Annotated in this window: 53 protein-coding genes and 2 tRNA genes (2 of these 55 running past the window's edge); 28 read left to right on the forward strand and 27 right to left on the reverse strand. The window is 72.1% G+C overall.

Annotation, left to right across the window (positions count from 1 at the left end; genetic code table 11):
* The 3 genes in view from BM236_RS12050 to BM236_RS12060 are tightly spaced (at most 55 nt apart) and all read right to left on the reverse strand, a layout consistent with a single transcriptional unit that may run on beyond the window.
* A protein-coding gene (locus BM236_RS12050; protein WP_091124074.1) for an FAD-binding oxidoreductase crosses the window boundary here: on the reverse strand, window positions 1-318 show its start. 1083 nt of this gene lie to the left of the window's left edge; the window shows 318 of its 1401 coding nt (coding positions 1-318); the start codon lies at window positions 316-318; its stop codon lies beyond the left edge, outside the window.
* Between the two features lie 16 nt (window positions 319-334).
* On the reverse strand, window positions 335-751 hold the full coding sequence (locus BM236_RS12055) for an AEC family transporter (RefSeq protein WP_091124076.1): 417 nt from the start codon (window positions 749-751) through the stop codon (window positions 335-337).
* Between the two features lie 55 nt (window positions 752-806).
* Window positions 807-2012 carry an alpha-hydroxy acid oxidase gene (locus tag BM236_RS12060; protein ID WP_245750300.1) on the reverse strand — a complete coding sequence of 402 codons (1206 nt, stop codon included), beginning with the start codon at window positions 2010-2012 and terminating at the stop codon, window positions 807-809.
* Window positions 2013-2106: 94 nt separating this feature from the next.
* Here BM236_RS12060 and BM236_RS12065 point away from each other — a divergent pair, with 94 nt between their 5' ends.
* The 3 genes from BM236_RS12065 (at window position 2107) to BM236_RS12075 (ending at window position 5224) form a co-directional block, all read left to right on the forward strand.
* Complete coding sequence (locus tag BM236_RS12065; RefSeq protein ID WP_091124079.1) at window positions 2107-3228, forward strand: L-talarate/galactarate dehydratase; 1122 nt, start codon at window positions 2107-2109, stop codon at window positions 3226-3228.
* The gene (locus BM236_RS12070) at window positions 3225-3902 is read left to right on the forward strand and encodes a FadR/GntR family transcriptional regulator (protein WP_091124080.1); all 678 of its coding nucleotides are present in this window, start codon (window positions 3225-3227) and stop codon (window positions 3900-3902) included. The genes BM236_RS12065 and BM236_RS12070 overlap by 4 nt, the downstream gene beginning before the upstream one ends.
* Window positions 3903-3997: 95 nt before the next feature.
* Complete coding sequence (locus BM236_RS12075) at window positions 3998-5224, forward strand: EAL and HDOD domain-containing protein (RefSeq protein WP_091124083.1); 1227 nt, start codon at window positions 3998-4000, stop codon at window positions 5222-5224.
* Window positions 5225-5256: 32 nt separating this feature from the next.
* On the opposite strand, the gene BM236_RS12080 is transcribed toward BM236_RS12075, so the two are convergent.
* From BM236_RS12080 to BM236_RS12090, 3 genes are all read right to left on the reverse strand, one after another.
* Complete coding sequence (locus BM236_RS12080; RefSeq protein WP_091124085.1) at window positions 5257-6537, reverse strand: flavin monoamine oxidase family protein; 1281 nt, start codon at window positions 6535-6537, stop codon at window positions 5257-5259.
* Between the two features lie 108 nt (window positions 6538-6645).
* Window positions 6646-7539, reverse strand: coding sequence for a Gfo/Idh/MocA family protein (locus BM236_RS12085; protein ID WP_091124087.1), 894 nt, complete (start codon window positions 7537-7539; stop codon window positions 6646-6648).
* 74 nt (window positions 7540-7613) lie between these two features.
* Window positions 7614-9218 carry a bifunctional NAD(P)/FAD-dependent oxidoreductase/class I SAM-dependent methyltransferase gene (locus BM236_RS12090; RefSeq protein ID WP_091124089.1) on the reverse strand — a complete coding sequence of 535 codons (1605 nt, stop codon included), beginning with the start codon at window positions 9216-9218 and terminating at the stop codon, window positions 7614-7616.
* A 66-nt stretch (window positions 9219-9284) separates the two neighbouring features.
* Between BM236_RS12090 and BM236_RS12095 the strand changes: the two genes are divergently transcribed.
* Window positions 9285-9851: a helix-turn-helix domain-containing protein gene (locus BM236_RS12095; protein WP_091124091.1), complete on the forward strand. Its 567-nt coding sequence runs from the start codon at window positions 9285-9287 to the stop codon at window positions 9849-9851.
* Between the two features lie 30 nt (window positions 9852-9881).
* Here BM236_RS12095 and BM236_RS12100 read toward each other — a convergent pair whose 3' ends face one another.
* Genes BM236_RS12100 through kdgD form a run of 5 tightly spaced genes read right to left on the reverse strand, consistent with a single transcriptional unit; the run spans window position 9882 to window position 15090 of the window.
* Window positions 9882-10274, reverse strand: a complete 393-nt coding sequence (locus tag BM236_RS12100) for a universal stress protein (RefSeq protein WP_091124093.1) — start codon at window positions 10272-10274, stop codon at window positions 9882-9884.
* Complete coding sequence (locus tag BM236_RS12105) at window positions 10271-11221, reverse strand: 2-hydroxyacid dehydrogenase (RefSeq protein ID WP_091124096.1); 951 nt, start codon at window positions 11219-11221, stop codon at window positions 10271-10273. The genes BM236_RS12100 and BM236_RS12105 overlap by 4 nt, the downstream gene beginning before the upstream one ends.
* Window positions 11218-12588, reverse strand: coding sequence for an enolase C-terminal domain-like protein (locus BM236_RS12110; RefSeq protein ID WP_245750301.1), 1371 nt, complete (start codon window positions 12586-12588; stop codon window positions 11218-11220). Before BM236_RS12110 ends, BM236_RS12105 begins: the two co-directional genes overlap by 4 nt.
* A complete protein-coding gene (locus BM236_RS12115; RefSeq protein WP_091124098.1) occupies window positions 12581-14173 on the reverse strand; it encodes an aldehyde dehydrogenase (NADP(+)) in 1593 nt (530 codons plus the stop codon). Before BM236_RS12115 ends, BM236_RS12110 begins: the two co-directional genes overlap by 8 nt.
* Window positions 14174-14175: 2 nt before the next feature.
* Window positions 14176-15090 carry a 5-dehydro-4-deoxyglucarate dehydratase gene (gene kdgD / locus BM236_RS12120; RefSeq protein WP_091124100.1) on the reverse strand — a complete coding sequence of 305 codons (915 nt, stop codon included), beginning with the start codon at window positions 15088-15090 and terminating at the stop codon, window positions 14176-14178.
* Window positions 15091-15349: 259 nt separating this feature from the next.
* Between kdgD and BM236_RS12125 the strand changes: the two genes are divergently transcribed.
* The 6 genes from BM236_RS12125 to BM236_RS12150 all read left to right on the forward strand — a co-directional run bounded on the left by BM236_RS12125 (window position 15350) and on the right by BM236_RS12150 (window position 21681).
* On the forward strand, window positions 15350-16921 hold the full coding sequence (locus BM236_RS12125; protein ID WP_091124102.1) for an ABC transporter substrate-binding protein: 1572 nt from the start codon (window positions 15350-15352) through the stop codon (window positions 16919-16921).
* Between the two features lie 75 nt (window positions 16922-16996).
* Complete coding sequence (locus BM236_RS12130) at window positions 16997-17926, forward strand: ABC transporter permease (protein WP_091124105.1); 930 nt, start codon at window positions 16997-16999, stop codon at window positions 17924-17926.
* A gap of 8 nt (window positions 17927-17934) precedes the next feature.
* On the forward strand, window positions 17935-18924 hold the full coding sequence (locus BM236_RS12135) for an ABC transporter permease (RefSeq protein ID WP_091124106.1): 990 nt from the start codon (window positions 17935-17937) through the stop codon (window positions 18922-18924).
* Window positions 18921-19940, forward strand: a complete 1020-nt coding sequence (locus tag BM236_RS12140; protein ID WP_091124108.1) for an ABC transporter ATP-binding protein — start codon at window positions 18921-18923, stop codon at window positions 19938-19940. Before BM236_RS12135 ends, BM236_RS12140 begins: the two co-directional genes overlap by 4 nt.
* Window positions 19937-20950, forward strand: coding sequence for an ABC transporter ATP-binding protein (locus BM236_RS12145; RefSeq protein WP_091124109.1), 1014 nt, complete (start codon window positions 19937-19939; stop codon window positions 20948-20950). Before BM236_RS12140 ends, BM236_RS12145 begins: the two co-directional genes overlap by 4 nt.
* Entirely contained in the window at window positions 20947-21681 is a 735-nt protein-coding gene (locus tag BM236_RS12150) for a sulfite exporter TauE/SafE family protein (RefSeq protein WP_217645314.1), read from the forward strand. Before BM236_RS12145 ends, BM236_RS12150 begins: the two co-directional genes overlap by 4 nt.
* An 8-nt stretch (window positions 21682-21689) precedes the next feature.
* Here the strand turns inward: BM236_RS12150 and BM236_RS12155 are convergent, their stop codons facing one another.
* Genes BM236_RS12155 through BM236_RS12170 form a run of 4 tightly spaced genes read right to left on the reverse strand, consistent with a single transcriptional unit; the run spans window position 21690 to window position 25797 of the window.
* On the reverse strand, window positions 21690-22652 hold the full coding sequence (locus tag BM236_RS12155; RefSeq protein ID WP_091124111.1) for a 2-hydroxyacid dehydrogenase: 963 nt from the start codon (window positions 22650-22652) through the stop codon (window positions 21690-21692).
* The gene (locus BM236_RS12160; protein WP_217645315.1) at window positions 22652-23635 is read right to left on the reverse strand and encodes a 2-hydroxyacid dehydrogenase; all 984 of its coding nucleotides are present in this window, start codon (window positions 23633-23635) and stop codon (window positions 22652-22654) included. Before BM236_RS12160 ends, BM236_RS12155 begins: the two co-directional genes overlap by 1 nt.
* A complete protein-coding gene (locus BM236_RS12165; RefSeq protein WP_091124112.1) occupies window positions 23632-24915 on the reverse strand; it encodes a glucarate dehydratase family protein in 1284 nt (427 codons plus the stop codon). Before BM236_RS12165 ends, BM236_RS12160 begins: the two co-directional genes overlap by 4 nt.
* A 54-nt stretch (window positions 24916-24969) precedes the next feature.
* The gene (locus tag BM236_RS12170; RefSeq protein ID WP_245750302.1) at window positions 24970-25797 is read right to left on the reverse strand and encodes an IclR family transcriptional regulator; all 828 of its coding nucleotides are present in this window, start codon (window positions 25795-25797) and stop codon (window positions 24970-24972) included.
* Between the two features lie 171 nt (window positions 25798-25968).
* On the opposite strand from BM236_RS12170, the gene BM236_RS12175 reads away from it, so the two are divergent.
* From BM236_RS12175 to BM236_RS12195, 5 genes are all read left to right on the forward strand, one after another.
* The gene (locus tag BM236_RS12175) at window positions 25969-26694 is read left to right on the forward strand and encodes an SDR family oxidoreductase (RefSeq protein ID WP_217645316.1); all 726 of its coding nucleotides are present in this window, start codon (window positions 25969-25971) and stop codon (window positions 26692-26694) included.
* 87 nt (window positions 26695-26781) lie between these two features.
* Window positions 26782-27327: a manganese efflux pump MntP gene (locus BM236_RS12180; RefSeq protein ID WP_091124117.1), complete on the forward strand. Its 546-nt coding sequence runs from the start codon at window positions 26782-26784 to the stop codon at window positions 27325-27327.
* Between the two features lie 69 nt (window positions 27328-27396).
* Window positions 27397-28263: an HpcH/HpaI aldolase/citrate lyase family protein gene (locus BM236_RS12185; RefSeq protein WP_091124118.1), complete on the forward strand. Its 867-nt coding sequence runs from the start codon at window positions 27397-27399 to the stop codon at window positions 28261-28263.
* A gap of 22 nt (window positions 28264-28285) precedes the next feature.
* Window positions 28286-28645, forward strand: a complete 360-nt coding sequence (locus BM236_RS12190; RefSeq protein ID WP_091124120.1) for an MmcQ/YjbR family DNA-binding protein — start codon at window positions 28286-28288, stop codon at window positions 28643-28645.
* Window positions 28646-28720: 75 nt separating this feature from the next.
* Entirely contained in the window at window positions 28721-33628 is a 4908-nt protein-coding gene (locus BM236_RS12195) for an NAD-glutamate dehydrogenase (protein WP_091124122.1), read from the forward strand.
* Window positions 33629-33680: 52 nt separating this feature from the next.
* Here BM236_RS12195 and BM236_RS12200 read toward each other — a convergent pair whose 3' ends face one another.
* Window positions 33681-34085, reverse strand: a complete 405-nt coding sequence (locus BM236_RS12200) for a DUF5994 family protein (RefSeq protein WP_091124123.1) — start codon at window positions 34083-34085, stop codon at window positions 33681-33683.
* 175 nt (window positions 34086-34260) lie between these two features.
* Between BM236_RS12200 and BM236_RS12205 the strand changes: the two genes are divergently transcribed.
* Window positions 34261-35829: a sensor domain-containing diguanylate cyclase gene (locus BM236_RS12205; protein ID WP_091124125.1), complete on the forward strand. Its 1569-nt coding sequence runs from the start codon at window positions 34261-34263 to the stop codon at window positions 35827-35829.
* A gap of 18 nt (window positions 35830-35847) precedes the next feature.
* On the opposite strand, the gene BM236_RS12210 is transcribed toward BM236_RS12205, so the two are convergent.
* On the reverse strand, window positions 35848-37440 hold the full coding sequence (locus BM236_RS12210) for a phytoene desaturase family protein (RefSeq protein WP_091124126.1): 1593 nt from the start codon (window positions 37438-37440) through the stop codon (window positions 35848-35850).
* Window positions 37437-37871, reverse strand: coding sequence for an SRPBCC family protein (locus BM236_RS12215; RefSeq protein WP_091124128.1), 435 nt, complete (start codon window positions 37869-37871; stop codon window positions 37437-37439). Before BM236_RS12215 ends, BM236_RS12210 begins: the two co-directional genes overlap by 4 nt.
* A gap of 286 nt (window positions 37872-38157) precedes the next feature.
* On the opposite strand from BM236_RS12215, the gene BM236_RS12220 reads away from it, so the two are divergent.
* A complete protein-coding gene (locus tag BM236_RS12220) occupies window positions 38158-38721 on the forward strand; it encodes a TMEM165/GDT1 family protein (protein WP_245750303.1) in 564 nt (187 codons plus the stop codon).
* A 33-nt stretch (window positions 38722-38754) separates the two neighbouring features.
* Here BM236_RS12220 and BM236_RS12225 read toward each other — a convergent pair whose 3' ends face one another.
* On the reverse strand, window positions 38755-39672 hold the full coding sequence (locus BM236_RS12225; RefSeq protein WP_091124131.1) for a metallophosphoesterase: 918 nt from the start codon (window positions 39670-39672) through the stop codon (window positions 38755-38757).
* An 89-nt stretch (window positions 39673-39761) separates the two neighbouring features.
* Window positions 39762-40637 carry a DUF7847 domain-containing protein gene (locus BM236_RS12230; protein ID WP_091124132.1) on the reverse strand — a complete coding sequence of 292 codons (876 nt, stop codon included), beginning with the start codon at window positions 40635-40637 and terminating at the stop codon, window positions 39762-39764.
* A 136-nt stretch (window positions 40638-40773) separates the two neighbouring features.
* Here BM236_RS12230 and BM236_RS12235 point away from each other — a divergent pair, with 136 nt between their 5' ends.
* The 3 genes from BM236_RS12235 to BM236_RS12245 all read left to right on the forward strand — a co-directional run bounded on the left by BM236_RS12235 (window position 40774) and on the right by BM236_RS12245 (window position 44372).
* Entirely contained in the window at window positions 40774-41805 is a 1032-nt protein-coding gene (locus BM236_RS12235) for a pirin family protein (RefSeq protein ID WP_091124134.1), read from the forward strand.
* 9 nt (window positions 41806-41814) lie between these two features.
* Complete coding sequence (locus BM236_RS12240) at window positions 41815-43203, forward strand: FAD-binding oxidoreductase (protein ID WP_091124135.1); 1389 nt, start codon at window positions 41815-41817, stop codon at window positions 43201-43203.
* 68 nt (window positions 43204-43271) lie between these two features.
* Window positions 43272-44372, forward strand: coding sequence for a pyridoxal-phosphate-dependent aminotransferase family protein (locus tag BM236_RS12245; protein WP_091124138.1), 1101 nt, complete (start codon window positions 43272-43274; stop codon window positions 44370-44372).
* A gap of 24 nt (window positions 44373-44396) precedes the next feature.
* Here the strand turns inward: BM236_RS12245 and eda are convergent, their stop codons facing one another.
* From eda to zwf, 3 genes are read right to left on the reverse strand one after another with little or no spacing between them, the layout of a single operon-like run.
* Window positions 44397-45047 (reverse strand): bifunctional 4-hydroxy-2-oxoglutarate aldolase/2-dehydro-3-deoxy-phosphogluconate aldolase, encoded by a 651-nt coding sequence (eda, locus tag BM236_RS12250; protein ID WP_245750304.1) that lies wholly within the window; start codon window positions 45045-45047, stop codon window positions 44397-44399.
* Window positions 45034-46926, reverse strand: coding sequence for a phosphogluconate dehydratase (edd, locus tag BM236_RS12255; RefSeq protein WP_091124139.1), 1893 nt, complete (start codon window positions 46924-46926; stop codon window positions 45034-45036). Before edd ends, eda begins: the two co-directional genes overlap by 14 nt.
* A complete protein-coding gene (gene zwf / locus BM236_RS12260) occupies window positions 46923-48452 on the reverse strand; it encodes a glucose-6-phosphate dehydrogenase (protein WP_175507669.1) in 1530 nt (509 codons plus the stop codon). The genes edd and zwf overlap by 4 nt, the downstream gene beginning before the upstream one ends.
* A gap of 83 nt (window positions 48453-48535) precedes the next feature.
* On the opposite strand from zwf, the gene BM236_RS12265 reads away from it, so the two are divergent.
* The 8 genes from BM236_RS12265 (at window position 48536) to BM236_RS12300 (ending at window position 53622) form a co-directional block, all read left to right on the forward strand.
* Entirely contained in the window at window positions 48536-49741 is a 1206-nt protein-coding gene (locus tag BM236_RS12265; RefSeq protein ID WP_091124142.1) for an ROK family transcriptional regulator, read from the forward strand.
* Between the two features lie 111 nt (window positions 49742-49852).
* A complete protein-coding gene (locus BM236_RS12270; protein ID WP_091124145.1) occupies window positions 49853-51256 on the forward strand; it encodes an amidase in 1404 nt (467 codons plus the stop codon).
* A gap of 59 nt (window positions 51257-51315) precedes the next feature.
* Window positions 51316-51388, forward strand: a tRNA-Thr gene (locus BM236_RS12275).
* Between the two features lie 37 nt (window positions 51389-51425).
* A tRNA-Met gene (locus tag BM236_RS12280) sits at window positions 51426-51502 on the forward strand.
* Between the two features lie 40 nt (window positions 51503-51542).
* A complete protein-coding gene (gene rpmG, locus BM236_RS12285; RefSeq protein ID WP_091124146.1) occupies window positions 51543-51713 on the forward strand; it encodes a 50S ribosomal protein L33 in 171 nt (56 codons plus the stop codon).
* A gap of 76 nt (window positions 51714-51789) precedes the next feature.
* Window positions 51790-52182 carry an FAS1-like dehydratase domain-containing protein gene (locus tag BM236_RS12290; RefSeq protein WP_091124149.1) on the forward strand — a complete coding sequence of 131 codons (393 nt, stop codon included), beginning with the start codon at window positions 51790-51792 and terminating at the stop codon, window positions 52180-52182.
* Window positions 52179-52601, forward strand: a complete 423-nt coding sequence (locus tag BM236_RS12295; RefSeq protein ID WP_091124150.1) for a MaoC/PaaZ C-terminal domain-containing protein — start codon at window positions 52179-52181, stop codon at window positions 52599-52601. The genes BM236_RS12290 and BM236_RS12295 overlap by 4 nt, the downstream gene beginning before the upstream one ends.
* Window positions 52594-53622: a UDP-N-acetylmuramate dehydrogenase gene (locus BM236_RS12300; RefSeq protein ID WP_091124153.1), complete on the forward strand. Its 1029-nt coding sequence runs from the start codon at window positions 52594-52596 to the stop codon at window positions 53620-53622. The genes BM236_RS12295 and BM236_RS12300 overlap by 8 nt, the downstream gene beginning before the upstream one ends.
* Window positions 53623-53631: 9 nt before the next feature.
* Here BM236_RS12300 and rlmC read toward each other — a convergent pair whose 3' ends face one another.
* The 4 genes in view from rlmC to BM236_RS12320 are tightly spaced (at most 8 nt apart) and all read right to left on the reverse strand, a layout consistent with a single transcriptional unit that may run on beyond the window.
* Entirely contained in the window at window positions 53632-54738 is a 1107-nt protein-coding gene (rlmC, locus tag BM236_RS12305) for a 23S rRNA (uracil(747)-C(5))-methyltransferase RlmC (RefSeq protein WP_091124154.1), read from the reverse strand.
* 8 nt (window positions 54739-54746) lie between these two features.
* The gene (locus tag BM236_RS12310; protein WP_091124157.1) at window positions 54747-55334 is read right to left on the reverse strand and encodes a DUF4190 domain-containing protein; all 588 of its coding nucleotides are present in this window, start codon (window positions 55332-55334) and stop codon (window positions 54747-54749) included.
* Between the two features lie 4 nt (window positions 55335-55338).
* Window positions 55339-56421, reverse strand: coding sequence for an adenosine deaminase (locus BM236_RS12315; protein ID WP_342714177.1), 1083 nt, complete (start codon window positions 56419-56421; stop codon window positions 55339-55341).
* Window positions 56418-56613, reverse strand: partial view of a pyridoxal phosphate-dependent aminotransferase gene (locus BM236_RS12320; RefSeq protein ID WP_091124159.1) — the 3' portion only. 998 nt of this gene lie beyond the right edge of the window; only the last 196 of its 1194 coding nucleotides appear in the window; its start codon lies off the right edge, out of view; the stop codon is at window positions 56418-56420. Before BM236_RS12320 ends, BM236_RS12315 begins: the two co-directional genes overlap by 4 nt.

Consider the following 56613-nt stretch of genomic DNA (forward strand, 5'->3'; position numbering starts at 1 on the left):
GGTGTCGCCGACCGGGTCGAGCCCGCGGACCCGCCGCATCCGCTCGAGGGACAGCACGACGTCGCCACCCGAACCGTCCGGCACGGCACCCCCGACGAGCCCGGTGTTGCCACCTTGGGGGACGACCGCGACACCCGCTTGCGCACACAGCCGCACCGTGTCGGCCACGCCCGCGGTGTCGGCGGGTCGGACCACGGCCAGCGCGGCTCCGGCGAAGGCGCCGGTCCAGTCGGTGACGTAGCCGGCGGTGTCCGCCGCGTCCGTGAGGACGGCGTCGTCGCCCAGGGTGCGGCGCAAGGTCGGGAGCAAGGAGTGCATCGGTTCCTCCGAGGAGTCAGCTGAGCAGGAGCGCGACGAGAAGGGCCAGGGGGAGGCTGCACACCGTGGTGATGAGGATGCTCTCGCGGGCGACGGTCTCTCCGACCCGGTAACGGGTCGCGTGCAGGAAGATGTTCTGCGCGGTGGGCAGCGCCGCGGTGAGGACGACACCGAGCAGCACCGGCCCCTCGAGCCCGAGTGCCGTGGCGACCAGCCAGGCGACGATCGGCATGACGACCAGGTTGAGCGCCGAGACCGTCAGCACCTCTCGGTTCTGACCGGCACGGCCCGGCGGCGGGCTCAGCCCCAGGGCGGCGCCGTAGGACATCAGCATCAGCGGGATCGCCGCCCCGCCCATCAGGCGCAGTGGCTGGTCGACGGCCACGGGGAGCTTCCAGCCGGTGATCGTGGTGAAGCCGGTCAGCAGACCCATGCCGCCCCGGCTCGACCCCTCAGCCGGGGCCGCACGTCCCGATGTGACCCGATGGTCACGACGCCCGCAGCCGCACGTGCTCGGTGCCGATGTCGGCGATCGTCGGCGTGCCGAGCAGGCACATCGCCCGGCGCAGCTCGTCGACGAGCAGGTCGAGCGTCGCGCTCACACCCCGCTGCCCGCCCACCATCAGACCGTAGAGATAGGCGCGGCCGACCAGCGCCCCACGGGCGCCGAGGCCGACCGCAGCGGCGATGTCGCCGCCGGACCGCACGCCGGAGTCGACGTACACCTCGGCCCGGTCGCCGACCGCCTCGACCACGGCGGGCAGCAGCTCCAGTGGCACCGGCGCCCGGTCGAGCTGGCGGCCGCCGTGGTTGGACAGCACGATCGCATCGGCGCCCGCGTCCACGGCCCGGACCGAGTCGCCGACGGACTGCAGCCCCTTCACGACGACCGGCCCGCGCCACTGCGACTTCAGCCACGAGATGTCGGCCGGGCGGATCGCCTGCTCGCGCAGCTCGTTCGACATGCCCCATCGGCCGTAGGTCGAGCCCTCGGGGAAGGTCGCGAACCGCAGCGGCTCGGTGGTGAGGATGTTGCCGACCCAGCCGGGATGGCCCGCCAGTCCTGCGAGCGTCCGGGCCGTCAGCTGCGGCGGGATCGCGAACCCGTTGCGCTTGTCCTTGCGCTTGAGCCCGGTGACGGTGGTGTCGACGGTCAGCATGATGGCCTCGTAGCCCTGCTCCGAGGCCTCGGCGAGATGGGCGAGGCTGACCGCCCGATCCTTCATCAGGTAGAGCTGGAACCAGTTGCGGCCGCCGGGAGCCGCCCGCGCGACGTCGGTGATCGACGTCGTGGCGTACGTCGACAGGGCGTAGGGGACCCCCGCCCGTTCCGCGGCCGCCGCGACCGCCCGCTCGCCCGAGTGGTGGCTGAGCCGGGTGTAGCCGGTCGGCGCGAGCACGATCGGCGCGGTCGCCGGCCGGCCGAGGATCGTCGTGGACACGTCGGGGGAGGCGACCTGGCCGAAGGCCGTCGGCCGCAGCTCGACGCGGTCGAAGGCGGCGCGGTTGCGCGCCATCGCGATCTCGCCGTCGGAGCCGCCGTAGACGTAGTCCCACACCGCGCCCGGCACCCGGCGCCGGGCCATCCTCTCGAGGTCGTCGACGCTGAGGCAGCGGCCGAGCCGGCGCTCGGTCGCGTTGCGCGCCATCGGACGGGTCTTGAGGAACGGCTCGAGGTCCCGCCACCGCGGCACCTGTCGGATCGTCTGCACTCGCTGGACTCCACATCACTCGTGCTATAACTTCATAACTCGTCATACAAGTTATCGCATCGAGGGAGATCCCGCCATGGGCGCCGACCGCATCCGTTCACTGACCCTGTCCCACGTCGTGCTGCCACTGGCGAACCCGGTGAGCGACGCCAAGGTGCTCACCGGCCGCCAGAAGCCGTTGACCGAGACCGTTCTGCTCTTCTGCGAGGTCCGGACCGAGCAGGGGCGCGAGGGGATGGGCTTCAGCTACTCGAAGCGCGCGGGCGGGCCGGCCCAGTTCACCCACCTCTCGGAGGTGGCCCAGGTCGCCATCGGCCAGGACCCCTCCGACATCGCGAAGATCTACGAGTCGCTGATGTGGGCCGGCGCATCCGTCGGCCGCAGCGGCGTGGCGACCCAAGCGGTGGCCGCCCTCGACGTCGCGCTCTGGGACCTCAAGGCCCGGCGCGCCGATCTGCCGCTGGCGAAGCTGCTCGGCGCCCATCGCGACTCGTGCCGGGTCTACAACACCTCCGGCGGCTTCCTCCAGGCGTCGGTCGACGAGATCAAGGAGAAGGCGACCGCGTCCCTCGAGGCGGGCATCGGCGGTATCAAGATCAAGGTCGGTCAGCCTGACTGGGCCGAGGACCTCCGCCGCGTCGCCGCCCTGCGGGACCACCTCGGCGACGCGCCCTTGATGGTCGATGCCAACCAGCAGTGGGACCGGGCCCGCGCCCGTCGGATGTGCCGTGCGCTGGAGGAGTTCGACCTGATCTGGATCGAGGAGCCGCTGGACGCGTGGGACGCGGTCGGTCATGCCGACCTCTCACGCACCTTCGACACCCCGATCGCCACGGGCGAGATGCTGACGTCCGTGCCCGAGCACATGGCGCTGATCGACGCCGGCTACCGCGGCATCGTCCAGCCGGACGCGCCCCGGATCGGCGGCATCACACCGTTCCTCCGGTTCGCGACCCTCGCCTCGCACGCCGGCCTCGCCCTCGCCCCCCACTACGCGATGGAGATCCACCTGCACCTGGCCGCCGCCTACCCGACCGAGCCGTGGGTGGAGCACTTCGAGTGGCTCGACCCGCTCTTCGAGGAGCGGATCGAGATCCACGACGGCCAGATGTGGGTCCCGGACCGCCCTGGCCTCGGTTTCACGCTCAGCGAGCGGATGCGCTCGCTGACGAAGGAGACCGCTACCTTCACCGCGTGAGCACCTCACTCGCCCAGACCGTCGTCACCGGGCTGAAGTCGCGCATCCTCGACGGCTCGCTCGGGCCCGGGACGAAGCTCCCGTCCGAGGCCGAGCTCATCGAGGAGTACGCCGTCTCGCGGACCGTCATCCGCGAGGCGGTCACCCGGCTCCGCGCCGAGGGGCTGGTGGAGACGTTCCAGGGCCGCGGGTCCTTCGTCCTGGCGATGCCCGAGCCGACCTCGTTCACCGTCGAGGCCTCGGCCATCCGCAGCCAGGCGGACGTGCTCGCGATGATCGACTTCCGGCTGGGGGTCGAGAGCGAGGCGGCGTACCTCGCCGCGGCGAACCGCACGACACAGGCGGCCGAGGCGGTGAGGGCGGCTCTGGATGCCTTCACGACCGCCGAGCCGGAGGCGGCCGTCGAGGCCGACTTCACGTTCCACCGGGCGGTGGCCGCGGCGAGCGGCAACCGCTTCTACCTCGACCTGCTCGACTCGCTCGGGCCGATGATGATCATGCTGCCGCGCACCAGGCTGCCGGAGGAGTTCTCACTCACCGACGCCGCCCACGTCGACAGGGTGCGCCGCGAGCACGACAGCGTCGGGGCGGCGGTCATCGCCGGCGATGCCGAGACGGCGCGGGCCGCGATGCGCGTCCACCTGGGCAACACGCGGCGACGGTTGCAGTCCTAGGCCGCGGCCTGGCCCACGACCGTCTCGTGGCACGGATCCCAAGATCGGGCGGGCGCGTCCCTCAGGCCGGACTCCACCTTGCCGATGAGGGCGTCATGACCGCTCCAGCAGTCAACGACCAGAGCGCAGCCGCGCAGGTGCACATCGGGCGCCAGCCGATCTATCACGGCGACCGTGTGTATGCCTACGAGCTCCTCTTCCGCTCGCACGCGGACGCTCGGATCGCCTCGTCCCGGGGCGCCTCCGCCACCGGAACGATCATCCACAACGCCTTCGCCGAGTTCGGCCTGGAGAGCCTGGTCGGCCCTCGACGCTGCTTCATCAACGTGACCCGGGAGTACCTCACCGGCCAGCTGCCGATGCCGTTCGAGCCGGGGCAGGTCATCCTCGAGGTGCTCGAGACGGTCCACGTCGACGACGAGGTCGTGGCGTCGGTGATCCGCCTGGTCGAGTCCGGCTTCGACGTCGCGCTGGACGACTTCGTGATCGGCAGCGACCACGAGCGCCTGCTCGACGTCGCGTCCTACGTGAAGATCGACCTGGCCTCGGCGCCGGAGTCCGTGCTCCGCCCGGAGGTCGCGCGCCTGCGCGAGCGTGGCCTGACCCTCGTGGCCGAGCGGGTCGAGACGGAGGAGGACGTCGCCTACGCGCAGGACCTCGGGTTCCACCTGATGCAGGGCTACGCCCTCGGCCGGCCCCAGACCCTGTCGATGCGGACGCTCGGCATCTCGCAGACGCGGCGCCTGGAGCTCTTCGGCGCCCTGAGCGCCGCCGACCTCGACCTCCCGCGCGTGGTCTCCCTGATCTCGACCGACCCCGCGCTCGCCCTGCGTGTCCTGCAGGCCACCAACTCGGCCCAGACCGGCCTCAAGCGCCGGGTGTCGTCCTTGAACGAGGCCGTCACCATGCTCGGGGTGAACCGGATCCGGCAGTGGGTGTCGCTGATGGTCCTCACCGACGTCACGGGCGTCGACCAGGAGACGCTGTCCGGTCTCGTGACGCGCGCCCGGCTCTGCCAGACCGTCACGGACTCGTTGGGAGGACCCGGCGAGTCGGGCTTCATGGTCGGGCTCGTCGCGGGCATCGCGGACCTGATGAAGGAGGACGTCCAGGACGTCGTCCGACGCCTCCCGCTCGACATGTCGGTCGCCGCGGCACTCGTCGAGTACGACGGGGTGCTCGGTCACGCCCTCCAGAGCGTCCGAGCCTACGAGAACTGGACCACCACGCCCTACGTCGGCGGTCTCAACGACCGTCTCGCCGAGGCGCACCTCGCGGCGATGGTGTGGTCAAACCGGCTCGTCGCCGAGCAGGCCGGCTGACGCCGACTCCGTCGCAGGCGACCGGCGAGCGGTCAGCCGTCCTTGCGCTGCAGGGAGCGGAGCACGTCGTGAGCGGCGCGCGCGCCGCCGACGAGCGCGCCCTGCTGGGAGGCCGTGTCGCGGTGGTCACCGCACACCCAGGTCGCCTCGTCCACCCGCTGCTCCCGCCGCGCCTGCAGCGGCGCCGGCTGTGCGGGCAGGGCACGGGGGACCTCGTGCCGGAGGATCAGGTCCCAGCCGCGACCTGAGGTGCCGAGCATCGCGGCGGCGTGCCGGCGGGTCTCCGGCTCGGGAGCGGGGCTGCCGCCCGCGGGCAGCAGGCTGGTGACCTGGATGAGGTGCCGGCCGGCGGGCGCGTAGGACGGCGCGGTCACCGAGACGACGCACGTGTTGATCGCCGGGCCCGACCCGTCGCGCACGTCGAGGTGGAGCATCCCGCTGGTCGTGGGCGGCTCGCCGACGGCGTACCAGTCGGTCACCACGCCCTTCGGACGAGGCGCGACGACGCGCGAGTCGAGCAGCGACTCAGCCGTCCACGGATCGGTGGCGACCACGAGCCGGCGGGCGGCGTACGTCGCGCCGCTGGACGTGACGCGGACGCCGTCGTCGGTCCGCTCCGACCGCTCGACCGCCTCCCCGAGCCGGACGCGCTCGCCCAGCGGCACGGCGATCGCGCGCGGGAGGGCGTCGGCGCCGTCGCGGGGCAGACCGGGCGTCCCGCGGACGAAGCTCCGGACGAGCAGCATCGCGAAGGCGGCGGACGTCTCACCGGCGTCCTCGAGCACCACCCCGGCGAGGTAGCGCTGGAGGGTCGCTCGCAGCAGACCGTGCGCGCCCGCCCGGTCGAGCGACTCCTGCAGCGAGGTGTCCGGCCGCGCCCGGAGGAGATGGTCGATCAGGCCGTGGTCGCGGCGCATCCCGGTCAGCAGCGGTGTGGCCCAGCGCGCGAGCGCCCACAGCTCCGTCGGCCGGGGCGCGGTGTTGCGGAGGGTCGCGAGGATGTCCGTCGGCACGCGCAGCGGGTCGGCCAGCGTGCGCAGTCCGTCGTCGGTGAGGACCCGGGCTCCGGCGGCGAAGCGCTGGAGGCCGAGCGCGTCGACGTCGACGGCCGCCCGCAGGGCGGGGTACCAGGGATTCACCACCTGGAACCCGCGGTCCAGCAGGAAGCCGTCGACGCGGTCGGTGCGCACTCGCCCGCCCACCCCGTCGGAGGACTCCAGCACGACCACGTCGAGACCGGCGTCGTGCAGGATCGAGGCGCAGCGCAGGCCGGCGAGGCCGGCGCCCGCCACGACGACGTCGACAGTCTCCATGAGAACGGGTGCCCGGCGACGCGGTCGGCCACACCCGGGCCGCGAGCCGGGAGGTCCTGCGATCTGGCTGCTAGAGCGACCGGTGCGCCTGACGTCTCGCCGACGGGGTCAGCCGGACGCGGCGGCGTCCAGCTGGGCCTGCGCGTCGGCGATGAGCTCCACCACCCGGGCGCCGAAGGCGACGTCGAGCGGGTGAGGGTCGCCGGAGGCGGCCCCGACCAGCTCGGCGACAGCGGTGGGGAAGGCCTGCGGGAAGGCGCTGTCCGGCCGAGGAGGCATGAGGGACAGTCCCGACTCGCCCCAGACCGCAGCCTCATAGCCTTCCGCCGCGCGCGGGGCGAACTGGGTCAGCGTCGCGGTGCTGAGCGCGCCGCTCTCGTGGCGGAGCGCGAGGTTGACGAGGTCTCCCCGGCCACCGAACGCGCTCACCGAGACGATCGGGCCCAGGCAGGCGCTCAGGGTCGACAAGGCGTGCGGGCCGAGGTCCCACAGCGCACCGCGCTCGTGGCGCCAGGGCGATGCGCCGAACGGGTTGTCGGGCTCCTGCAGCGAGCTGAACCAGCGCATCCAGCCGCCCTGCCAGCCGCCGGTCTCGACGACCCGGTCGAACCACGCACGCGACTCCGCGACGAACCGGTCGGTGAAGAAGACCACGGAGGCCACCTCGGCGTCCTGGACGGCCTCGCGGAGCGCCCGGGCCCCCTCGACGTCAGCGGCGATCGGCTTCTCGAGCAGGAGGTGCTTCCCGGCCCGAGCGGCGCGCAGCGCCAGGTCGGCCTGCACCGCGGGTGGGACGGCGAAGGCCACCGCGTCCACGTGGTCGAGCAGGTCGTCGTAGGTGTCGAACGCGGTCGTCCCGAGCCGCGCGGCCAGCGTGGCCGCCTTCTCGGCGTCCCGCCCCCAGACGCCGACGAGCTCCGCCTCACGCACACTGCCGGCGGCCAGGCCCGGGCCGTGCGTCATCGTCGCCCACGGACCAGTGCCGACCAGACCGAACCGCATGGCGGCACGCTACCCCGGGCGGTCCAGCCGATGGCTCAGCCCGACGGCTCACCCCCACCGCTCACCCCGACGGCTCACCCAGCTCGACGGGCGCGCAGCACGCGGTCCTCGGCGTGATGCGCGGCGCTGGCCGAGCCGGCGGGCCGGGCCCGCCGATCGTCGACCTCCACGGTCCAACCGGGGGCGGATCCGAGCACGGCGGCGAAGTCGTCGACGTGGACGTAGGCCTCGGGGTCGAACGGACGGTGCTGGTGCTGCGGGTGGCGCATCGCCTCGAGGTCGTGGCTGAGGACGATGAGCGTCCCCCCGGGGGCGACCGCGTCGAGGATGGTGTGGACGCCGCGCAGGTCGGGTGTGCGGGGGATCGACGCGTACGCCGCCGAGACGAGGTCGAACCCGCCCGGGGTGAACGGTTCCCACGCGTTGGCGTCGGCGAGCTCGCACGTGACGTCCAGGTCGCGGCGCTCGGCCTCGGCCCGGATCCTGTCCAGCGCGCGCGAGGAGATGTCGCTCGCGGTCACCGTCCAGCCCTGCTCGGCCAGCCAGATCGCATCACCGCCCTCGCCGGCGCCGACGTCGAGCGCCCGGCCGGGGGTCAGGCCGGCCACCTCCGCGACCAGCGAGCCGTTCGGGTTGCCGCTCCACACCGGGTCGCCGGAGTAGCGGTGGTCCCAGTCAGCGACCGAGCCGGACGGCCGAGCGGCGGCCCGGACGTCCTCCCCGGCGAGACTCATGGCCACGGCGCCACCGACACGGCTGCCGTGCGCGGCGGCGGGCAGCACCTGCATGCTCGGGTCGGTGATGTTGCCGGCCGCGAAGACCCCCTCGACGGCAGTGGCACCCATCGGATCGACCTCCACGACGTCGCCCAGCCCGCTGGCGTGCGGGGTGGGACGGAGTCCGAGCTCGGCGAACGGCTCCGCCCGTGGGCGGAACCGCGGCCCCACGAGCATCGCATCGGCCTCGATCCGCGTGCCGTCGGCCAGCTCGACCCCGGTCAGCCGGTCCTCGTCGCTCAGAACCCGCCGCGCGGTGGCGCCGACCCGTACGTCGACACCGGCGGCCGTCAGGGTCCCCACCTCGGTCTCGTCGACCGCGACGCCGTCGGCGACCAGCACGACCAGGCGGCTCGTCAGCTGGCGGAGCAGAGGCACGACGTGGAACCCCATGGGATGGGTGACGAGATGGACCAGCCGCTGGTCGCGCACCTCGTAGCCGTGGCAGAACGGGCAGTGGATCACCGAGCGACCCCAGTGCTCGGCCAGCCCCTCGACGTGCGGCAGCTCGTCCACCAAGCCGGTCGCGACGACGATGCGCCGGGCGACCACGCTGTCCCCGGTGGCGAGCTCGACAACGAAGCGCCCGCCGTCCCGGGCCACCCGCACGGCCCGGCCGGACAGCACCTCGCCGCCGTAGCTGCGCACCTCCGTCCGGCCCGCGACGAGCAGGTCCGCCGGGTCGGTGCCGTCACGGCCCAGGAAGCTGTGCATGCGAGCGGCCGGGGCGTTGCGCGGCTCGCCGGAGTCGACCACGATCACCGACCGACGCTGACGGCCGACCTGCAGAGCGGCAGCGAGACCGGCCGACGATCCTCCGACGACGGCGACGTCGCAGTGACGGACGACGGCAGGAGTCGCAGCGGCTGTGGGGTGCGTGGGGGACGGGTGGTGATGGCTCATGGCATCGACGGTAGGAGCATCTGGCGTTATATGCCAGACTCCTTGCAACATTCGCAAGGAGGATCGATGACCGAGCTCGCCGATATCGAGCACATCGTGCGCACCCGACTGCGGAGCCTGCGCACCACGCTAGGCCTGTCCCTCGACGACCTCGCCGCCCGCACGAACCTCAGCCCCTCGACGATCAGCCGCGTCGAGACGGGCAAGCGGACGATCAGCCTCGACGTGCTCCTGCCGCTCGCCACCGGGCTCCAGGTCGGCCTGGACGCCCTGCTCGACGTGAGCGGCGATGACGACGTGGTCATCCGTCCGACGGCGAGCCGGGTCGAAGGCCGCACGACCTGGACGCTGAGCCGGCCCGAGAGCAGCACGGTCGCGGTGAAGGTGCTGGTCGAGCCGACGGCGTCGATGCCGCGGCAGCGCGTCCACCCGGGCCACGACTGGCTGTTCGTCCTCAGCGGCCGGATCCGGCTCCTGCTCGGTGACCGCGAGATCATGGTGGAGGCGGGGGAGGCGGCCGAGTTCGCCACCATGACCCCCCACGCGTTCGCGGCGGTCGACGGACCGGCCGAGCTGTTGATGATCTTCGACCGCGACGGTCAGCTCGCGCACGTCCATCGCGGCAAGGAGTGACCCGCCGTCGGCGGAAGTCCTCCGCCCGGGTCAGGTCCGGGCCGGCTGGACCGGTGCCTTCACGGCAGTGACGGGGCAGCCGGCGGCGAGCAGCACCTGCTGGGAGGTCGACCCCATCACGAGCTTCCCGGCGGGGGACCGCCGCCGGAGACCGATGACGAGCAGGTCGGTCGTGTCCTCGTAGGAGAGGTCGATCAGCTCCGACGCCGCGTTGTTGTCGGAGCCGACCGTGCGGACCTCGACGCCCCGTTGGCGGAGCGAGGCCTCCGCGAGCGCCAGGTCGGCGGCGAACTCCGCGGTCGCGGCCACCTCCTCGGTCACGACCACCAGGAGCTGGTCGGATCGGACGGTGCACTCGCGGATAGCGAACCCGAGTGCCGCGCGCCCCTCACCGGTCCGGACGTAGCCGACGCAGACGGTCATGACACGACCTCCGGCACGGGGGTGAGGACGCGTCCGTCGGCGAGGAATGCGGCGAGGTTGTCCAAGGTGAGCCGCTCCATGGCGGCGCGTGTCTCGACGGTGCCGCTCCCGACGTGGGGGAGGAGGACCACGTTGTCGAGGCCGAGCAGCTCCTCCGGCACCTTCGGCTCGTCGGCGAAGACGTCGAGCCCGGCACCGGCCAACCGGCCGCTGACGAGCAGGTCGACGAGGGCAGGCTGGTCGACGACGGAGCCGCGCGCGATGTTCACGAGGTAGCCGTCGGACCCGAGCGCCTCGAGCACGTCCCGGCTCACCAACCCACGGGTGCCGGAGCCGCCGGCCGTCGCGACGACGAGGATGTCCACCGCCGCGGCCAGCTCTTGCGGGGACGGCAGGTAGCGGTAGCCGGAGTCGGCCATCTGGGTGCGCTGGTGGTAGCTGACGGGGCAGCCGAAGGCCTCGAACCGAGTGGCGATCGCGCTGCCGATCCGTCCGAGCCCCAGGATTCCGACGCGCTTCCCGGACACCCGGTGGGTGAGCGGGTAGTTGCCCTCCGACGGCCAGGCGCCACGACGGACGAAGCGGTCGGCGGCGCTGATCCGGCGCAGCACGTCGATGGCCAGCCCGAGCGCGGTGTCGGCGACGCAGTCGGTGAGCACGTCGGGTGTGTTCGACACCGTGATCCCACGCTCGCGCGCCTGAGCGACGTCGGTCGTGTCGTAGCCCACGCCGAAGTTGATGACCGCCTGCAGCGACGGCAGTGCTCGCATCAGCTCGGTTCCGACCCCGACGCGTCCGGACGTGACGGCGACGCCGATCGACGCCGCGTGCTCGGCCAGGAACGACGACGTGTCGCCGTCCTGCGGCAGCACCAGTGCGTCGTACTCGGCCCGGAGCGTCTCGGCGAGCGAGGGCTTGAGCTGGCCCACCTGCAGAACATGCGTCATGAGTGTCCTCCCGTGGGACGGTGGTAGGGATTGCCGGGCCGGACGAGCGCCGGTTGCTTGGGGTCGAAGGACCAGCCGGGAACGAGGAACTGCATGGCCACGGAGTCGTCCCGGGCGCCCAGCCCCTCGGCGAGGTAGAGCTCGTGGGCGGCCTGCAGCCGCTCCTCGTCGATCTCCACCCCCAGGCCGGGAGCCGTGGGCACGGTGAGACACCCGTCGGCGATGGTGAGCGGCTCGCGCGTGATGCGCTGCCCGTCCTGCCAGATCCAATGGGTGTCGATCGGTGCTACCTCGCCCGGCGCCGCGGCGGCGACGTGGGTGAACATCGCCAGGGAGACGTCGAAGTGGTTGTTCGAGTGCGATCCCCAGGTCAGCCCCCAGGCGTCGCACAGCTGGGCGACCCGCACCGAGCCCGCCATCGTCCAGAAGTGCGGGTCGGCGAGCGGGATGTCGACGGCGTTGGTCCGGACCGCGTGCCCCAGCTCGCGCCAGTCGGTCGCGATCATGTTCGTCGCGGTCGTCAGGCCGGTGGCTCGCTTGAACTCGGCCATCACCTCGCGACCTGAGTAGCCGTTCTCGGCGCCGCAGGGGTCCTCCGCGTAAGCGACCACGTCGCGAAGCGCATGCCCGTGACGGATGGCGTCGGCGAGCAACCAGCCACCGTTCGGGTCGAGGGTCACGCGCGCCTCGGGGAAGCGCTCGGCGAGAGCCGTCACCGTGGCGACCTCCTCCTCGCCGGGCAGGACTCCACCCTTGAGCTTGAAGTCGGAGAACCCGTAGCGCTCCTGGGCGGCCTCGGCCAGCGCGACCACGGCCTTCGGGGTGAGCGCCTCCTGGTGACGCAGGGTCGACCACGCGTCGGCCCCGTCGGGCTCGCTGCGGTAGGGCAGGTCGGTGAGGGTGCGATCGCCGATGAAGAACAGGTAGCCGAGAGCGCGGACCTTGTCCCGCTGCTGCCCCTCGCCGAGCAGCTCGGCGACCGGGACGCCGAGGTGCTGCCCGTGCAGGTCGAGGAGGGCGGACTCGAGGGCGGTGACCACGTGGACGGTGGTGCGCAGGTCGAAGGTCTGCAGCCCCCTGCCCTGGGCGTCGCGGCCGGCAAAGGCCGTGGAGACCGTGCGCAGCAGCGTGCGGTACGTCGCCACGCGGGCGCCGACGACGAGTGCCGCCGACTCCTCGAGCGTGCGCCGGATCGCCTCGCCGCCGGGCACCTCCCCGACGCCGGTGCGGCCGTCGGAGTCCGTGAGGAGCACGACGTTGCGGGTGAAGAAGGGACCGTGAGCGCCGCTGAGGTTGAGCAGCATGCTGTCGTGACCGGCCACGGGAACCACCCGCAGGCCGGTGACGACAGGGCCTCTCTCACCCACGGGTGAGCTCGCCGTCGACGAGGCGCCAGGCGCCGAGCGGGTTGCCCGCGGCGAGCACCGGCGGCAGGAGCTCGGCCGGCAGGTCCTGGTAGGCCACCGGGCGCAGGAAGCGCTCGATCGCCAACGTCCCGACGGAGGTGCTGCGGCCGTCGGACGTGGCCGGGAACGGGCCGCCGTGCACCATCGCGTGGGAGACCTCGACCCCGGTGGGCCAGCCGTTGAAGATGATCCGGCCGACCTTGTCCTCGAGGGCGGGGACGAGCCCGGCGGCAGCGGCGTAGTCGCTCGGTGCGGCGTGCACCGTGGCCGTGAGCTGGCCCTCGAGGTCGCCGGCAGCGGCGGCGAAGTCGCCAGCGTCGCCCAGTCGCACCACGAGGGAGGAGGACCCGAACACCTCCTCGCGCATCGCCGGCTCGGCGGAGAAGTCGGTCACGGAGGTGGCGAACACGTGGGCCTGGCCTGGGGCCGCGATGGCCTCATCGACGCCGCCGGCGCCCACCTCGGTGACCGTCGGGAGGTCCTGCAGGCGGGCCACGCCCTCGGTGTAGGAGCGCTGGATGCCGGGGTTGAGCATCGGCAGGGCGGGGCTCTGCGTGACGGCCGCTCCGGCCGCCTCGAGGAACCGGTCCAGGTCGGGCCCGTCGACGGCGAAGACCAGACCCGGGTTGGTGCACAGCTGCCCCACCCCGACGGTCAGCGAGGCGACGTACGCCGCAGCGAGCCCCTCGGCGTCCGCGGCGAGCGCGCCGGGCATGAGGAAGACGGGGTTGATGCTCGACATCTCCGCATAGACGGGGATCGGCACCGGACGGCTCGCCGCAGCCGCCATCAGGGAGAGCCCGGCCTGCCGGGAGCCGGTGAAGCCGACCGCCTTCACGCGCGGGTCGCTGACCAGTCCGATGCCGACCCCGCTGCCGCTCCCGAAGATCATCGAGAAGACGCCCTCGGGCAGCCCGCTCGTGGCGACCGCGTCGGCGATCGCACCCGCGACCAGCTCGGACACGCCGGGATGGGCGTTGTGAGCCTTGACGATGACGGGGCAGCCGGCGGCCAGCGCGGCGGCGGTGTCACCGCCCGCCACGGAGAAGGCGAGCGGGAAGTTGCTGGCGCCGAAGACGACGACGGGGCCGAGCGGCACCTTGCGCTGCCTCAGGTCGGGCCGGGGGAGCGGCATCCGGTCGGGCAGCGCCGGGTCGATCCGCGCCCCCGCCCAGCTGCCCTCCCGGACCACGCGGGCGAACAGGCGAAGCTGGTTCGTCGTACGTGCCATCTCGCCACGGACGCGCGGCTCGACGATGCCCGTCTCGCGCACGACCCGGTCGACGAGCGTGTCGCCCAGGGCGTCGATGTTGTCGGCGATCCGGTCCAGGAAGGACGCCCGCTGCTCCGGGGTCGTCTCGCGGTAGACGCCGAACGCCTCCGCGGCCAGCCGCGCGGCGTACTCCACGTGTGAGGCGTCGCCCTGCCGGTACGTCGGCTCGAGCTGCTCGCCGGTGCGGGGATCGATCGCCCGGACCTCGGTGCCGTCACCGGCGACGCGCTTGGAGCCCAGGAACATGGCGCCGGTCAGAGCGGTGGCAGTCATCCTCAGATCACCTTCTTGACGATGTCGGTGAGCTCGGCGAGCTCGGTCTCGGTGAGGTCGCTCAGCGGGGGCCGGACCGGGCCCGCAGGTCGACCGGCCGCGGTCAGGCCGGCCTTGACGATCGAGACGCCGTAGCCGGGCTGTCGGTCGCGGATCGCGATGTAGGGGACGAGGAAGTCACGGACCCGGTCGTAGACGGCGACCCGGTCCTGCGCGCGGGCAGCGGCGTAGAAGTCGAGCGCCCACTCCGGCGCGAAGTTGAAGATCGCCGAGGAGTAGGTGGTGGCGCCGAGCTCGATGTAGGGCAGCGCGTAGGTCTCCGCGGTGGGGAGACCGCCGATGAAGACCAGGCGGTCGGCGTGCTGGGCGTAGAGCGTCGCCATCAGGTCGATGTCGCAGATGCCGTCCTTGAAGCCGATGAAGTTCGGGAACTCGTCGACGAGGCGGCCCACGATGTCGGCGTTGTAGCGGCCGTTGGCCCGGTGGTAGATGACGACGCCGACCGAGGTCGCCGCACAGACCCGCGCGACATGCTCATAGAGCCCCTCGCTGGTGACCTCGGTGAGGTAGGGCGGAAGGAGCAGGATCCCGTCCGCGCCGTCGGCCTCGGCCTGGCGGGCCATCTCGACCGCCGTGGCCGTCCCGTACCCGGCCGAGCCCATCACCGGGATCTTCCCCGCCGTCTCCTCGACCGTCGCCCGCAGCACCCGCGAGACCTCGTCGTGGGTGAGCGAGAAGAACTCACCGGTCCCGCCCGGCGCGAAGAGTCCCGCGACGTCGTACTGCCCGAGGTACTGCAGGTGCTCGCGGTACCCACGCTCATCGAGGCCGTAGTCGGCGGTCGCGTGCGTGACGGGGAAGGACACCAGGCCGGAGCCGAGTGCGGCCCGGAGCTCGTCCGGGGAGTAGTGGGTCATGAAGGTCTCCAGAAGGGTGCGTCATCGAGGGCGACGTTGCAGCGGCGGTGCCGCCTGAGACATGGCTCGGCGGGGCGGACGCCTTTCACGTTAACAGATTGCGGCTACCTATTGGAACACCGTCTGCATATGTGTATTGTCGGCGACACGAACTGTGACTCCGGTCTCAAGACCTGTCGTCGCAGGGCGCCGGCACTCGTCCCACCGCCGTCCAACCCCTCGAGCTCGCACCGCGAGCTCGCCTAGCACGGAGGAAGTCATGTCAGCTGCTCCCAACCTCGAGTCGGCCAGGAACCGGCCGCGCTCCGTCGCATTCGGCCTGCTGGCTGTCGGGCTGGCCCTCACTGGCTCCGCGTGCGGCGTCAGCTCCAGCAGCACGTCGTCGGACTTTGGCGACACCGTCCGGATCGTGCTTCCCGAGGAGCCGCCGTCGCTGGAGCCGTGCGACTCGTCGAACACGGGCGACGGCGTCGTGGAGCGCTCGAACATCACCGAGCCGCTGACCGAGCTCGACCTCGCGACCGGTGAGCTGCACCCGCTGCTGGCGACGGAGTGGAAGAAGACGACTCCGACGACCTACACCTACACCCTGCGCAGCGGGGTGAAGTTCAGTGACGGATCGGCCTTCGACGCCGAGGACGCCGCGTTCTCGATCGACCGGACGGTGAACAACACCGAGCTCGGCTGCTTCGTCGCCGGCTACGTGTTCGGCGACGAGAAGGTCCAGGTCAAGGCGGTCGATGCGACCACCCTGACCGTATCGACGGCCGAGCCGGACCCGATCCTCCCGCTGCGCCTCTCGTTCGTCGAGATGGTGCCCAGCGAGATGAGCACCACCGAGAAGGTGCGCGAGCCGATCGGCACGGGCCCCTACGAGATCAAGAAGTGGGATGCCGGACAGAAGCTGACCCTCGCCGCCAACCCGAAGTACTGGGGCGACCAGCCGGCCTACAAGACGGCCACCTACGTGTGGCGCTCGGAGGGTAGTGTCCGCGCCGCGATGGTGAAGGAGGGCGAGGCCGACCTCGCGACCCAGATCGGTCCCGACGACGGCGCCGGCGACCTCGAGGTCCAGTTCCCCGACGACCAGACGGCCGCGCTCCGGATCCAGGGCTACATCCCGCCGCTGAACGACATGCGGGTGCGCCAGGCCATCAACTACGCCATCGACCGCGAGGGCCTGGTGAAGTCGCTGTTCAACAGCGACACGACCATCGCCGAGCAGCTCATCCCGGAAGGCATCACCGGCTTCAACGACTCCCTGAAGCCGTGGCCGACCGACGTCGCCAAGGCCAAGCAGCTGATCGCCGAGGCCAAGGCCGACGGCGTTCCGACGTCGACCCCGATCCGGCTCGTCGGGCGTTCCGCTCAGTTCCCGAAGATCGAGGAGATCATCCAGGTCATCCAGAAGGAGCTCACCGAGATCGGCCTGAACGTCAAGATCGAGATGGTGGACACCAAGGGCTCCACCGAGCTGCAGCAGCGCCCCTTCCCGAAGAACCCCGGTCCGTACCTGCTGATGATCCAGCACGGCAACCAGGCCGGTGACGCGGCGTTCAGCGTCGACCAGTACATGCTGAGCAACGGGTTCCAGAGCGCGTTCGGCACCCCGGAGCTCGACGCGATGATCAAGTCCGCCGAGAAGCAGGAGGGCGACGCGCGCCAGGCGGCCTTCGAGAAGGTCTTCGCGTACGAGCCGACCCACGTCGGGCAGTTCGCCTACATCGCGCACATGACCGGGATGATGGCGATCGCGAGCGGCGTCGACTACAAGCCCAACGTGAACACCGAGAACGAGATGCACCTCGCGGAGATGACTCCGAAGAAGTGACATCGGGGCGGCCGGCCCCCCGGGGCCGGCCGCCCTCGAGTCGTTGCACCGCACCCTGTCGACCCTGAGGATGCCATGCTCTACTTTCTACGCCGGCGCTCGCTGACCAGCCTGCTTCCGCTTCTCTTCGTCCTGGTCGGCGTGTTCGTCCTGGCTCGCTTGACGGGCGACCCGACCTCGCTCTACCTGCCCGAGTCGGCCACGGCCGAACAGCGGAGGGCCTTCGCCGCCAGCCACGGCTTCGACGACCCGGTGTGGAAGCAGCTGCTGCACTACCTCCAGGGCATCCCTCACCTGGACTTCGGCACCTCGCTGCGCACCGGCCAGACGGCCGCGTCGATGGCCCTGCGCGCCTTCCCGAACACCCTCCAGCTCGCCTTCGCCACCATGCTCATCTCGGTCGTGGTCGCGGTGGTCCTCGGCAGCTGGGCGGCCTACCGGCCCAACTCGCTCGCCGACCGGATCTCGTCGCTGCTGTCGATGACCGCGGGCAGCGTCCCGGACTTCTGGTTCGCGATCATGGGCGTCTGGATCTTCGCCGTGATCCTCGGGGTGCTGCCGACCTCGGGCACCGACAACGGCCTGCTCTCCTGGGTCCTCCCGGTCGTGACGCTCTGCGTCCGCCCGATCGGTGTGCTCACCCAGGTGGTGCGCGGCGCCATGGTCTCCGCGCTGTCGGCGCCGTACGTCCGGCTCGCGCGGAGCAAGGGCGCGACCGACGTCCGGCTCGTCACCCACCATGCGTTGCGCAACGCCGCGGCGCCGGCGCTCACCGTCGCCGGTGACCTTGCCGTCGGCCTCATCAACGGCGCCGTCGTCGTCGAGACGATCTTCGGCTGGCCCGGCATCGGCAAGCTGATGATCGACTCGATCCTCCAGCGGGACTTCGCCGTGCTGCAGGCCTGCGTCCTGCTGACCGCGCTCTCCATCTTCGTGCTCAACATCCTCATCGACCTCGGCTACGCCTTGCTCGACGCCCGCGTCCGCGAGACGGTCAAGGCCTAGGAGACGACATGACCACCATGATCGACCCGACCGACGGCGTCGCGCCGGAGACCGGCGCCACCCCGCCTCCACGGTCCGGCCGCCTATCGATGTGGCGCCTGCTGCTGCGTGACCGGATGGCGACGGTCGCCCTCGTCGTCCTCGTCCTCATCGTGCTGTCCACCGTGGGTGGCTCACTGATCCTCGGGGACAAGTCCAACGACCAGGACCTCGCCAGGGGTGCGATCGCACCCTTCTCGCTCGACCACGGCTGGCTCTACGTGCTGGGCAGCGACAAGCTCGGGCGGAGCATGATCGCCCGGATGGTGGTGGGCGGCCGTACGACGCTCGCCGTCGCGGTGCCCGCTGTCCTCATCTCGCTCGTGATCGGCTCACTGATCGGCATGTGGGCCGGCTACCACCGCGGCTGGCGAGAGACCGTCGCGATGCGGGTCGCCGACGTCATCATGAGCTTCCCGTCACTGCTGATGGCGGTGGTCGTGCTCTACGTGTTCTCCCCGAGCGCCAGCATGATCGTGGTCGTCCTGGCGATCACCCGCATCCCGATCTACCTGCGCACCGCTCGCGCGGAGTCGGCGGAGCTGCAGAGCCGCACGTTCGTCGACGCCGCGCGGACCTTCGGCACCCGGCCGACGGCGATCATCCGCCGGCACGTCTTCCCGATCGTGCTGCCCACGCTGCTCACCGTCGCCACCCTCGACTTCTGCTACGTGATGCTGGCCGAGTCCTCGCTGAGCTTCCTCGGCATCGGCATCCAGCCCCCGGGAGTCAGCTGGGGCCTGATGGTGTCGCAGGGTCGCCAGTACCTCCAGACCGCGTGGTGGCTCTCGTTCTTCCCGGGCCTCGCGATCGTCGTCACCGCCGTGTGCTCGACGCTCCTGGCCTCGTGGGTCCGGATCGCCACCGACCCCTCCCAGCGCTGGCGTCTCACGGTGCCGCGCAAGGCCGCCGCCCGTCGGCGCCGGCAGGCCCCGATCGTTGAAGGAGAAGTCTCGTGACCGCCACCTCGCTCGATCTCGACGGCGCCACCCGACCGCGCGGCGACGTGGCGCTCGACGTCGAGAACCTCAGCGTCGACATCCGCACGCCGTTCGGCACCGTGCGTGCCGTCGACAGCGTCTCGTTCACCGCGCGCCGGGGCGAGACCGTCGCGCTCCTCGGCGAGTCCGGCTGTGGCAAGTCGCTGACCGCGACCTCGATCGTCGGTCTGGTCGACCCGGTGGTCGACATCGCCGACGGCGCCATCCGGCTCGACGGGGAGGACCTGATCGGGATGTCCCCCAAGCGGCGACGGGCCGCCGCCGGTCCCGAGCTCGCGATCGTCTTCCAGGACGCCCTGACGGCGCTCAACCCGGTCTACACGGTGGGCACCCAGCTGGCCGAGCCGTTCCGGATCCACCGCGGCCTGTCGCGCAAGGAGGCGCGCGCCGAGGCGATCCGCCTGATGGAGCGGGTGGGCATCCCCGAGCCGGAGAGTCGCGTCGACTCCTATCCGCACCAGTTCTCGGGCGGCATGCGGCAGCGACTCCTGATCGCGATCGCGGTGGCACTCTCGCCGGCCGTGCTGCTGGCCGACGAGCCGACGACCGCGCTGGACGTCACGGTCCAGGCGCAGATCATGAAGCTGCTGCGGGACCTCCGCGAGGAGCGGGACATGGCCGTCGTCCTGATCACCCACGACCTCGCCCTCGTCGCCGAGCAGGCCGACCGGGTCGTCGTGATGTACGCCGGCAACGTGGTCGAGTCCGGACCGGTGGACGCGGTCTTCAGCACGCCGAAGCACCCCTACACCAAGGGTCTGCTGGAGTCGGTGCCCGTCGCCGCCGAGCGTGGTGCGGACCTGAAGTCGATCGGTGGTGCGCCGCCGGAGCTCTCCGCCATCCCGTCGGCATGCGTCTACCAGGACCGCTGCCCGCTGGTGCGAGACATCTGCCGGACCGACCGCCCACCGCTGCGCGAGGTCGCCGAGGACCACGCCGCTGCCTGCCACTTCTCCGAAGAGGTGTCCCGATGAACGACGGCTCCACCACCCACCAGCCACTGCTCTCCGTGCGGGACCTCACCAAGACCTTCTCGGTGCGGCACGCCGGCAAGACCAAGACGCTCCGCGCGCTCGACGGCGTGTCCCTCGAGCTGCACCGCGGGGAGACCCTCGGGCTGGTGGGGGAGTCCGGCTGCGGCAAGTCGACGCTGGCGCGCACGCTGCTCATGCTCGAGCGGCCCGACTCCGGCTCGATCAGCTTCGGCGGGGTCGACCCCCACGCCCTCAGCGGCAAGGACCTGCTCGACTTCCGCCGACGGGTCCAGATGGTCTTCCAGGACCCGTTCGCCTCGCTCAACGCACGGATGTCGGCGGGCGCCATCATCTCCGAGCCCTGGCGCACCCACCGGTCCTTGTACCCCAGCTCCCGGGACCGCGCCGCGCGGGTGCGCGAGCTCCTGCACCTCGTCGGTCTGCGCCCGAGCGACGCGGAGAAGTATCCGCAGGAGTTCTCCGGCGGCCAGCGCCAGCGGCTCGGCATCGCCCGTGCACTGGCGCTGAACCCCGACCTCATCGTGTGCGACGAGCCGGTCTCCGCGCTCGACCTGTCGGTCCAGGCGCAGGTGCTCAACCTGCTCAACGACCTGCAGCAGGAGCTCGGAGTCGCCTACCTCTTCATCTCCCACGACCTCTCGGTCGTGCGTCATGTCGCCGACCGGGTCGCGGTGATGTACCTCGGTCGCGTGGTCGAGGGCGGCGCCACGGAGCCGACGTTCGACGAGCCGCTCCACCCCTACACGAGCGCGCTGATGTCGGCGGCCCCCTCGCTGGACCGGGCCGGCAAGAGGGAGCAGATCATCCTCGAGGGCGAGATCCCCTCACCGATCAACCCGCCGTCGGGCTGCCGGTTCCGGACCCGCTGCTGGCGCGCCACCGAGGAGTGCGCCACCGTGACGCCGCCGCTGGTGCACGACGACGCCGCGCCGGGCCACACCGCCGAGTGCTTCCACCCGCTCCAGCCCGCCGCCGCAGCGGCCTCGTGAGTGGGCTGACGCCGGCCGGCTTCGTCGTCATCGCGATCGCGGTGCTGCTCGCCGCTGCACTGCAGGCCTCCATCGGGTTCGGCATGGGGATGCTGGCGGCGCCGGTCGTCGCGCTCGTCGACGCGTCGCTGATCCCCGCCACGCTGTTGTTCGTCGCGCTGCTGGTGACGTCGACGACCGCACTCATCGAGCGCCGGCACCTCGACCTGCGTGGCACGGGCTGGGCGATCGTGGGGCGCATCCCGGGCAGCGTGGCCGGGGCGGCGATGGTCGCCGTCCTGCCGCAGCGCGCCCTGGCGCTGATGCTCGCCGCCGTGGTCCTCCTGGGCGCCGGCTTCACCATCCTGGGCTGGGCGCCGCGGCCCGTGCGACCGACGCTGGTGCTCGCCGGCGCGGCCTCGGGCCTGCTCGGCACGGCGACGTCGATCGGCGGGCCACCGATGGCGCTGGTCTGGCAGGGCAAGTCCGGGCCCGGACTGCGCGGCTCCATGAACGGCTTCGGCCTGTTCGGCGGGATCCTGTCCCTGGCGCTGCTGACGTCCTCGGGGTCGGTCTCGCGCGGCTCCTGGGAGGTGGCGCTCGCGCTGGTGCCGGTGTCGCTGCTGGGCCTGTGGCTCTCCCGCCACGTGAACCACCTGCTCGACGCCCGTCGCCTGCGCGGCACCGTCATCGGTGTCTCGTGCTTCGGCGCGCTGATCCTGATCGGGCAGCAGCTGGTCGGGCTGGCCTGACCGGCCGGCTACGAGCGCACCGGTGTCAGCACGGCACCGGTGCTCAGGAACGCCTCGAGGTTGGCCAGGACCGACCGAGCGATCGCCTCCCGGGTCTCGACCGTGCCGCTGCCCAGGTGGGGGAGCAGGACGACGTTGTCGAGGGCGAGCAGGCCCTCGGGGACCTGCGGCTCCCGCTCGAACACGTCGAGGGCGGCGCCGCCGAGCCTTCCGTCGGCGAGCATGGCCACCATCAGCTCCTCGTCGACGACCGAGGCGCGTGCGATGTTGACCAGGAACCCGTGCGGTCCCAGGGCGTCGAGCACCGAGCGGTCGACGAGCCGGCTCGTCCCGGCACCACCGGTCGCCGCGACCACGAGTAAGTCGGCCTCGCGGGCCAGCTCGACGACGGAGTCGGCGTAGCGGTAGGGCACATCGTCGCGGGCACTCCGGTTGTGATAGCTGAGCGCCACGTCGAACCCCTCGAGGCGGCGTGCGATCGCTCGGCCGATCCGCCCGAGACCGAGGATGCCGACGCGGGCGCCGGTCACCTTGCGGGTCAACGGGTAGCTCTCGCCCGACGCCCAGGCGCCTCGGCGTACGAACCGGTCGGCTGCCGAGATCCCTCGCATGACGTCGAGGAGCATGGCGACGGCAGCATCGGCGACGCAGTCGGTGAGGACGTCAGGGGTGTTCGCCACCTGGATGCCGGCCGCGGCCGCATGGGCGAGGTCGGTGCGCTCGACGCCCACCCCGTGGTTGATGACGGCGCGCAGCCGCGGCAGCGCCCGCATCATGTCGCCCGGCGCGCCGGTCCGGCCGGAGACGACGAGGACCTCGGCGTCGGCGTGCGTGGCGAGGAAGCTCTCCCGGCGCTCGTCATCGGGAACCGCGAGAGCGCCGTAGTCGCGGTCGAGCCGCGCGACCAGGTCGGGCTTGAACCAGCCGGACCGGAGCACCCGGGCGCTCGCGGCGGGAACGTCGGCACCCATCAGCGCACCACGTTGCGCAGCGGCTGGCCGGACGCCAGCGCGTCGACGTTGTCCGTGATGTCCCGCGCCCGGCCGGCGAAGACCTCCTCGGTGTGCCCGGACTGGTGCGGCGTGAGCACGACGTTGTCGAAGTGGGAGAAGTCCAGCGTGGAGGGCGGTGGGCGGTCCGCGTCGCGAGGGTTGCGCCACCACACGTCGAGGCCGGCGCCTGCGATGGTTCCGCGGGTGAGCGCGTCGTGCAGGGCCTGCTCGTCGACGACCGCGCCCCGGCTGACGTTGATCAGCAGCGCGTCCGGTCGCATCCGCGCCAGCGCGGTCGCGTCGATGAGGCCGCGGGTCGACTCGTCCAGCGGCACGGTCACCACCACCACGTCGGAGGTCGCGAGCAGCTCGGGCAGGTCCGCCTCGCCCCCGACCCAGTCCAGGGTGACGCCCGGCGGCGGGGCGGCGGCCGGGTTGCGCCGTACGGCGCGCACGCGCATGCCGAGAGCGCTCGCTGTCCGCGCCACCGTCGCGCCGATCTCGCCCAGCCCGATCACGCCGAGCGAGCTTCCGGCGACGACGCCGCCGAACGGGTGCCCGGAGTCGACGATGACGTTGCTCCACACGCCCGCGCGCATCTCGCGGTCCGAGCGCAGCACGTGGCGGCGCAGCATCATCGTCACCATGAGGACGTGCTCGGCGATCGAGCGGCCGTGGTGGAAGGTGTTCGCGACCTGGACGCCGGGCGGCAGGGCATCCATGGCCACCTTGTCGAAGCCGGCGCCCGTGACGTGCACCAGCCGCAGCCGCGGCATCGAGCCGAGAAGGGCGGCCGGCGCGGAGGAGCAGACCAGGACCTCGGCGGTGCTGGCCGCGGCGCTCAGTGCGGGGTCGTCGCCGAACGCGAAGGTCCAGTGGTGAGGACTGGACCCCTCGCGCGTCAGGACTTCCGCGAAGCGGCCCATGATCGGCTCGGTGACGAGCACCTCGACGAGGGTCACCAGCGCTCCGCGGACGGGTCGAAGTCAGGCTCGAAGCGGCGCATGTAGCCGGTGTCGTCACGCTCCCGGAGCCCGCAGTGCAGGTACTGCTCGTGGAGGCGGGCCAGCCGGTCCGGGTCGAGCTCGATGCCGAGGCCCGGCGCTGTCGGGACGGTCACGGCGCCGTCGCTGAAGACCAGCGAGCCCGGCACCACGACGTCGTCCTCGGGATCCTTCCAGGGCCAGTGCGTGTCGCAGGCGTAGTCGAGGGTCGGGGTCGCAGCGGCGAGATGGGTCATCGCTGCGAGGCTGATGCCCAGGTGGCTGTTGGAGTGCATGGACAGCCCCATGCCCCACGTCGCGCAGATGGTGCCGAGGGTCTGGGAGCGACGTAGGCCGCCCCAGAAGTGGTGGTCGGACAGGACGACCTGCACGGCGTCCTGGGCGACTGCGGGCGGCAGGTGCTCGAAGGAGACCACCGCCATGTTCGTGGCGAGCGGCATCGGCACCTCTCGCGCCACCGCGGCCATGTGGTCGATGCCCTTCGTCGGGTCCTCGAGGTACTCGAGGATGTCGGCCAGCTCGGTGCCGACCTTGATCGAGGTCGGCACCGTCCAGGCTGTGTTCGGGTCGAGCCTCAGCGGGTGGTCGGGGAAGGCGGCGCGGAGCGCACGGATCGCCTCGATCTCCTCCTCGGGCGGACGCACTCCGCCCTTGAGCTTGATCGCGGAGAAGCCGTAGTCGTCGATGATGCGGCGCGCTTGCGTGACCAGGCCCGCAGGGTCGAGCGCCGCGCCCCACTCGTCCTCGGCCTCGCCGGGGTGGCCTGCCCACTTGTAGAACAGGTAGGCCGAGTAGTCGACCCTGTCGCGGACCGCTCCTCCGAGCAGCTCGCTGACGGGCACGCCGATCAGCTTTCCCTGCACGTCGAGGGCCGCGACCTCGAAGGGTGACAGCACGCGGTCGGCGGCGGAGGAGTTCATGACCATGCCGCCCATGCCGTGTCCACCGACGCCGTCGTCGGCGGTGAGCGAGGCGACGACCGCGCGCATCATCGCGTTGAGGTCGAAGATGTCGACACCGACGAGCAGCTCGGCAGCACGCTCGAGCCGTCGCAGGTGCGGGAGGTCGCCGTAGGACTCCCCGAGCCCGGCGGTCCCGTCCGCGGTGACGACCTCGACGATGCTCCGCAGGGCGAACGGCTCGTGCGCGCCCACGGTGTTGAGCAGCGGCTTGTCTCGGAAGGCCACCGGAGTGACCCGGACACCGGTGATCGGATGGGCGGCGTGGTCGGCGGGCATGTCCCCATCATGGCACCCGTCTACGACTGTAGACAAGAGCCACTGATGAAGATGTCAGGACCAGGCGATACGACTCTCGAGCGGGGCGACGACGCGTGTGATCCGGTCGCTGGCGTTGCGGAGCATCGCCACGATCTCCTGTTCGCGCTCGGGGGAGAGCCGGGCGACGGGGATCGAGGCGCTGATGGCGTCGGTGGCGGGATGGGCGTACGGGAGCGCGACGGCGAAGCAGCGCAGACCGAGTGTGTTCTCCTCGTTGTCCACCGCGTAGCCGCGCTCGCGGACGATCTCGATGTCGGCCTGCAGGGCCTTCCGATCGGTGAGCGTGTTCGGCGTCAGCGGGCTCAGCGTGTCCGGTAGGTGCCGCTCGAAGTCGTCAGTGGGCTGCGCGGCGAGGATGGCCTTCCCCAGCGAGGTCGCGTAGGCCGGCAGGCGACGGCCCACCCGGCTGTAGGGGCGCAGGTACTGCGAGGACTCCCGGGTCGCGAGGTACACGACGTCCTGGGCGTCGAGGCGGCCGAGGTGGAAGGTCTCGTCGGTCTGCTCCCGCAGCTCATCGAGGAACGGCGTGACGAGCGGCAGGTAGGGGTCGGTGTCGAGATAGGTCGTGCCCGCGAGCAGGGCGCGGATGCCGATCCCATAGAGGGTCCCCGAGGAGTCGGCGCGGACCCACCCGTAGGTCACCAGCGTGCGCAGGAGCGCGTGCAGGCTGCTGCGGGGCACGCCGAGGGCCTCGCTCAGCTCGCGCAGCCGGACGGGCTTGTTCTGCCGGGCGGCGAGGAACTCCAGGATCTCCACCGTGCGCGCGGCCGACTTCACCTCACGGACGCCACCTGTGGTGATCGGCGGTTCGGTGGTGTCGTTGTCGATCGACGACGTCACGGCGGGCTCCCTGTCTGTTAGGCGATGTTGCGGCAGCATATCCTCGCATGCAGCAGCGCGTTCACATATGTATATGCGCGCCCTGCATCGTGTTCAAGGAAAAGTCTTTGCTATCGTTCTATCATGCAGACACCGTCCACATCCGTAGATGCGCCCGCCACGGCCGGTTCCTTGCACGGACTCCGCGCAGTGATCACCGGCGGGGGAAGCGGGATCGGACGGGCGATCGCGACCGCCTTCGCCCGCGAAGGTGCGGAGGTGCTCATCTCGGGCCGGTCGGCCGAGCGGCTCGAGGCCGCCGCGGCGGAGATCGGCAGCGGCGTCCGGGCGGTGCCGACCGACGTGACGGTCGAGGCCGACGTCCGACGGCTCTTCGAGATCGCCTGCGCCGACGGCGCGCGCCTCGATGTGCTGGTCAACAGCGCGGGGGCGTTCGCCGGCGGTGTCGTGGACGACCTCAGCCTGGAGGACTGGCAGACGGTGATGGACGTCAACGTCACCGGGACGTTCCTGTGTTCGCGTCAGGCGTTCCGCCACATGCGGCCGCACGGCCGCGGCCGGATCCTCACCATCGGCAGCATCGCTGGGTCGCGGGTGCGAGAGCACTCGGCGGCGTACTCGACCTCGAAGCACGCGGTCTGGGGGCTGACCCAGGCGCTCGCCCTGGACGGTCGTGACGACGGCATCGCAGTGACGTGCCTGAACCCGGGCAACACCCTCGTCGAACGCCGCGCCGACGGCGTGGCCGTCGCCGGTCGCGATCTGGGCCCGGAACCGATGATGGCGACCGACCACGTGGCCCGGCTGGCGGTGCTGACGGCGGCGCTGCCGCCCGACGTCACGCTCCTGGAGGCGACCCTCCTCCCGGTCGCCCAGCGCTACGTCGGCCGCGGCTGATGCTCCGACGCAGCCCGCTGCCGGCCATGCCGGCGACGGCCGCCTCTTCATGTCCCGACCTCGTCGACCAGTAGGAGAACCTCTCTCGTGACCGCTAGCTTCGCCGCATCCGTCATGCTGGCCACGCCGCTCGGCACCGACTCGGCCGCCCTGTGTGCCGGGATCGGTGCGCGCGAGCGCCTCGCCATGCACCGTCGTCTCGTCATCGCCGGCACGTTGACCGCGTTCGAGGCCGGGATGCCGGTGGTCGGCGTGCTGCTGGCCGGCGTGGTCGGGGACGCGCTGGGGGACGCGGCCCGGATCGTCGGGGGCATCCTGCTCGCCGTGTTCGGCCTCTACCTGGTCCGCTCGTCGTCCGGCGACGAGGAGCACGCCACCCCGGTGGGGGTGGGCGCCTTGCTCGTTGCCGGTCTGGCCGTCTCGATCGACGAGGTCGCCGTCGGGATCTCGCTCGGCCTGTCCGGCATCAACCTGCCCGTCCTGGTGAGCACCATCGCCGTGATCGTGTTCTCGGCCACCATGGCGGGCCTGACCCTCGGCGGTCTGCTGGCCAAGCATGCCGACCGGGCGGGCAAGGTCGCCGGGTGGCTCCTGGTCCTGCTCGGTGTCCTGATCGCGGTGGGAGTGCTCTAGCCACCCGCGCTCGGCCGGCCGCTCCGGCCGGTGCATGCTTGTCGTCCCGACTAGTTCTGAGGTTCCTCCGTGTCTGACAGTGTCTCCACCGATCGTGTCGCCGCCCGTGAGAGGGAGCGCGTCGACGGCGAGAACTCACGCTCCTGGCAGCTCGTCAACGCCCGCTCCGTCGACCTGTTCGACGCGGCTCGGCTCGGCCGCACCGACCAGGTCATCCTCGATCTCGAGGACGCCGTCGACCCCGCGCTCAAGCCCGAGGCGAGGGAAGGCGTGGTCGAGTGGTTGAGCTCGGGCGGCAGTGCGTGGGTGCGCATCAACGACTGCACCACGACGTTCTGGAGCGACGACCTCGAGGCGCTCGCGGGGCTGCCCGGCCTGCGCGGCGTGATGCTCGCCAAGACCGAGTCGCCGGACCACGTCACCGACACCTGGCAGCGGCTCGGTGGCCGCACCCCGGTGCTGGCCCTCGTCGAGTCAGCGCTCGGGATCGAGTCCGCCGCCTCGATCGCGACCGCTCGCGGCGCCTTCCGCCTCGCGTTCGGCAGCGGTGACTACCGGCGCGACACCGGCGCCGAGAACAACCCGCTCGCCATGGCCTACCCGCGCACCCGGCTCGTGCTGGCCAGCCGGATCGGCGGCCTGCCCGGCCCCATCGACGGGCCGACGGTCGGCAGCAGCCACGCGATGCTGCGCGAGCAGTCCGCCGACGCCGTGGGCATGGGCATGACGGGCAAGCTGTGCCTCGACATGGAGCAGCCGGCGGTCATCAACGAGGCCTTCAGCCCGTCGCCGTCCGACGTCGCGTGGGCGCTCGACTTCCTGCGCTCGTTCGCCGAGGCGGGGGGCGTGATCCGGGATGGGAGCGACAAGCCCCGACTGGCCCGCGCCGAGCGGATCAAGGAGCGCGCCCAGATCTTCCGGATCTCCGTGGACTGAGCCCTCGCGGGAGAAGGCGTCAATGGCGGTGATCGACGACGTCCGGCCGCTTGGCAGCGAGCTGGAGCGGTCCTACGAGGTGTTCGTCCGCGGCCGGCTGAAGTTCCGCGTCCAGCAGATCGTCTACGTCGCGTTCTCGCTCGACGAGCAGGTGATGGGCTTCGCCTTCCCCCGGGAGGAGCGCGCGGCGCTCGTCGCCGGCGAGCCCGAGAAGTTCCGGCTGCCGTCCGAGTCCGACCTGCGCTTCAACTGGGTGCACGCCGATCTCGCTGCGCTCGCCCCCGCCGAGGCCCGCGAGCTGGTCGTCGACGCGTGGCGCATGGTCGTTCCGCAGAAGGTCTCGCGCGCCTACGATCTCGCCCATCCGGACGGTCCCGGCTGAGGTCGTCGGGCCTTCCGACGGACGCTCGGGTGCCCCACCATCCGGACCGGCGCCGGGGCCACTAGTGTCGGAGATGTGTCAACGACGACGCACCAGACATCAGAGCAGGTCAAGGCGGAGCTGATCGGCCAGGCGATCGAGTTCGCCCGGTCGGGGAAGGGCAGCGGCGGGCCGCCGCACGACCAGGTCGCGGACCTCCTGCACGCCTACTACCGCCACGTGGCGCCGGAGGACCTGGCCGACCGCAGCGACGTCGACGTCTACGGCGCGTTCGCGGCGCACTACCGGCTCGGCGTCGATCGCCCCCAGGGAACGGCGCGGGTCCAGGTCAGCACCCCGACCCTCGCCGAGACCGGCTGGTCGGCCAGCGGGCACAGCGTGGTCGAGGTGGTCGTCGACGACATGCCGTTCCTCGTCGACTCGCTGACCATGGAGCTGTCCCGCCAGCTGCGCGACGTGCACGTCGTGATCCACCCGGCCTTCGACGTCGTCCGGGACATCACCGGCGCCCTGCAGTCGATGGCGGTCGTACCCGACGGGGCCCTCGAGCCCGAGGGTGAGGCGGTCCGCGAGTCGTGGATGCACGTCGAGATCGACCGGCTGCCCGAGGGCGACGACCCCGCCACCATCATCGAGGACATCCAGCGGGTGCTCCGCGACGTGCGCGAGGCGAACGAGGACTGGCGCAAGATGCACGGCCAGGTCGCGGCCATCGTGGACCAGCTCCGCACGGACCCGCCCCCGCTCGCTGCCGACGAGGTGCGGCAGGCCGCCGAGCTTTTGGAGTGGCTCGGCGACGAGCACTTCACCTTCCTCGGCTACAAGGAGTACAAGCTCGAGCGCCGGGGCGACGACGAGTTCCTGCACGCGGTCCCGGGCACCGGGCTCGGCATCCTCCGCGCCGACCAGGAGATCTCCGCCGACTCCGGCCGGCTGCCCGACGCGGTCAGGGCCAAGGCACGCGAGAAGACCCTGCTGGTCCTGGCCAAGGCGAACTCGCGGGCCACGGTGCACCGGCCGGCCTACCTCGACTACGTCGGCGTCAAGACCTTCGACGCGAACGGCGAGGTCGACGGCGAGCGTCGCTTCCTCGGCCTGCTCACCAGCGCCGCCTACACCGAGTCCCTGATGCGGATCCCCCTGATCCGCGAGAAGGCCAAGGCCGTGCTCAAGCACAGCGGCTTCGACCCGCGCAGCCACGCCGGCCAGGCGCTGATGGACACGCTCGAGACCTACCCGCGCGACGAGCTGCTGCACACCCCGGTCGACGAGCTGGCGCCGATGGCGGAGGCCGCCATGAGCGCCCGCGAGCGCCGCGCGGTGAAGATGTTCATCCGACGCGACACCTACGGCCGCTACGTCTCCGTGCTCGTCTACCTGCCGCGTGACCGCTACAACACGACGGTCCGCGAGCGGTTCTCCCGCATCCTCCAGGACCGGCTGCACGGCGAGTCCGTCGAGTTCACGGTCCGCATCAACGAGTCGACGACGGCCCGGGTCTACTTCGTCGTCCGGCTGCCGCAGGACGACGTCGTGCCCGACGTCGACACCGCCGACCTCGAGCGCCGGCTCGTCGAGGCCTCACGCTCGTGGCGCGACGACTTCATCCAGGCCGTGATCACGGAGTACGGCGAGGAGGTCGGCACCCGGCTGGGTCGCCGCTACGCCCACTCCTTCCCAGAGGGCTACAAGGAGGACTACACGCCGCGGACGGCGGCGGTCGACCTCGGCCGGCTCGAGGCGATCGGCACCGACGGCCCCGAAGCCAGCGGCCTGGACCTGTCGCTCTACGAGCCGCTCGACGCGAGCCCCGGCGAAGCCCGGCTCAAGGTCTACCGGATCGGCGACCCGCTCTCGCTCTCCGAGGTGCTGCCGATGCTCGGTTCGATGGGCGTCGAGGTCGTCGACGAGCGGCCCTACGAGCTCGAGGGGCTGGACCGGAGCTCGGTCATCTATGAGTTCGGCCTGCGGTACGCCGCCACCCTGCCCAGCGGCTCGCACGAGCTGTTCCAGGACGCACTGCGCGCGGTGTGGGACGGGTTCAACGAGACCGACGGCTTCAACGGGCTGGTCCTCGCGGCCGGGCTGAGCTGGCGGCAGGCGACCGTGCTGCGCGCCTACGCCAAGTACATGCGCCAGTGCAACAGCCCGTTCGCCCAGGACTACATCGAGCACGCGCTGCGCGGGAACGTCGACATCACCCGGCTGCTCGTGTCCCTCTTCGAGGCGCGCTTCGACCCCGCCAGGGGCGGGCCCGCCGAGGAGGAGCGGCTCGAGAAGCGGATCCTCGCCGCGCTCGACGACGTGGCCAGCCTCGACCACGACCGGATCCTGCGCTCCTACCTCACCCACATCAAGGCGACGCTGCGCACCAACTACTTCCAGAGCGACCCCGCGACCGGCGGACCGCACCCCTACCTGTCGCTGAAGCTCGAGCCCTCGGGGATCCCCGACCTGCCCCAGCCCCGGCCGAAGTACGAGATCTTCGTCTACTCGCCGCGCGTCGAGGGCGTGCACCTGCGCTTCGGCCCGGTCGCCCGCGGCGGACTGCGCTGGTCCGACCGGCGCGACGACTTCCGCACCGAGGTGCTCGGCCTGGTCAAGGCCCAGATGGTGAAGAACACGGTCATCGTGCCCGTGGGCGCCAAGGGCGGCTTCTTCTGCAAGCAGCTGCCGGACCAGGGGCCGGGCGGAGAGAACCGCGACGCCTGGCTGGCCGAGGGCGTCGCCTGCTACAGGACCTTCATCTCCGGGCTGCTCGACATCACCGACAACCTGGTCGACGGCAGGACCGTGCCGCCGCCGGACGTCGTACGTCACGACGGCGACGACTCCTACCTGGTCGTCGCCGCAGACAAGGGCACCGCGACGTTCTCCGACATCGCCAACGGCGTGGCCCAGGACTACGGCTTCTGGCTCGGTGACGCGTTCGCCAGCGGTGGCTCGGTCGGCTACGACCACAAGGCGATGGGGATCACCGCCAAGGGCGCCTGGGTGTCGGTGCAGCGGCACTTCCGCGAGCGCGGCATCGACTGCCAGGCCGAGGACTTCACCGCAGTCGGCATCGGCGACATGAGCGGTGACGTGTTCGGCAACGGGATGCTGTGCTCGGAGCACATCCGGCTGGTCGCCGCCTTCGACCACCGCGACATCTTCCTCGACCCCGATCCGGACGCCGCGACGTCGTACGCCGAGCGCCGGCGGCTCTTCGAGCTGCCCCGGTCGAGCTGGCAGGACTACGACAAGAGCCTCATCTCCGAGGGCGGTGGCATCTTCCCGCGGTCGGTGAAGTCGATCCGGCTCAACGACGCGATCCGCACCGCGCTCGGCGTCGACGCCGGCGTGGAGAAGATGACGCCGGCCGAGCTGATGAAGGCGATCCTTCAGGCGCCGGTCGACCTGCTGTGGAACGGCGGCATCGGCACCTACGTCAAGGGTGAGCTCGAGACGCACCCGGCCGTGGGCGACAAGGCCAACGACGCGATCCGCATCAACGGCGCCCAGCTCCGCGCACGGTGCGTGGGCGAGGGCGGCAACCTCGGCCTCACGCAGGCCGGCCGGATCGAGTACGTCCTGCGCGGCGGCGACGCGGCTGGCGTCAGCCAGGAAGGCGGGCGGATCAACACCGACTTCATCGACAACTCCGCCGGCGTGGACACCTCCGACCACGAGGTGAACATCAAGATCCTGCTCGACCGGGTCGTCGGGAACGGGGACCTGACCGACAAGCAGCGCAACGCGCTGCTCGCCGAGATGACCGACGAGGTCGCCGCGCTCGTGCTGCGCGACAACTACGAGCAGAACCTCGCCATCGCCAACGCGATCGCGCACGCGCCGTCCCTGCTGCACGTGCACGAGGACTTCATGCGCCAGCTCGAGAAGGCGGGGACGCTCGACCGCGAGATCGAGGGCCTCCCCTCGCGCGCGGAGGTACGCCGACGGCTCGACCGTGGCGTGGGGCTCACCCCGCCCGAGCTGTCCGTGCTGATGGCCTGGACCAAGATCGTGCTGGCCCAGGAGCTGCTCAGCGGGGGCCTGCCCGACGACCCGTACCTCGACACGGACCTCAAGGCCTACTTCCCGACGCCGATGCGCGAGCGGTTCCACGACCAGATCGAGGCGCACCCGCTGCGCCGCGAGATCATCGTGACGCAGGTCGTCAACGACCTCGTCAACGGAGCCGGCATGACCTTCTGGCCGCGGCTCGCCGCCGAGACCGGCGCGTCGGTGGCTGACCTGACCCGGGCGAACTTCGTCGCCCGGGAGATCTTCGGGTCGCTCCCGCTGCGCACCGAGCTCAGCACCTGGGACAACAGGCTGGACGCGAGCGTGCAGACCCGGATGCGGATCGAGATGCGGACGCTGGTCGAGCGGGCGTCGCGCTGGCTGGTCACCAACCGCCGCCCCCCGCTGGACAGCGTCGCCACGGTCGAGCACTTCGCCGGACTCGTGCAGGCCACGATGGCCCAGCTGCCCGACCTGATGACCGGCCGGGAGCTCGAGGCGTTCCACGAGCGGCAGGCCAGGCTCGAGCAGCGCGGGGTCCCGGAGGACCTTGCGCGCCGGGTCGCGGTGCTGCCGCCGGCGTACATGCTGCTCGGCATCGTGGAGACGGCGCAGCGGGAGGGACTGGCCGCCGAGGAGGTCGCTCGCCTGCACTTCGCCCTCGGCGAACGGCTCGGGCTGCCGATCCTGCTCCAGAAGATCGTGGCCCTGCCTCGCCACGACAAGTGGCAGACCATGGCCCGGGCCGCGCTGCGCGACGACCTGCACAGCGTGCACACCCAGCTCACCGCCCAGATCCTGCGCGACACCCCAGCCGACGAGTCGACCCTCGCGCGGATCGCCGAGTGGGAGGAGGGCGAGGCCGAGCTGGTCAGCCGCGCGGCCGGGACGCTCCAGCAGATCTGCGCCGACGAGGAGGCGGACCTGGCCCGGGCGTCGGTCGGGCTGCGCGTGGTGCGGGGGCTGCTCTCGGGCTGAGGACGGCCGTGGTCCGTCCCGGTCCGACGAGGGCGGAAGCGTGCCTCGACCCCTACGGGCCGGCCACGGAGGTCCGCGGCAGACTCCGGCCGTCGTACGGCGCGAAGGCACGCAGGTATCGCCTCGCCACCTCTTCCGGAGCGTTGGGCGGGATGACCACGAGCGTCCGATGCTGCCCGTCGATCATCGCGAGCACGGCCTGGTGCCGTTCACTGGTCGGCAGGATGGCCGTCTTGAGCCGGCCGCGACGGCGGGGGACCTCGACGGCGGCCGGCCGATCGTCCCAGTCGCTGGCCGAGTAGATGACGCGCGAGATGTAGCCCGCGTCGGCGGGCCAGGCAGCGAAGAGGAGCGGAAGCTCGTCGCTGAGCGTCCGGCTGCGCGGCCACCACGCCCCGTCGAGCTGGTGTCGGTCTGCGGAGAGCCTCAGCGTCAGTCGGGGATCCTGCGCGTCCATCCGGACCGCCGCCTCAGGTTGCCGCTGCGTCGGAATCTGCGTATCCGGCGTTCGCGGTCGTGGCATCAGTCTACGTGGCGAGGTCGAGGCTGAGCGCCGGCACGGGTCCCGAGGCGCGGCACCCGACCCACCCGGGAATCCTCGACTGGCGGCTCCCGCTGCCGATAGGTGGGTCATGCCATCGTGGTCGCGCGCCGAGCTCTCCGAGTGGGTGAGAGGGAAGCAGATCTACGCGCGCGACGGCCAGGCGGGGAACGCGCCGGCGCCCGAGTGGCTGCTCGCGGCGTCCGACGGCTGGGGTCCGGGAGGTGACTCGGCCGGAGCGCTGGAGCGGACCCACCCCGAGGACCGGCACGTCATCATCAGCACCTACTTCGATGCGCTGAGCCGGCCCGGCCAGGTGGTGTCCGGTCAGGTCCGGGCCCGTGGCATCGAGTCGCCGGACGAGTGGACCACCGCCCGGATCGAGTGGCTCAACCTGCTCGACGACCCCGAGGTCGGCTGCCTCGTGTCGACGATCTGCGAGGAGGGGCCCGACCGGCTCCCCGCGCCCGTCATCGTCGAGACCGGCGCGTTCGCGAAGACCCGCTGGATGGTGCTGGAGGTGCAGTCCACCGGCCGGATCCTGTCGGCCGACGGCAAGGTGTTCGAGACCCTAGGCCACGAGCCGAGCGAGCTGGTCGGCCACGTGCTCACCGAGTTCATCCACCCCGACGCCCTCGCCGACGGCGTGGCCAACTGGGTCAGGGTGACCGCCACGCCAGGAGCGACGAGCACGTCGCGCCGGCCCTGGAAGCGCAAGGACGGCGGCTTCACGTGGATGGAGGCGTCGTACCTCAACCGCGTCGACGACTCCGTGCTGGTCGTGGTGTGGGACATCACCGAGAAGCTCAAGCAGGAGCAGGAGCTGGCCGACGTCACCGCCCAGTTCCAGATCCTGGCCGACGAGGTGCCCGCCGCCGTGTTCTGCTGCGACCTCGACGGGGTGGTCCTCTTCCACAACGCCCGGTGGGCGTCGCTCGTCGATGACCGGCCCGACGTGACCACGCTCTTCGACCTCGTGGCGGAGCCCGACCACGTCGAGCTCTCGGCCACCCTCTCCGCACTGGCCGCTGACGAGCGGCGTGAGCGCCGGACGATCGACGTCCACAGCCGCGACGGCGTCACGGTCTGGCGGGTCGCGCTGCGGTCCACCGGCGATCCGGCGGCGGGGCGCGTGACGGTGGTCGGATCGATCGCCGACGTGACCGCGACCGTCCGCTGGCAGGCGGAGGCCCGCCACGACGCCCTCACGGGGGTCCTCAACCGGCACGGTCTCGACGAGGTCGTCGCCGAGGTCGCGGACCCGCAGACGCTCGTCGTGTTCATCGACCTCGACCGGTTCAAGCCGGTCAACGACGAGTTCGGCCACGACGTGGGCGACATGGTGCTCACCGAGGTGGCCCGCCGGCTGGCCGCGAGCCTGCGGCCCGGTGACGCGGTGGGCCGCTTCGGCGGCGACGAGTTCGTCGTCGTCTGCCGCGACGTCGCGTCCGGTGGGGACGCCGCGATCGTGCGACGCGTCGAGGAGGCACTCGCCGGATCGGTGACCTTCGAGGGCGGCCGCTGGGAGGCGGCGGCCTCGATCGGGGTCGCCCGCTTCACCCCCGGCGACGACCTGCGCCACGTTCTCCGCCGCGCCGACCTCGCCATGCTGCAGGTCAAGCGCGAGCGCCGGGCCTGCGCGGACCACGCGGCACGCTGACCGAACGCAGGTCGACCCTCAGCTCCGGGAGGTACGCCGGCCGAGCGCGCCGAGCCGGTGGTGCGCCAGGGCGGCCCGGGCGGCGTTCATGCCGGCCGCGCCGTGCACGCCGCCACCCGGGTGGGCCGAGGCCGACCCGAGGTAGAGCCCGCGGATCCCCGTCTCGGCCCTGCCCATGCCAGGCACCGGCCGGAAGACGAGCTGCTGGTGCAGCTGGGCGGTCCCGCCGTTGATCGCGCCGCCGACCAGGTTGGCGTCACGCTCCTCGAACTCGCGAGGCCCGAGCACGCGCCGGGCCTGGACCGTGTCACCGAAGCCGGGCGCCAGGTCCTCGAGCCGCGCCTGCATCCGGTCGGCGTACCGCTCGCACTCGGCCCGGTCCCAGCGTCCGGCGATGCCCTCGTCCCCCGCGTCCCGCTCGACGTCCTGGGGGACGTGGCTGTAGGCCCACAGCGACTCGGACCCGGCCGGCGAACGGCTGGGGTCGGTCGTCGTCATCTGCCCGACGAGGAGGAACGGCCGGTCCGGCACGGTGCGGTTCTGGCACTGCTCGGTGGTGCGGCTGAGCTCGGTGGTCGAGGCCGCCACATGGACCGTGCCGGGCGCGTGGGAGGGCGGCGTGCGCCAGGGGACCGGTCCGGAGAGCGCCCAGTCCACCTTGACCGTGCCCGGGTCGAGCTGGAAGGCGCGCATCCCCTTGCGGATCCGGTCGGGCAGGTCCTCGGTGCGGACCAGGTCGCCGAAGAGTCGAGGGGCGACCACGTCCGCGACCACCACCGGGCTCTCGAAGCGATCGCCGGAGGCGGTCCGGACCGCGGTGACGCGGCGCCCGTCGACCTCGATCCGGGTGACCTCCGCGCCGCAGAGCAGCTCTCCGCCCTTGCTGCGCAGCCGACTGGTCAGGGCGGCGGTGAGCTCTCCGGCACCGCCTTCCGGGACCGGGAACCCGACGGTCTGCGCCATCATCACCATCAGGACACCGAAGAGCCCCGAGCCGGGGGCGGCCATCGGGATGTCGGCGTGCGAGGCGTTCCCCGCGACCAGCAGCCGCGCGCCCTCGCTGCGGAAGCGGAGCCGGACCAGGTCGGCGACCGGCATGAGCAGGTCGCGCACCAGGCCGAGCCCGCCCGCGCCCGGCAGCCGCATGAGGGCACCCAGGCCGTGGCGGACCGGGGGGAACGGGGTGAGCAGCGCCCCGATCACGTGCGGGCCGATCCTGTCCCACTGCGCGCACAGCGCCAGCCAGGCGTCGCCGTCGCCGGGCTCGAGCTCGTCGAGGCTGGCAGCGGTGAGCTCTCGCTCGAGGTGCAGGAGGGCCCACCTGCCGTCCGGTCCCTGGTGGCCGACGACGGCCGGTGCGTGCCGCCAGGTCAGGCCGTGGTCCTCGAGCCGCAGCGACCGGATGGTCGGGGAGGCGGCCGCCAACGGGTAGAACGAGCTGAAGGTGTCGTGCACGAAGTCCGGGTGCACCTCGCGGTCGCTGCGCACCGCTCCGCCGGGCTCGGGCTGGGCCTCCAGCACGAGCACCGACCAGCCGGCGTCCACGAGGTGGTTGGCGGCGACCAGACCGTTCGGCCCTGCCCCGACCACGATGGCGTCGTACGTCGTCATGAACGGCCCTCGGCCAGCATCGCCAGCCGTTTCAGCGTCTCGACGTTGCGCACGTGCAGTGCCGCTGCGCGTAGCGGCCGGGGGAGGAACGAGCCCGGTCCGTGGGTGACGTCCTCCTCGACCTCGATCTCGGTGCCGTCGGCGACCGGCCGCAGCCGCAGCACGACCCGTGCCTCGCCGAGTGGCCAGGCGCGGGCCTGCAGCTCCAGCCGCTCGCCGGGGACGCACGCGAGCGACTCGGTGTTGTCGTCGATCACCATCGGCCAGACGCCGACCGAGTGGTGCAGACGCGTCCCGGGCGCCGGCCAGCCGTCGTCGACGCCGCGGATGCGGCAGGCTCCGACGACCCAGAGCGGGAACAGCCAACCGTCGGCGAGCACCTCCCACACCTTGTCCGGAGAGGTCTTGGCGGTCCAGGTGGTCACGGCCATGCCGTCCGGTGACCCGCGGCTGCCGCGCGAAACCTCGTCGGCGTCGGTCTCCCCGGGTAGGTCGCGGAGGGAGCCATCGCCTACGATGAGGACCGAAAGGGAGTAGTCCCCAACAGTCGCGTCGACATGCTGACCCTCGGGTCCGGCGCGGCAGGCCACCTGCACGGGCGGCGGACGAGACTTTCGACCAGACACCCATGTTGTGACGTGCCTGGTCGGAGGGGCGTCCGCACCAGGGTTCCTCCGGCCCGGCGCCGGAGAGGAAGCCCCGTTGTACGCGTTCCTGTTGAGCACCGCCGTCATCTTCGTCGCCGAGCTCGGCGACAAGAGCCAGCTGATGGCGATGACCTTCGCCGCGCGCTACCGCACCCGCGACGTCCTGATCGGCATCACCGCCGCGACCGCGCTGGTCCACCTGGCGTCGGTGGGCATCGGCCACTTCGTCGGCGACGCCTTCGAGGGCGCCCAGGGCACCATCCAGGTCGTCGCCGGTGTCGCCTTCCTCGCCTTCGCGCTGTGGACGCTGCGCGGCGACGAGCTGACCGAGGAGGAGGCCGCGAAGGCCCGGACGAGCAGCGGGCTGGCCATCGTGGCCGTCGGGACGGCGTTCTTCCTCGCCGAGCTCGGCGACAAGACCATGCTCGCGACGATCACGCTCGCGACCCAGGAGGGCTGGTTCGGCACCTGGCTGGGCTCCACGCTCGGCATGGTCGTCGCCGATGCGCTCGCGATCGTCGTCGGTGCGGTGCTCGGCCGCCGGCTCCCCGAGAAGGCGATCAAGTACGGCGCCGCGGCGCTGTTCGCGATCTTCGGACTGCTCCTCGTCGCCGGTGGGCTCGGCTGGCTCTGAGGCTCATCTCCCGTGGCCGTGCGACTCCGGCCGTCAGCCGGCTCCGGTCACGTCGAAGCCGGCGTCCTTGCGGGAGAGCAGCTCCCGACGCTGCTCGGGGCTGAGCGCGGCCAGGTCCTCGGCCAGCTCCGCACGGATGCTGTAGACCTCGGGCGCCTCGTCCAGGGGGACCACGGTGTGGACCACGCGGTCCTCGTAGAGGTGGGTCATGCTGATCGCGCCGCCGCCGTCCACACCCCGCAGCAGCGCGCTGGTGGGCGCCGGGTCGAGGGTGTAGCAGCTCGCCGAGGCGACCGAGACCGGGATGCCCGCGAAGGTCGAGTACGTCGAGAAGTGCAGGTGGCCGGCGAGGATGCTGCGGACGTCGCTGCCCCGAAGCACGTCGGCCAGCAGGTGCTGGTCGGCGAGCTCGAGGACGGCCTCCGCCGGGACCATGGGCGTCGGCACCGGTGGGTGGTGCAGCGCGAGCAGCGTGCCGTGCGGCGCGGGTGTGGCCAGGACCTCGCCCAGCCAGGCCAGCTGCTCGGCGGACAGCTCGCCGTGGTGGTAGCCGGGGACGCTGCTGTCCAGGCTGACGATCCGCAGCCCGCCGACGTCGTGGACGGCGTCCTGAGAGGTGTCGGTCGCTGCGCCGAACAGCTCCTTGGAGTAGGCCAGCCGCTCGTCGTGGTTGCCCATCACCCAGACCACCTGCGCGCCGATCGCCGCGGCCGCCGGTTCGACGAGCTCCTTGACCCGGGCATAGGCCGCGGGCTCGCCCAGGTCGGCGAGGTCACCGGTGACCACGATCGCGTCGGGCACCGGCCGGATCCGCGCGATCCGCTCCAGGGCGAGCAGCAGCCCGCGCTCCGGGTCGACGACGTCGTACTGCCGCTTGCCGTCGGCGAGCAGGTGCGTGTCGCTCAGGTGGGCGACGGTGTGGACCGGGTCGGGGTACTGGCCGAGCTGCACCGTCCGAGCCTAGGGCCAGAGCGCCGGCCACGTCCGAGAACGCCACTGCCCGGCACCGCGAACGGCGCCGGGCAGTGGGAGGCCGACGATCAGGGAGCGACCGGCTGGCCGGTGAGCTTCTTGTAGGTGAAGGCGGTGCCCACGAGGGCGATCGGGATCGTGGCGATGATGCCGACGCAGAAGAGGCAGAAGCCCACGATCGTGACCACGAACGCGACGATCGCCCAGATGAGCGCCTTGCCCGCGTTGCGCCAGACGAACGTCACGCTCTCCTTCATAGCGTCGACCGGCGAGAGGTCGCGGTCGATGAGGAAGTAGGTGGCGAAGGAGAGGAAGAACATCGCGACGATGCCGGGGAGGATGCAGAGCACCAGGCCGATCGTCTCGACGATCGCCACGAGGATGGCCAGGATGAAGACCGGGCCCCACGGGATCCGGCCGAAGAGGCCGCCGATCTCGAGCGGCCGACCCTCCGTGAGGTCCAGCGCGCCGCGGACGATCACCGCGCCGACGATCGTCTGGCCGACGAAGCCGAGCAGGCTGGAGAACGCGTTGCCCGTCTGCCGGAGCGACCCCGGGTCAGGCGTCCCGAAGACCGCGCGGTCGATGACGCTTCCGATGCCACCCAGGATGAGCGAGGCGAGGATGACGAGCAGCCCGAGCAGCAGCATGCCGCCGATGTTCTGGGTGAACTTGCGCCACGCGTAGCCCAGCGCGTTCCCGACGCTCCACGGCTCGATCGCCGGGCCACCGCCGTAGCCACCCGGAGGAGGCGTGCCGTAGCCGCCCGGAGGAGGCGTGCCGTAGCCGCCCGGCGGGGGAGGGGGCGTGCCGTAGCCGCCCGGGGGCTGGCCGTAGTCCGGGCCCGAGGGCGGCGGAGCGCCGTAGTCCGGGCCCGAGGGCGGCGTGCCGCCCGGGGTGTCGCCCTGGCTGCCGTACGGGTCGTCCGGCGGAGTCGTGGACATGGTGTGCCTTCCGTCGTCGCGGGCCGGTCTCGGAGCGCCACCCGCGGTGATGCCCCGCAACGTACCGTCAGCGACCGGCGCCGGAACAGCACCGCGGGTGGTGTCGCAACCCGGCTTCGGGGCCGACAATGTCGGGGTGACGAACCTGGACGCGCGTCCTGCGGAGATCGCCGGCGGGGACCGGCGCGGCGGCCGAGCCCTGACCATCGCCCCGCGCGACGTGCCGCTCGGCGGTCCCCGTGCCATGGCCGTACGTCGCACCCTGCCGTCGCGCGAGCGGAGCCTGATCGGCGCCTGGTGCTTCCTGGACCACTACGGCCCCGACGACGTCTCGGTCAGCGGTGGGATGAAGGTCGCGCCGCACCCGCACACGGGCCTGCAGACGGTGTCGTGGCTGTTCACCGGCGAGATCGAGCACCGCGACTCGGCAGGCAACCACGCGATGGTGCGGCCTGGCGAGGTCAACCTGATGACCGGTGGCCATGGCATCAGCCACTCGGAGATCTCGACCGACGCGACGCCGGTGCTGCACGGGGCGCAGCTGTGGGTCGCGCTGCCCGACGAGCACCGCGACACCGATCCGCACTTCGACCACTTCGCGCCGGCGCCACTCGAGGGTCCCGGGTGGACGGTCCGGGTCTTCCTCGGTTCGCTGCTCGGCGTCACCTCGCCGGTGCCGACGTACACCCCGCTGCTGGGCGCGGAGGTCCTGCTCGAGCCGGGGACCTCGCTGACCGTCCCCGTGGACGCGACCTTCGAGCACGGCGTCCTCGTCGACACCGGTGGCGTCACCGTGGTCGCGACGGGCTCGACCGGTGACGAGTGGCCCGTGGCGACGCCCGTCGCGAAGGACCATCTCGCCTACACGCCGCCCGGGGCCACCAGCCTGACCCTCGCGGCCGGCCCGGCGTGGACGCGGCTGCTGCTGCTCGGCGGCCCGCCGTTCGGCGAGTCGATCGTGATGTGGTGGAACTTCGTGGGCCGCACCCACGAGGAGGTCGTCGCCTACCGGGACGCCTGGCAGGCGGCGATCACGGGACCCGACGGCGACGTGGTCGGCGACTCCCAGCTGGTCTCCGACTCCCGCTTCGGGGTCGTCCTCGGCGACCACCTGCCGCCCATCCCCGCACCACCGCTCCCCGGGGTCAGGCTGCGCGCGCGACAGTAAGGTGCGGACATGGGCACCGTGACGGCCGACACACTGGACGAGCTGGTCGCAGCGCTTCCCGGAGGCAGCGTCGTCACCGACCCGGTCGCCATCGAGAAGTACCGCGAGGACTTCGCGCGCGACGGCTCCGCGGGTACGCCGATCGCGGTGGTGCGCCCCGAGGACGCCGGCCAGGTCCAGACTGCCGTCCGGTGGGCGGCGGCGCACCGCGTCCCCGTCGTACCGCGCGGCGCCGGGACCGGCCTGTCCGGCGGATCGTCGGCCGTCGACGGCGGCATCACCATCTCGCTCGACCGGATGCGGACGGTCTCGATCGACCCGCAGAGCCAGGTCGCGACCGTCGAGCCCGGCGCGCTCAACGTCGAGGTCAAGCGGGCCGCGGCCGAGCACGGGCTGTGGTACCCGCCCGACCCGTCGTCCTTCGAGATCTGCTCGATCGGGGGCAACCTCGCCACCAACGCCGGCGGCCTGTGTTGCGTGAAGTACGGCGTGACGACCGACTACGTCCTCGGCATGGACGTCGTGCTCGCCGACGGGACCCTGGTCACCCTCGGCGGCAAGCAGATCAAGGACGTGGCCGGACTCTCCTTGCTCAAGCTCTTCGTCGGCAGCGAGGGCACGCTGGGGATCATCACCCGCGCGGTCCTCCGGCTGATCCCGCTGCAGACGCCGAAGGCGACGCTCGTCGGCAGCTTCCCCACGATGGCGGCGGCGGCCGAGGCGGTCGTCGCGATCCGCGGCACCGTCCGGGCCTCGATGCTCGAGCTGATGGACAGCACGACGATCAACGCCGTCGAGGACTGGCGCTCCCACGGACTCGACCGCAGCGCCGGGGCGCTGCTCGTCGCCCAGTCCGACGCCCCGGGCGAGTCGGGTGCGGCCGAGGTCGCGCTGATCGAGGCCTGCTGCGCGGCCGCCGGCGCCGACGAGGTGTTCACGACGACCGACCCGGACGAGGCCGACCTGTTCGTCTCGGCCCGGCGCAACGCCATCCACGCCCTCGAGCACCGCGGCAGCGTGCTCTTCGAGGACGTCGGCGTCCCGGTGCCGCGCCTGCCCGACCTGGTGAAGGTCATCGCCGACATCGCCGAGCGCCACGCCCTCGAGATCGCGCTGGTCGCGCACGCGGGCGACGGCAACACCCACCCGCTCATCGTCTATGACGCCGCGGACCCGGGGTCCACCGACCAGGCCCGGGCGGCGTTCAGAGAGGTGATGGCCGCGGCCATCCGGCTCGGCGGCACGATCACCGGAGAGCACGGGGTGGGCCGCGCCAAGCGGTTCGCGCTCCCCGACCAGCTCGGTGACGACGTCCTGGCGCTGACCTGGCGGATCAAGGACGCCCTCGACCCGCACGGCATCCTCAACCCGGGCGCCGTCCTTCCGCCCCGAGCCTGACGCCACCCTGCCCGCCACCCTGACCGTCACCCCGTCCGCCACCCCGTCCGCCACCCCGAGGAGCACCGTTGATCGTCCACCGCCACCTCTTCGGGCCCGGCCCGACCAACGCCTACCCCGAGGCCACCGAGGCCCTCGCCCGGCCGCTGCTCGGTCACCTCGACCCGGTCTTCCTCGAGATCATGGACGAGACGTGCGCACGGCTCCGGGAGACGTGGGGCACCGCCGCCAACCGGACGCTGCCGCTCTCGGCGACCGGTTCCGCCGGCATGGAGGCGGCGTTCGTCAACGCCGTGCACCCCGGCGATGTCGTGGTCGTCGCGGTCAACGGCCTGTTCGGGCAGCGCATGTGCGAGGTCGCCTCCCGGTGTGGCGCCGAGGTGGTGCCTGTCGAGCACGAGTGGGGCACGCCGGTCGACCCCGAGCGGGTCGTCGCCGCCCACCCGTCGCCCGCGATCGTCGCCGCGGTGCACGCCGAGACGTCCACCGGCGTCCGCTCCGACATCGCCGCGCTCGGCCGGGCCGTGCACGAGGCCGGCGACGCCCTGCTGCTGGTCGACGCGGTCACCTCGATCGGCGGCATCGAGCTGCGGGCCGACGACTGGGGCATCGACATCGGGTACGCCGGCACGCAGAAGTGCCTCGGCGTCGCACCCGGCCTGGCGCCGTACACCATCGACGAGCGCGCCTTCGCGCGTCGGGTCGAGCGGCCGCGGTCGTGGTACCTCGACCTCGGCCTGCTCGGCGGCTACGTCGGCGACACCCGCGGCCACAACCCGGCCCGGACCTACCACCACACCGCGCCGGTCGCGATGGTCGTCTCGCTGCACGCGGCGCTCGGCCGGATCCTCGAGGAGGGCCTGGAGAACGCCTGGGCGCGGCACGAGGCCGCCGGCCAGGCGCTCCAGGACGGCCTCGAGACGATGGGGCTCGAGCTCTTCGCCCGGGCCGGTTCGCGGCTGCCGGAGCTGACCACCGTCCGCGTCCCCGACGGCGTCGACTCCGCGGCCGTCCGGCGTACGCTCCTCGAGCGCTACGACATCGAGATCGGCGCGGGGGTGGGTGAGTACGCGTCGTCGGTGTGGCGGATCGGGCTGATGGGGCCGAACGCGTCACCCGACGCCGTACGGCTCCTCCTGGGTGCGCTGGGGGATGTCCTCGGTCGTTAGGCGCACCGGCCGCATGCGCGGACGTCAGCCGAGGGCGGCAGCCTCGGCGGCCAGCCTGGTGACGGTGTCCCAGTCGCCCGCGGCCATGGCGGCGGCGGGGGTGATCCAGGTGCCGCCGACGCAGCCGACGTTGGCCAGGGCGAGGTAGTCGGGGGCGGTCGCGAGCCGGACACCGCCGGTCGGGCAGAACCGCGCGGCCGGGATCACGGTGGTGAGCGCGGCGAGGTAGGGCAGCCCCCCGGAGACCTCGGCGGGGAAGAACTTCATCTGGGTCAGGCCGTGCTCGAGGACGGCGATGGCCTCGGAGACGGTCGCCGTCCCGGGAAGGAACGGCAGCCCGGTCTCGAGCATCCCCTCGAGGAGCCGGGGTGTCGCGCCGGGGGAGACGAGGAAGGTCGCGCCGGCGTCCTGCGCCTTCTTCGCGAGCTCGGGCGTGGTGACCGTGCCGGCGCCGAGCACGATCTCGGGCACCTCGTCGGCGATCGCGCGCATGGCGTCGAGCGCGACGGGCGTGCGCAGGGTCAGCTCGATGACAGGCAGACCGCCGGCGACCAGTGCCTTCGCGACCGGCACCGCCTGCTCGAGGGCGTCGACGACGACGACCGGGATGACTGGTGCGATCGAGAGCAGGTCGGAGCCGACGGCGGCGGCACCGTGGGGGTCAGGCGTGGACAACGGACATCTCCTCGGAGGCGGGGGTGACGGGGGCGAAGACCGAGGCACCAGTGTCGGCCGAACCGACCGCTGCGCGGAAGGCGGTGAAGAGCTCGCGCCCGGTCCCTGCCCACTCCTCGCCGATCGGCGCGCGGCCGGTGGCCTCGCGGGCGTCGAACTCCGCCGGGTCGACGTCGATGGTCAGCGTGCCGGCGACGGCGTCGACGGTGATGAGGTCACCGTCGCGGACCCGGCCGAGCGGACCGCCCAAGGCGGCCTCGGGGGTCACGTGGATCGCAGCCGGCACCTTGCCGGAGGCGCCGGACATCCGGCCGTCGGTGACGATCGCGACGCGGTGGCCGCGGTCCTGCATGACGCCGAGGGCGGGGGTCAGCTTGTGCAGCTCGGGCATGCCGTTGGCGGCGGGGCCCTGGTAGCGGATGACGGCGACCAGGTCGTGGTCGAGACGCCCCTCGGCGAAGGCGGCGAGGAAGTCCGCCTGGTCGTCGAAGACCAGTGCGGGTGCGGTCACGACCTGGTTCTCGGGCTTGACCGCCGAGGTCTTGATGACCGCCTTGCCGAGCGGGCCGTGCAGCACCCGCAGGCCGCCGTCGACCGAGAACGGGTCCTCGGCCGGGCGGAGCACGTCGAGGTCGCCGGACTCGGGGGCGCCCTCGACCCACTCGATGCCGGCCGCGCCCGGTGCCGAGCCCAGCCCGGTCGGCGAGAGCCGCGGCTCCTGGGTGTAGCGCGAGAGCCCGGTGCCCATGATGGTGCGGACGTCGTCGTGCAGGAGGCCCGCGGAGAGCAGTGTGCGGATGAGGTAGCCGATGCCGCCGGCCGCGTGGAAGTGGTTCACGTCCGCCTGCCCGTTCGGGTAGACCCGGGCCAGCAGCGGTACGACGGCCGACAGGTCGGACAGGTCGTCCCAGGTCAGCTGGATGCCGGCCGCGCGGGCCATCGCGACGAGGTGCAGCGTGTGGTTGGTCGACCCGCCGCTGGCCAGCAACGCCACGCACGCGTTGACGATCGAACGCTCGTCGATGACGTCGCCGATGCCCACGCCCTCCCCGGTCAGCTCGGTCACGCGCGCGGCCGCGGCCCGGGTCAGCGCGTCGCGCAGCTCACCGGTCGGCGGGGTGAAGGAGGCGCCGGGCAGGTGCAGGCCGAGCACCTCCATGAGGAGCTGGTTGGAGTTGGCGGTGCCGTAAAAGGTGCAGGTCCCGACCGAGTGGTAGGACGCCGACTCGGCGGCGAGCAGCTCCTCGCGGCCCACCTTGCCCTCGGCGTAGAGCTGGCGGATGCGGGCCTTCTCGCCGTTCGGCAGCCCCGACGCCATCGGCCCGGCCGGCACGAAGACGGTCGGCAGGTGACCGAACGACAGCGACCCGATGACCAGGCCGGGCACGATCTTGTCGCAGACGCCGAGCATCAGCGCGCCGTCGAACATGTCGTGGGAGAGCGCGATCGCCGCCGACATCGCGATCACGTCGCGGGAGAACAGCGAGAGCTGCATGCCGTCGCGGCCCTGGGTGACGCCGTCGCACATGGCGGGCACGCCACCCGCGACCTGCGCGAGGCCGCCGGCCCGCATCACGGCCTGCTTGAGGGCCGGCGGGTAGTCGGCGTACGGCGCGTGCGCGGAGAGCATGTCGTTGTAGCTCGTCACGATCGCGACGTTGGGCTTGGCGGTGGGGCCGACGAGCTGGAGCTCCTGCTTGGCCTCCGGCTCGGCGCCGGCGAAGCCGTGCGCGAGGTTGGCGCAGGCGAGCCGGCCGCGGGCCGGGCCCTGCTCGGCCGCCCGGTGGATCCGGTCGAGGTACGCCGACCGGGTGGCCTCGCTGCGCTCGGCGATCCGGCCGGTGACACCGGCGACGACCGCGTGGAGAGGGGCGCTCATAGGGAGTCCTCCTGCCAGGAGCGGCCGTCCCGCTCGATGAGGGTGATCGCTGTCGTCGGACCGGCCGAGCCGGCGGCGTACCGCTTGGGCGGCAGGCCGGACTCGGTCCAGTGCTGGATGATCGGGTCGACCCAGGTCCAGGCGGCCTCGACCTCGTCGCGGCGCATGAAGAGGGTCGGGTTGCCCTTCACGACGTCCATGAGCAGGCGCTCGTAGGCGTCGGGGGAGCGCTGGGTGAACGCCGAGGCGAAGTTGAGGTCGAGCGAGACCGGCTTGAGCCGGTAGCCGCCCGGGCCCGGCTCCTTGGCGGTCAGGTGCAGGCGCATGCCCTCGTCGGGCTGGACCTGGATGTGCAGCCGGTTGGGCGCGGTGACGCCCGTGCGGTGCGGGAAGACGTCGTGCGGCGGCTCCTTGAAGACCACCACGATCTCGGAGGAGCGGCGGTCCATCCGCTTGCCGGTGCGCAGGTAGAAGGGCACGCCGGCCCAGCGCCAGTTCTGCACCTCCGCCTTGAGGGCGACGAACGTCTCGGTGAGTCCCTCGTCGGTCGAGCCGGTCGAGACGCGGCCGACCTCCTCGTCGTACGACTTCACCTGGCGGCCCTCGACCGGCCCTGCGGCGTAGCGACCGCGCACGATGTCGCGGTCGATCTCCACCGCGGTCATCGGCTTGAGCGCCTGGAGGACCTTCATCTTCTCGTCGCGGACGTCCTCGCGGCCGACCTCGATCGGCGGCTCCATGGCGACCAGGCAGAGCAGCTGGAGCAGGTGGTTCTGCACCATGTCGCGCATCGCGCCGGCCCGGTCGTAGTAGCCGACCCGCTCGCCGACCCCGACCGTCTCGGCGACCGTGATCTGGATGTGGTCGATCCAGTGGCTGTTCCACAGCGGCTCGAGGAGGGTGTTGGCGAACCGCGTGACCAGCAGGTTCTGCACGCTCTCCTTGCCGAGGTAGTGGTCGATGCGGAAGATCTGCGACTCGTCGAAGACCTCGCCGACCACCGCGTTGATCGCACGGGCCGAGGCGAGGTCGTGGCCGAGCGGCTTCTCGAGGACCACGCGCGCCGGAGCCTCGGTCATGCCGCCGTCGCCCAGGCGTCGGCAGATCGGGCCGAAGAGGGTCGGCGCCACCGCGAGGTAGTAGACGCGGACGGTGCTCTCGACCTCCGGCCGGTCCTTGAGGAGGCCGTAGAGGTTGTGCCAGTCGGCCGCCTCCTCGATGTCGAGCCGCACGTGGTGCAGACGCGCGAGCAGCCGCTCGGAGGTGTCGTCGTCGAGGTCGCCGACCTGCTCCAGCAGCGCATCGTGGACGAGCGCGCGGTAGGCGTCGTCGTCGAGGTCGGTGAGGGAGACGCCGATGATCCGGGTGTCGTCGGGCAGGTGCCCCTCGAGCTCGGAGTGGTAGAGCGCCGGGAGGAGCTTGTGGAGGGACAGGTTTCCCGTGCCGCCGAAGACGGTGAAGTCACAGCGCTCCGGCATCAGGGGGATGCCGGCGGCGGGAGAGGAGATGCCGGAAGCGAGGGACATGCATCAACCGTGACAGGATTCTTTGATCGTTACAAGCACAACTTGTGTTTTTCCGCGACAAAAGTGCCCCTAAGATCGCTCCCATGTCCGAGACGCCTGCCGCCGCCAGCGGCTCCAGCCTGCACACCGCCGGCGACCTTCTCGACCTGATCCGCACCGGTCGGGCCGCGACCCGCACCGACCTTCAGCGGCTGACCGGTCTGTCACGCACCGCCGTCGGCGCGCGCGTGGCGGCGCTGGCCCGCGCCGGCCTGGTCGTCCACGGCGACGAGTCCGTCTCCACCGGGGGCCGGCCGCCCGGCACGCTGCTCTTCAACGCCGACGCGGGGGTCGTGCTCGCGGCGGCGATCGGCCGCTCCCGCAGCCAGCTCGCCGTCTTCGACCTCGAGGGCCGGGAGCTGGCCGGTGACACCAGCGACCACGAGGTCGGCATCAGCGCGGACTCCTTGATGCCCCGGCTCATCGACCGGCTGCGCACGATGCTCGACGGGCTGCCTCCGGTCCCGGTCCTGGGTGTCGGCGTCAGCCTGCCCGGCGTCGTCGACCCGGTCCGGCTGGTCAGCGTCGACTCCCCGGTGATGGGCGGCTGGGACGGCGTACCGCTCGAGCCCTACTTCCGCGAGGTCACCGACGCCCCGGTCTTCCTCGCCAACGACGCCGACGTGCTCGCGGAGGCCGAGCTCTTCGGCGGCACGCCGTTCCGCGACCTCCTCGTCGTCAAGGCCTCCACCGGTCTCGGGCTCGGCGTGGTCGCCGACGGCAGCGTGCTGACCGGCCACCTCGGCGCCGCGGGCGAGATCGGGCACACACGAACCGAGGCCGGCGACCTGCCCTGCCGCTGCGGCAACACCGGGTGCCTCGAGGCGATCGCCGCCGGCTGGGCGCTGGTCAACGCCTTCAACGACTCCGGCCGCGAGGCCGGCCACATCCGCGACCTGGTCGGCTTCGCGCTGGCCGGGGACGCGGTGGCCCGCAAGCTGCTGCGCGACTCCGGCCGCCGGCTCGGCGAGGTGCTCGCCGTCGCGATCAACCTGCTCAACCCCGAGGCCGTCGTCATCGGCGGTGACATGGGCCAGGCCTTCGAGGTCTACGCCGCCGGCGTGCGCGAGTCGGTCTACGCCCGCTCCACCGCGCTCGCCACCCGCGACCTGCAGTTCCTGCCGTCCGCGCAAGGTGACTCCGCGGGCCTGGTCGGTTGCGCCGCCCTCGCCGTCAAGCACGTCCTCTCGCCCACCGCTGTCGACGCCCGCCTCGCCGACGCCGAGTCGGCAGAGACTCTCGTCGTGTGAGGGCCGAGTCGGCAGAAGCTCGCGAGGCCCCGAGAGCTTCTGCCGACCCGGCGTCGTGGGAGCCCGAACTTCTGCCGACTCGGCGAGGGGCCGGGCGCTACGGTGACCGGCATGGTGGATGCCTACGTGGACGACGCCCTGGGACGCGATGACGCGGTCGGTCTGGCGCGGCGGATCGCCGCTCGCGAGGTCGGAGCCGGTGAGCTCGTCGAGGCCGCGATCGCGCGGATCGAGAAGGTCGACGGCGAGCTCAACGCGATGGCGGTCCGCGACTACGACCGGGCCCGGCAGACGCACGGAGCCCCGGGCTTCTTCCACGGCGTCCCGACGCTCATCAAGGACAACGTCGACGTGGCCGGGCTGCCGACCCAGCAGGGCTGCGACGCGTACGTCGGCCGGCCGGCCGCGCACGACGGCGACATCGCCCGGCTGATCAAGTCGATGGGCGTCGTCGCGCTAGGCAAGACGCAGCTGTCGGAGTTCGGCTTCTCGGCGGCGGCCGACCATCCCCGCCTCGGCCCGGTCCGCAGCCCCTGGGACACCGCTCGCTACGCGGGCGCCTCGTCCTCCGGGACCGCCGCGCTGGTCGCCGCCGGAGCCGTCCCGTTCGCCCACGGCAACGACGGCGGCGGCTCGATACGCATCCCGGCCGCGGTCAACGGCCTGGTCGGGCTCAAGCCGTCCCGCGGACGGCTGCCGCTCGACCCGATGAACAGGCAGATGCCGCTGCGCATCGTCGTCGACGGCGTCCTCACCCGGTCCGTCCGCGACACCGCGGCCTTCTTCCGGGAGGCCGAGCGGCGTCACCGCGCGCCCGGGCTCACGCCGATCGGCGACGTCACCGGCCCGTCGAAGGACCGGCTGCGGATCGCGTTCTTCACCTCCGCCGCCGGCCACGCCGCCTCCCCGGAGGTCGACGCGCTCACCCGGCGTACCGCCGAGCTGCTCGAGTCGCTCGGCCACACCGTCGAGGAGGTCGAGGCGCCGGTCACCGAGGCGTTCGCCGACGACTTCGTCCTCTACTGGGGCTTCCTGGCGCTGATGATCGTCCGGCTGGGGCGGATGACCGCCGGGCCGACCTGGGACACGGCCAAGCTCGACAACCTCACCCGCGGGCTGGCCGCGAACACCGCCCGCCGGCTGCACCTCCTGCCGGGCGTCGTACGCCGGCTGCGCCGGTCGAGCGACGTCTCGACCGAGTTCCACGCCACCCACGACGTCGTCCTCACGCCGACGCTCGCCCACGAGACGCCACTGGTCGGGCACCTCGACCCGACGCAGAGCTTCGACGTCATCATGGCCAAGCTGCGCGACTGGGTGGCCTTCACGCCGTGGCAGAACGTCAGCGGCGACCCGGCCATCTCGCTGCCCCTCGCGACCACCGAGAACGGGCTCCCGCAGGGCATGATGCTGGGCGCCGGACGAGGCCGTGAAGGGCTGCTGCTGGGGCTCGCCCACGAGCTCGAGGAGGCGGTCGGACTCGCGTCCCTGGGAGGCTCCTCGGAGCCTGCCTGAACAGAGGGCGGTCCCGATTTCGCGTTCGGGGCGGACCCTCTGTAATGTTCTCGCTCGTTGCCCCCTTAGCTCAGTCGGCAGAGCGACTCCATGGTAAGGAGTAGGTCTACGGTTCGATTCCGTAAGGGGGCTCTGAGACAAGGAAGCCACCGGGCCGACTTGTTGACGTGGCGGGGTAGCTCAGGCGGTTAGAGCGCACGACTCATAATCGTGAGGTCGCGGGTTCGATCCCCGCCCCCGCTACCAAAGCACCCGCATCAGCGCACCACCCGACGAAGGACTTCCCATGGCCTCCAAGAGCAGCGACGTTCGCCCCAAGATCACTCTGGCGTGCACCGAGTGCAAGGAGCGCAACTACATCACCAAGAAGAACCGCCGCAACGATCCCGACCGGATCGAGCTGGCGAAGTTCTGCCCGCGTTGCCGCAAGCACCAGCCGCACCGCGAGACCCGCTGACCCCAGCAGTCTTCGACGAGGCCCGTCCGGCAGCCGCCGGGCGGGCCTCGTGCTTGTCGCCGATAGGGTTGCCGCCGTGGACAGTTCGATCGTGGGCCGGGAGTTCCCGCCCGTCGGCCCCTATCTCGTCTCGGCCGAGAAGGTGCGCGAGTTTGCCACCGCCATCGGCTGGGAGTACGCCGACCAGGTGCCGCCGACCTTCCCGATCGTGCTGGCCGGCGCGTCGATGAACGCGTTCCTCGCCGAGTCCGGCCTCGAGCTGTCCCGGATCGTCCACGGCGAGCAGCGGTTCTCCTTTCAACGCCCGATCGTGCCCGGCGACGCGCTGACCTCCACGCTGACGGTCGCGAGCCTCCGGCAGATGGGCGGCAACGACATCATCGGCACCACCACCGCGTTCACCGACACCACCGGGGCGCTGGTCGGCACCGCCAGCGCGACGCTGATCCACCGCGGGGAGCAGGCATGACGATCTCGACGGGCTCGATCAACGACTGGCGCGCCGGCGATGTCCTCGAGCCGCAGCACTACCCCGTGACCCGGGCCGACCTGGTCCGCTACGCGGGCGCCTCCGGCGACTTCAACCCGATCCACTGGTCCGACCGGATCGCGGGAGCGGTCGGGCTGCCCGGAGTCATCGCCCACGGCATGCTGACGATGGGTCTGACCAGCCGCGCGGTGGCCACCTGGACCGGCGGCGCGCCGATCGTCGATCTCGGCGTCCGGTTCACCAGCATGGTCGTCGTACCCGACACCGACGAGGGCACCATCGTGACGATCGGTGGCACGGTGAAGTCGGTCGAGGACGGGCTGGTCAAGATCGCCCTCCAGGTCACCTGCGACGGACAGAAGGTGCTGGGCAACCCCACGGCAGTCGTCCGTGGCTGAGCTGCTGGCCGACCACACGACGCTCCGGCTCGGCGGCCCTGCGTCCGCGTACGTCGTCGCTCGGACCACCGAGGAGCTGACCGAGGCGGTCACGGCCGCCGACGCGGCCGGGGACGTGCTCGTGCTGGGCGGCGGCAGCAACCTCGTGGTCGCCGACGAGGGCTTCGCGGGCACCGTGGTCGAGGTGGCCACGACCGGAGTGACGACCGACCACGACAGCACCGACCCGACCTGCGGCGGCGCGATGGTCACCGTGGCCGCGGGGGAGTCGTGGGACGGGCTCGTGGCGACAGCGGTGGAGCGGGGCTGGGCCGGGGTCGAGGCGCTGTCGGGCATCCCGGGTCTCGTCGGCGCCACCCCGATCCAGAATGTCGGCGCCTACGGCCAGGACGTCTCCCAGACCATCGCGCGGGTGCGGGTCTGGGACCGCGTCCTCAAGGGCTTCCGGACCTTCGCCAACGCCGACTGCCGGTTCGGCTACCGCACCTCCCGCTTCAAGGCCGACCCCGGCCGGCACGTCGTCGTCGACGTGACCTTCCAGCTCCGGACGGGCACCCTCTCGGAGCCCATCGCCTACGCCGAGCTCGCCCGTACCCTCGGCGTCGAGGTGGGCGAGCGCGCCCCGCTGGCCGACGTCCGCGCCGCGGTCCTCGAGCTGCGTCGGGGCAAGGGCATGGTCCTGGACGGCGACGACCACGACACGTGGAGCGCGGGCTCCTTCTTCACCAACCCGGTGATCGAGCCCGGCAGGGTCCCGGAGGGCGCGCCGTCGTACCCCCAGCCCGACGGCACCGTGAAGACCTCAGCCGCCTGGCTCATCGAGCGGGCGGGCTTCGGCAAGGGCCACCCCGGCAGCGGACCGGCGACCCTGTCGACCAAGCACACGCTCGCCCTCACCAACCGGGGCGACGCCACGACCGGGGACCTGCTCGCGCTCGCCCGTGAGATCCGTGACGGCGTCGAGAGCCGCTTCGGGATCCGGCTCCACAACGAGCCGGTCCTCGTCGGCGTCGACCTCTGAGTCTGCCGCTCACGCTCGCGTGAGCAGCACCAGCACCTCGTGGTGGTCGGTGTGCGGGAACATGTCGAGCAGCCGCGTCGACACGGGCCGGAACGACGGCATCGCCGTCAGGTCGCGGGCGAGGGTCTCGGCGTTGCAGGACGAGTAGACGACGTGTCGCGCGGCCGACGCCTCGAGCCAGCCCGCGAGGTCGGGGCCGATGCCGCGACGGGGCGGGTTGACGATGACCAGCTCCGGGGCGGCGGGGGAGCCCAGGGCGTACGCCGTCGCGTCGCCCGCCACGAACTCCGCCGGCAGGCCGAGGGAGGCGGCGGAGAGCCGGGCGGACCCGATCGCCTGCTCGCTCGACTCGACGCCGACGACCGTGCGGTCGGGCCGTGCGGCATGCAGGCCGAAGCCGCCGACGCCGCAGTAGAGGTCCCAGACCGTCGCCGGGGCGGCGGCGTCGACCAGGGCGGTCGCCTCGCGGTAGAGCCGCGACGCGACGGCGGTGTTGGTCTGGAAGAACGACTGCGGCCGCAGGTGGAGGTCGAGGGCGTTGACGCGCATGGTCAGCGTCCCACCGTGCAGCAGGAGCTCCTCGGGCCCCTCGAGGACCGCCTTGTGCGCCGGCTGGAGGTTGACCGACACGACCTCGACCGGCAGCGCCGAGAGCAGCGCCGGCAGGTGCTTGCGCAGCCGGGGCAGGGCCTCGGTCGAGCGCAGCACGAACCGCACCATCAGCTCGCCGCTCGGTGCGACGGTGACCAGCAGGTGCTTGAGCTCGCCGCGCCGGTCGGGGACGGAGTACGGCGTCAGCCGGGCCGTTCCGACCAGCTCGGCGAGGACCGGCAGGGCCGCCCGCAGGCGCGGGTCGTGGAGGCCGCACCCGCGCAGGTCGACGCCGCGGCCCCGCGGGTCGAGGATGCCGAGCGTCGGCGCGTCGACCGTGCCGCCGACGACCATCTTGGCCTTGTTGCGGAACCCCTCCTCGGGGCTCGCGACCGGCTCCAGCCAGGCCATGTCGGGCAGCGTCGAGGCGACCCGCTGCTGCTTGGCGGCCAGCTGGTCGGCGTACGCCATCTCGAGCCAGCGGCAGGAGCGGCAGACGTGGGCGTCGTAGTAGGAGCAGTCCACAGGCAGCGTCAGGCGGCGGTGCCGCTCCCGCCGTCGTAGGAGTCGAAGGAGTCGACCGAGAGGCCGATGACCGTGACGACGACGACCAGCGCGATGATGCCGAGGACGAGGAGCACGGTCCCGATGATGCCGAGCACGAAGCCGACCTGGGCGCTCTCCCGACCTCCGAGCGCGCCGCCCGAGGCATCGATGCGCCGCTTGGCCGAGGCGCCGAGGAACCACGCGACCGGCGACCCGACGAAGCCGATCCCGCAGGCCAGGACGCCGAGGCCGAGGGCGACGATGCCGACGATCAGCGACGCCTGTGCGCCGCCGTCGCTCGGCCGCGCCGGTGCTGCGTAGCCCTGGTAGCCCGGGTAGCCGGGCTGCGGGTAACCGGGCTGACCGTAGGGCTGGCCGTACGGCTGCGGGGGCTGCTGGCCGTAGGGCTGGCTGTAGGGCTGGGTGGGCTGGCCATAGGGCTGGCCGTACGGCGGCGGCGTGCCCTGGCCGTACGGCTGGGCGTAGGGCTGGGTCGGCGGCGGCCCGTAGGGGCTCTGCGGCTGGTCGGGCTGGCCCTCGGCCGGCTGCTGCTCCCCGTCGGGGTGGTCGGTCATGGGGTCATTCTCCATCAGGCGCCGCGAGCCACGCGTCGACCTCGGCGCCGAGCCGCTGCTTGGTCGCGTCCGGCGCGGCCGAGGCACGGATCGACATCCGGGCGAGCTCGGCCAGCTGGACGTCGGAGAGGTCGTGCGCGGCCCGCATCGCGGCGTACTGCCCGAGCAGCCGCGAGCCGAACAGCAGCGGGTCGTCGGCGCCCAGCGCGATCGTGGCCCCGGCCGCGAGGAGTGTGGGCAGCGGGACCTCGGTGAGCGAGGAGTAGACGCCGAGCGAGACGTTGGACGTCGGGCAGACCTCCAGTGGGATGCCGCTGGAGGCGATCCGGTCGAGCAGTGCCTGGTCCTCCGCCGCGCGTACGCCGTGCCCGAGCCGGTTCGCGTGGAGCGAGTCGATCACCCGCGTGATGTGCTCGGGGCCGCGCAGCTCGCCGCCGTGCGGCACCAGGCGGAGGCCGGCGCGCTCGGCGATGCGGAACGCGTGGTCGAAGTCCTCGGTCCGGCCGCGGCGCTCGTCGTTGGAGAGGCCGAAGCCGACCACCCCGTGGCCGGCGTACTGCGCCGCCAGCCGGGCCAGGACGCGTGCGTCCATCGGGTGGCGGGTGCGGTTGGCGGCGATGATGACGGCCATGCCGAGCCCGGTCCCACGGGACGCGTCGGCGACCGCGTCGAGCACCAGGTCGGTGAACGCGGTGATCCCGCCGAAGCGGGCGGCATAGCCGGACGGGTCGACCTGGATCTCCAGCCAGCGGCCGCCGTCGGCCACGTCGTCCTCCGCCGCCTCACGGATCAGCCGGCGGACGTCGCCCTCGGTCCGCAGGACCGAACGCGCCACGTCGTAGAGCCGCTGAAAGCGGAACCAGCCCTTCTCGTCGGCCGCGCTCAGCTCCGGCGGCCAGCCGCTGACCAGCTGGTCGGGCAGCCGGATGCCGTCGCGCGCGGCGAGCTCGAGCAGGGTCGAGTGGCGCATCGACCCGGTGAAGTGGAGGTGCAGGTGAGCCTTGGGGAGGGCCTTCAGATCCCGCACGTGCTCGTCGGTGGAGTAGTCGGAGCCGCTGGGCGGAGGTGTATCGAGACCACCGATCACGCGAAGAGCTTCTGCAGGCGCGTGACGCCCTCGGCCAGGTCGTCGTCGCCGAGCGCGTAGGAGAGCCGCAGGTAGCCGGGCGCGCCGAACGCCTCGCCGGGCACGACCGCGACCTCCGCCTTCTCGAGGATGTGCTCGGCCAGCTCGGCCGACGAGCCGATGCCGGTGCGCTCGAGCAGGCCCTTGACGGCC

Origin of the sequence: Nocardioides terrae, from assembly GCF_900112345.1 — a bacterium.
Taxonomy (GTDB): domain Bacteria; phylum Actinomycetota; class Actinomycetes; order Propionibacteriales; family Nocardioidaceae; genus Nocardioides; species Nocardioides terrae.

What these genes read in the sequence shown, in the direction of transcription:
- BM236_RS12145 (WP_091124109.1), top strand. Translation starts at nt 19,937, where the DNA reads ATGAACGACGGCTCCACCACCCACCAGCCACTGCTCTCCGTGCGGGAC.
- BM236_RS12130 (WP_091124105.1), top strand. Translation starts at nt 16,997, where the DNA reads ATGCTCTACTTTCTACGCCGGCGCTCGCTGACCAGCCTGCTTCCGCTT.
- BM236_RS12240 (WP_091124135.1), top strand. Translation starts at nt 41,815, where the DNA reads ATGGGCACCGTGACGGCCGACACACTGGACGAGCTGGTCGCAGCGCTT.
- kdgD (WP_091124100.1), bottom strand. Translation starts at nt 15,090, where the DNA reads ATGACCCACTACTCCCCGGACGAGCTCCGGGCCGCACTCGGCTCCGGC.
- BM236_RS12210 (WP_091124126.1), bottom strand. Translation starts at nt 37,440, where the DNA reads ATGACGACGTACGACGCCATCGTGGTCGGGGCAGGGCCGAACGGTCTG.
- BM236_RS12230 (WP_091124132.1), bottom strand. Translation starts at nt 40,637, where the DNA reads ATGTCCACGACTCCGCCGGACGACCCGTACGGCAGCCAGGGCGACACC.
- BM236_RS12165 (WP_091124112.1), bottom strand. Translation starts at nt 24,915, where the DNA reads ATGCCCGCCGACCACGCCGCCCATCCGATCACCGGTGTCCGGGTCACT.
- BM236_RS12200 (WP_091124123.1), bottom strand. Translation starts at nt 34,085, where the DNA reads ATGGACGCGCAGGATCCCCGACTGACGCTGAGGCTCTCCGCAGACCGA.
- BM236_RS12085 (WP_091124087.1), bottom strand. Translation starts at nt 7,539, where the DNA reads ATGCGGTTCGGTCTGGTCGGCACTGGTCCGTGGGCGACGATGACGCAC.
- rpmG (WP_091124146.1), top strand. Translation starts at nt 51,543, where the DNA reads ATGGCCTCCAAGAGCAGCGACGTTCGCCCCAAGATCACTCTGGCGTGC.
- BM236_RS12310 (WP_091124157.1), bottom strand. Translation starts at nt 55,334, where the DNA reads ATGACCGACCACCCCGACGGGGAGCAGCAGCCGGCCGAGGGCCAGCCC.
- BM236_RS12105 (WP_091124096.1), bottom strand. Translation starts at nt 11,221, where the DNA reads ATGACGCATGTTCTGCAGGTGGGCCAGCTCAAGCCCTCGCTCGCCGAG.
- zwf (WP_175507669.1), bottom strand. Translation starts at nt 48,452, where the DNA reads ATGTCCCTCGCTTCCGGCATCTCCTCTCCCGCCGCCGGCATCCCCCTG.
- BM236_RS12075 (WP_091124083.1), top strand. Translation starts at nt 3,998, where the DNA reads ATGACCGCTCCAGCAGTCAACGACCAGAGCGCAGCCGCGCAGGTGCAC.
- edd (WP_091124139.1), bottom strand. Translation starts at nt 46,926, where the DNA reads ATGAGCGCCCCTCTCCACGCGGTCGTCGCCGGTGTCACCGGCCGGATC.
- BM236_RS12100 (WP_091124093.1), bottom strand. Translation starts at nt 10,274, where the DNA reads ATGACCGTCTGCGTCGGCTACGTCCGGACCGGTGAGGGGCGCGCGGCA.
- BM236_RS12080 (WP_091124085.1), bottom strand. Translation starts at nt 6,537, where the DNA reads ATGGAGACTGTCGACGTCGTCGTGGCGGGCGCCGGCCTCGCCGGCCTG.
- BM236_RS12295 (WP_091124150.1), top strand. Translation starts at nt 52,179, where the DNA reads ATGACGATCTCGACGGGCTCGATCAACGACTGGCGCGCCGGCGATGTC.
- BM236_RS12155 (WP_091124111.1), bottom strand. Translation starts at nt 22,652, where the DNA reads ATGGGTGCCGACGTTCCCGCCGCGAGCGCCCGGGTGCTCCGGTCCGGC.
- BM236_RS12265 (WP_091124142.1), top strand. Translation starts at nt 48,536, where the DNA reads ATGTCCGAGACGCCTGCCGCCGCCAGCGGCTCCAGCCTGCACACCGCC.
- BM236_RS12125 (WP_091124102.1), top strand. Translation starts at nt 15,350, where the DNA reads ATGTCAGCTGCTCCCAACCTCGAGTCGGCCAGGAACCGGCCGCGCTCC.
- BM236_RS12270 (WP_091124145.1), top strand. Translation starts at nt 49,853, where the DNA reads ATGGTGGATGCCTACGTGGACGACGCCCTGGGACGCGATGACGCGGTC.
- BM236_RS12055 (WP_091124076.1), bottom strand. Translation starts at nt 751, where the DNA reads ATGGGTCTGCTGACCGGCTTCACCACGATCACCGGCTGGAAGCTCCCC.
- BM236_RS12135 (WP_091124106.1), top strand. Translation starts at nt 17,935, where the DNA reads ATGACCACCATGATCGACCCGACCGACGGCGTCGCGCCGGAGACCGGC.
- BM236_RS12215 (WP_091124128.1), bottom strand. Translation starts at nt 37,871, where the DNA reads ATGGCCGTGACCACCTGGACCGCCAAGACCTCTCCGGACAAGGTGTGG.
- BM236_RS12190 (WP_091124120.1), top strand. Translation starts at nt 28,286, where the DNA reads ATGGCGGTGATCGACGACGTCCGGCCGCTTGGCAGCGAGCTGGAGCGG.
- BM236_RS12090 (WP_091124089.1), bottom strand. Translation starts at nt 9,218, where the DNA reads ATGAGCCATCACCACCCGTCCCCCACGCACCCCACAGCCGCTGCGACT.
- BM236_RS12115 (WP_091124098.1), bottom strand. Translation starts at nt 14,173, where the DNA reads ATGACTGCCACCGCTCTGACCGGCGCCATGTTCCTGGGCTCCAAGCGC.
- BM236_RS12065 (WP_091124079.1), top strand. Translation starts at nt 2,107, where the DNA reads ATGGGCGCCGACCGCATCCGTTCACTGACCCTGTCCCACGTCGTGCTG.
- BM236_RS12095 (WP_091124091.1), top strand. Translation starts at nt 9,285, where the DNA reads ATGACCGAGCTCGCCGATATCGAGCACATCGTGCGCACCCGACTGCGG.
- BM236_RS12205 (WP_091124125.1), top strand. Translation starts at nt 34,261, where the DNA reads ATGCCATCGTGGTCGCGCGCCGAGCTCTCCGAGTGGGTGAGAGGGAAG.